61 protein-coding genes and 2 tRNA genes (1 of these 63 only partly in view) are annotated in these 55758 nt (G+C 68.9%); 22 read left to right on the forward strand and 41 right to left on the reverse strand.

All coding sequences use genetic code 11. From position 1 onward, the window contains the following. Positions 1-897 precede the first annotated feature (897 nt). The 3 genes from ORI60_RS44695 to metG form a co-directional block, all read right to left on the reverse strand. The gene (locus ORI60_RS44695) at positions 898-2307 is read right to left on the reverse strand and encodes a transglycosylase family protein (RefSeq protein ID WP_323056008.1); all 1410 of its coding nucleotides are present in this window, start codon (positions 2305-2307) and stop codon (positions 898-900) included. Between the two features lie 302 nt (positions 2308-2609). Further along, on the reverse strand, positions 2610-3404 hold the full coding sequence (locus tag ORI60_RS43515; protein ID WP_266043853.1) for a TatD family hydrolase: 795 nt from the start codon (positions 3402-3404) through the stop codon (positions 2610-2612). 26 nt (positions 3405-3430) lie between these two features. Then, complete coding sequence (metG, locus tag ORI60_RS43520; protein ID WP_266043854.1) at positions 3431-5224, reverse strand: methionine--tRNA ligase; 1794 nt, start codon at positions 5222-5224, stop codon at positions 3431-3433. Between the two features lie 54 nt (positions 5225-5278). Between metG and ORI60_RS43525 the strand changes: the two genes are divergently transcribed. The 3 genes from ORI60_RS43525 to ORI60_RS43535 are packed head-to-tail and all read left to right on the forward strand — an operon-like array spanning position 5279 to position 7542. Beyond that, positions 5279-5833 carry a PadR family transcriptional regulator gene (locus ORI60_RS43525; RefSeq protein WP_266043855.1) on the forward strand — a complete coding sequence of 185 codons (555 nt, stop codon included), beginning with the start codon at positions 5279-5281 and terminating at the stop codon, positions 5831-5833. Positions 5834-5891: 58 nt separating this feature from the next. Further along, a complete protein-coding gene (locus tag ORI60_RS43530) occupies positions 5892-6824 on the forward strand; it encodes an ATP-binding cassette domain-containing protein (protein WP_266043856.1) in 933 nt (310 codons plus the stop codon). Positions 6825-6831: 7 nt separating this feature from the next. Continuing rightward, complete coding sequence (locus ORI60_RS43535) at positions 6832-7542, forward strand: ABC transporter permease (RefSeq protein WP_266043857.1); 711 nt, start codon at positions 6832-6834, stop codon at positions 7540-7542. Here ORI60_RS43535 and rsmI read toward each other — a convergent pair. Further along, on the reverse strand, positions 7534-8379 hold the full coding sequence (gene rsmI / locus ORI60_RS43540; protein ID WP_266043858.1) for a 16S rRNA (cytidine(1402)-2'-O)-methyltransferase: 846 nt from the start codon (positions 8377-8379) through the stop codon (positions 7534-7536). The two genes, ORI60_RS43535 and rsmI, sit on opposite strands and share 9 nt — an antisense overlap. Positions 8380-8403: 24 nt before the next feature. On the opposite strand from rsmI, the gene ORI60_RS43545 reads away from it, so the two are divergent. Continuing rightward, positions 8404-9942 (forward strand): dolichyl-phosphate-mannose--protein mannosyltransferase, encoded by a 1539-nt coding sequence (locus tag ORI60_RS43545; RefSeq protein ID WP_266043859.1) that lies wholly within the window; start codon positions 8404-8406, stop codon positions 9940-9942. Here the strand turns inward: ORI60_RS43545 and ORI60_RS43550 are convergent. Beyond that, on the reverse strand, positions 9929-10588 hold the full coding sequence (locus ORI60_RS43550; protein ID WP_266043860.1) for a hypothetical protein: 660 nt from the start codon (positions 10586-10588) through the stop codon (positions 9929-9931). The genes ORI60_RS43545 and ORI60_RS43550 overlap by 14 nt on opposite strands. Further along, entirely contained in the window at positions 10578-11099 is a 522-nt protein-coding gene (locus ORI60_RS43555) for an RNA polymerase sigma factor (protein ID WP_266043861.1), read from the reverse strand. The genes ORI60_RS43550 and ORI60_RS43555 overlap by 11 nt, the downstream gene beginning before the upstream one ends. 64 nt (positions 11100-11163) lie before the next feature. Here ORI60_RS43555 and ORI60_RS43560 point away from each other — a divergent pair, with 64 nt between their 5' ends. Then, positions 11164-11766, forward strand: coding sequence for a hypothetical protein (locus ORI60_RS43560; RefSeq protein WP_266043862.1), 603 nt, complete (start codon positions 11164-11166; stop codon positions 11764-11766). A gap of 143 nt (positions 11767-11909) precedes the next feature. On the opposite strand, the gene ORI60_RS43565 is transcribed toward ORI60_RS43560, so the two are convergent. From ORI60_RS43565 to ORI60_RS43610, 10 genes are all read right to left on the reverse strand, one after another. After that, the gene (locus ORI60_RS43565; protein WP_266043863.1) at positions 11910-13226 is read right to left on the reverse strand and encodes a hypothetical protein; all 1317 of its coding nucleotides are present in this window, start codon (positions 13224-13226) and stop codon (positions 11910-11912) included. Positions 13227-13429: 203 nt separating this feature from the next. Beyond that, positions 13430-15394 carry a serine/threonine-protein kinase gene (locus tag ORI60_RS43570; protein WP_266043864.1) on the reverse strand — a complete coding sequence of 655 codons (1965 nt, stop codon included), beginning with the start codon at positions 15392-15394 and terminating at the stop codon, positions 13430-13432. 255 nt (positions 15395-15649) lie between these two features. Beyond that, positions 15650-16204 carry a hypothetical protein gene (locus tag ORI60_RS43575; RefSeq protein ID WP_266043865.1) on the reverse strand — a complete coding sequence of 185 codons (555 nt, stop codon included), beginning with the start codon at positions 16202-16204 and terminating at the stop codon, positions 15650-15652. Between the two features lie 89 nt (positions 16205-16293). After that, positions 16294-16668, reverse strand: coding sequence for a cupin domain-containing protein (locus ORI60_RS43580; RefSeq protein WP_030481326.1), 375 nt, complete (start codon positions 16666-16668; stop codon positions 16294-16296). A gap of 94 nt (positions 16669-16762) precedes the next feature. Then, positions 16763-17356 carry a hypothetical protein gene (locus ORI60_RS43585; protein ID WP_266043866.1) on the reverse strand — a complete coding sequence of 198 codons (594 nt, stop codon included), beginning with the start codon at positions 17354-17356 and terminating at the stop codon, positions 16763-16765. Positions 17357-17606: 250 nt separating this feature from the next. After that, a tRNA-Ala gene (locus ORI60_RS43590) sits at positions 17607-17679 on the reverse strand. A gap of 57 nt (positions 17680-17736) precedes the next feature. Further along, the gene (gene glpR, locus ORI60_RS43595) at positions 17737-18459 is read right to left on the reverse strand and encodes a gephyrin-like molybdotransferase receptor GlpR (RefSeq protein ID WP_266043867.1); all 723 of its coding nucleotides are present in this window, start codon (positions 18457-18459) and stop codon (positions 17737-17739) included. Positions 18460-18615: 156 nt separating this feature from the next. Continuing rightward, complete coding sequence (locus ORI60_RS43600; RefSeq protein WP_266043868.1) at positions 18616-19269, reverse strand: GNAT family N-acetyltransferase; 654 nt, start codon at positions 19267-19269, stop codon at positions 18616-18618. Then, positions 19266-20489, reverse strand: coding sequence for a gephyrin-like molybdotransferase Glp (glp, locus tag ORI60_RS43605; protein ID WP_266043869.1), 1224 nt, complete (start codon positions 20487-20489; stop codon positions 19266-19268). The genes ORI60_RS43600 and glp overlap by 4 nt, the downstream gene beginning before the upstream one ends. Before the next feature lie 17 nt (positions 20490-20506). Beyond that, a complete protein-coding gene (locus ORI60_RS43610) occupies positions 20507-21391 on the reverse strand; it encodes a UTP--glucose-1-phosphate uridylyltransferase (RefSeq protein ID WP_266043870.1) in 885 nt (294 codons plus the stop codon). Positions 21392-21429: 38 nt separating this feature from the next. Between ORI60_RS43610 and ORI60_RS43615 the strand changes: the two genes are divergently transcribed. The 4 genes from ORI60_RS43615 to mscL all read left to right on the forward strand — a co-directional run bounded on the left by ORI60_RS43615 (position 21430) and on the right by mscL (position 23465). Next, positions 21430-21996, forward strand: coding sequence for a 5-formyltetrahydrofolate cyclo-ligase (locus tag ORI60_RS43615; RefSeq protein WP_266043871.1), 567 nt, complete (start codon positions 21430-21432; stop codon positions 21994-21996). A gap of 94 nt (positions 21997-22090) precedes the next feature. Continuing rightward, entirely contained in the window at positions 22091-22399 is a 309-nt protein-coding gene (locus tag ORI60_RS43620; protein ID WP_266043872.1) for an FmdB family zinc ribbon protein, read from the forward strand. Between the two features lie 71 nt (positions 22400-22470). Then, positions 22471-23025: an SAF domain-containing protein gene (locus ORI60_RS43625; protein ID WP_266043873.1), complete on the forward strand. Its 555-nt coding sequence runs from the start codon at positions 22471-22473 to the stop codon at positions 23023-23025. After that, on the forward strand, positions 23025-23465 hold the full coding sequence (gene mscL, locus ORI60_RS43630; RefSeq protein ID WP_266043874.1) for a large-conductance mechanosensitive channel protein MscL: 441 nt from the start codon (positions 23025-23027) through the stop codon (positions 23463-23465). Before ORI60_RS43625 ends, mscL begins: the two co-directional genes overlap by 1 nt. A 613-nt stretch (positions 23466-24078) precedes the next feature. Here mscL and ORI60_RS43635 read toward each other — a convergent pair. The 8 genes from ORI60_RS43635 to ORI60_RS43670 form a co-directional block, all read right to left on the reverse strand. After that, a complete protein-coding gene (locus ORI60_RS43635) occupies positions 24079-24258 on the reverse strand; it encodes a hypothetical protein (RefSeq protein WP_266043875.1) in 180 nt (59 codons plus the stop codon). After that, entirely contained in the window at positions 24245-24745 is a 501-nt protein-coding gene (locus tag ORI60_RS43640; protein ID WP_089909148.1) for a MogA/MoaB family molybdenum cofactor biosynthesis protein, read from the reverse strand. The genes ORI60_RS43635 and ORI60_RS43640 overlap by 14 nt, the downstream gene beginning before the upstream one ends. A gap of 5 nt (positions 24746-24750) precedes the next feature. Then, on the reverse strand, positions 24751-25611 hold the full coding sequence (locus ORI60_RS43645; protein ID WP_266043909.1) for a sensor histidine kinase: 861 nt from the start codon (positions 25609-25611) through the stop codon (positions 24751-24753). Between the two features lie 23 nt (positions 25612-25634). Further along, positions 25635-26321, reverse strand: coding sequence for a response regulator transcription factor (locus tag ORI60_RS43650; protein ID WP_266043876.1), 687 nt, complete (start codon positions 26319-26321; stop codon positions 25635-25637). A 169-nt stretch (positions 26322-26490) separates the two neighbouring features. After that, entirely contained in the window at positions 26491-27993 is a 1503-nt protein-coding gene (locus ORI60_RS43655) for a S1C family serine protease (protein WP_266043877.1), read from the reverse strand. Positions 27994-28044: 51 nt separating this feature from the next. Next, a complete protein-coding gene (gene galT, locus ORI60_RS43660; protein ID WP_266043878.1) occupies positions 28045-29133 on the reverse strand; it encodes a galactose-1-phosphate uridylyltransferase in 1089 nt (362 codons plus the stop codon). Continuing rightward, positions 29130-29927 (reverse strand): DeoR/GlpR family DNA-binding transcription regulator, encoded by a 798-nt coding sequence (locus ORI60_RS43665; RefSeq protein WP_065914902.1) that lies wholly within the window; start codon positions 29925-29927, stop codon positions 29130-29132. The genes galT and ORI60_RS43665 overlap by 4 nt, the downstream gene beginning before the upstream one ends. Position 29928: 1 nt before the next feature. Then, on the reverse strand, positions 29929-31911 hold the full coding sequence (locus tag ORI60_RS43670) for a beta-galactosidase (RefSeq protein WP_266043879.1): 1983 nt from the start codon (positions 31909-31911) through the stop codon (positions 29929-29931). A gap of 306 nt (positions 31912-32217) precedes the next feature. Here ORI60_RS43670 and ORI60_RS43675 point away from each other — a divergent pair, with 306 nt between their 5' ends. The 3 genes from ORI60_RS43675 to ORI60_RS43685 are packed head-to-tail and all read left to right on the forward strand — an operon-like array spanning position 32218 to position 35311. After that, on the forward strand, positions 32218-33462 hold the full coding sequence (locus ORI60_RS43675; protein WP_266043880.1) for an ABC transporter substrate-binding protein: 1245 nt from the start codon (positions 32218-32220) through the stop codon (positions 33460-33462). After that, positions 33459-34412 (forward strand): carbohydrate ABC transporter permease, encoded by a 954-nt coding sequence (locus tag ORI60_RS43680; RefSeq protein WP_266043881.1) that lies wholly within the window; start codon positions 33459-33461, stop codon positions 34410-34412. The genes ORI60_RS43675 and ORI60_RS43680 overlap by 4 nt, the downstream gene beginning before the upstream one ends. Beyond that, positions 34409-35311, forward strand: coding sequence for a carbohydrate ABC transporter permease (locus tag ORI60_RS43685; RefSeq protein ID WP_266043882.1), 903 nt, complete (start codon positions 34409-34411; stop codon positions 35309-35311). Before ORI60_RS43680 ends, ORI60_RS43685 begins: the two co-directional genes overlap by 4 nt. 60 nt (positions 35312-35371) lie before the next feature. On the opposite strand, the gene lepB is transcribed toward ORI60_RS43685, so the two are convergent. The 8 genes from lepB to ORI60_RS43725 all read right to left on the reverse strand — a co-directional run bounded on the left by lepB (position 35372) and on the right by ORI60_RS43725 (position 42369). Continuing rightward, positions 35372-36232, reverse strand: coding sequence for a signal peptidase I (gene lepB / locus ORI60_RS43690; RefSeq protein ID WP_266043883.1), 861 nt, complete (start codon positions 36230-36232; stop codon positions 35372-35374). A 9-nt stretch (positions 36233-36241) separates the two neighbouring features. Continuing rightward, a complete protein-coding gene (locus ORI60_RS43695; RefSeq protein WP_416234595.1) occupies positions 36242-37627 on the reverse strand; it encodes a sensor histidine kinase in 1386 nt (461 codons plus the stop codon). Further along, the gene (locus ORI60_RS43700) at positions 37624-38319 is read right to left on the reverse strand and encodes a response regulator transcription factor (RefSeq protein ID WP_090065467.1); all 696 of its coding nucleotides are present in this window, start codon (positions 38317-38319) and stop codon (positions 37624-37626) included. The genes ORI60_RS43695 and ORI60_RS43700 overlap by 4 nt, the downstream gene beginning before the upstream one ends. An 81-nt stretch (positions 38320-38400) precedes the next feature. Continuing rightward, positions 38401-39012, reverse strand: a complete 612-nt coding sequence (locus ORI60_RS43705; RefSeq protein ID WP_266043884.1) for a trimeric intracellular cation channel family protein — start codon at positions 39010-39012, stop codon at positions 38401-38403. A gap of 21 nt (positions 39013-39033) precedes the next feature. Further along, on the reverse strand, positions 39034-40017 hold the full coding sequence (locus ORI60_RS43710) for a nucleotidyltransferase domain-containing protein (RefSeq protein WP_266043885.1): 984 nt from the start codon (positions 40015-40017) through the stop codon (positions 39034-39036). 54 nt (positions 40018-40071) lie between these two features. Then, positions 40072-41235, reverse strand: a complete 1164-nt coding sequence (gene eis / locus ORI60_RS43715) for a GNAT family N-acetyltransferase (RefSeq protein ID WP_266043886.1) — start codon at positions 41233-41235, stop codon at positions 40072-40074. 4 nt (positions 41236-41239) lie between these two features. Continuing rightward, entirely contained in the window at positions 41240-42055 is an 816-nt protein-coding gene (locus ORI60_RS43720) for a 3-hydroxyacyl-CoA dehydrogenase family protein (RefSeq protein WP_266043887.1), read from the reverse strand. Continuing rightward, positions 42052-42369, reverse strand: coding sequence for an EthD family reductase (locus ORI60_RS43725; protein WP_266043888.1), 318 nt, complete (start codon positions 42367-42369; stop codon positions 42052-42054). Before ORI60_RS43725 ends, ORI60_RS43720 begins: the two co-directional genes overlap by 4 nt. Before the next feature lie 74 nt (positions 42370-42443). Here ORI60_RS43725 and ORI60_RS43730 point away from each other — a divergent pair, with 74 nt between their 5' ends. Then, positions 42444-43091 carry a histidine phosphatase family protein gene (locus ORI60_RS43730; protein ID WP_266043889.1) on the forward strand — a complete coding sequence of 216 codons (648 nt, stop codon included), beginning with the start codon at positions 42444-42446 and terminating at the stop codon, positions 43089-43091. On the opposite strand, the gene rpmF is transcribed toward ORI60_RS43730, so the two are convergent. Genes rpmF through ORI60_RS43745 form a run of 3 tightly spaced genes read right to left on the reverse strand, consistent with a single transcriptional unit; the run spans position 43088 to position 44381 of the window. Then, positions 43088-43249 carry a 50S ribosomal protein L32 gene (gene rpmF / locus ORI60_RS43735; protein WP_266043890.1) on the reverse strand — a complete coding sequence of 54 codons (162 nt, stop codon included), beginning with the start codon at positions 43247-43249 and terminating at the stop codon, positions 43088-43090. The genes ORI60_RS43730 and rpmF overlap by 4 nt on opposite strands. Then, a complete protein-coding gene (locus ORI60_RS43740; RefSeq protein WP_266043891.1) occupies positions 43249-43500 on the reverse strand; it encodes a type B 50S ribosomal protein L31 in 252 nt (83 codons plus the stop codon). Before ORI60_RS43740 ends, rpmF begins: the two co-directional genes overlap by 1 nt. Beyond that, on the reverse strand, positions 43497-44381 hold the full coding sequence (locus tag ORI60_RS43745; protein ID WP_266043892.1) for a GTP-binding protein: 885 nt from the start codon (positions 44379-44381) through the stop codon (positions 43497-43499). Before ORI60_RS43745 ends, ORI60_RS43740 begins: the two co-directional genes overlap by 4 nt. Positions 44382-44443: 62 nt before the next feature. Between ORI60_RS43745 and rpmB the strand changes: the two genes are divergently transcribed. The 4 genes from rpmB to rpsR are packed head-to-tail and all read left to right on the forward strand — an operon-like array spanning position 44444 to position 45369. Further along, on the forward strand, positions 44444-44674 hold the full coding sequence (gene rpmB / locus ORI60_RS43750) for a 50S ribosomal protein L28 (RefSeq protein WP_266043893.1): 231 nt from the start codon (positions 44444-44446) through the stop codon (positions 44672-44674). Then, positions 44674-44841 (forward strand): 50S ribosomal protein L33, encoded by a 168-nt coding sequence (gene rpmG, locus ORI60_RS43755; RefSeq protein ID WP_030481361.1) that lies wholly within the window; start codon positions 44674-44676, stop codon positions 44839-44841. Before rpmB ends, rpmG begins: the two co-directional genes overlap by 1 nt. A 4-nt stretch (positions 44842-44845) precedes the next feature. After that, positions 44846-45139, forward strand: coding sequence for a 30S ribosomal protein S14 (gene rpsN / locus ORI60_RS43760; protein ID WP_266043894.1), 294 nt, complete (start codon positions 44846-44848; stop codon positions 45137-45139). Then, positions 45139-45369: a 30S ribosomal protein S18 gene (rpsR, locus tag ORI60_RS43765; protein ID WP_266043895.1), complete on the forward strand. Its 231-nt coding sequence runs from the start codon at positions 45139-45141 to the stop codon at positions 45367-45369. Before rpsN ends, rpsR begins: the two co-directional genes overlap by 1 nt. On the opposite strand, the gene ORI60_RS43770 is transcribed toward rpsR, so the two are convergent. Next, the gene (locus ORI60_RS43770) at positions 45317-45673 is read right to left on the reverse strand and encodes a hypothetical protein (RefSeq protein ID WP_266043896.1); all 357 of its coding nucleotides are present in this window, start codon (positions 45671-45673) and stop codon (positions 45317-45319) included. The two genes, rpsR and ORI60_RS43770, sit on opposite strands and share 53 nt — an antisense overlap. Positions 45674-45757: 84 nt before the next feature. Here ORI60_RS43770 and bluB point away from each other — a divergent pair, with 84 nt between their 5' ends. Both bluB and ORI60_RS43780 read left to right on the forward strand, forming a co-directional pair. After that, positions 45758-46390, forward strand: coding sequence for a 5,6-dimethylbenzimidazole synthase (gene bluB, locus ORI60_RS43775; protein WP_266043897.1), 633 nt, complete (start codon positions 45758-45760; stop codon positions 46388-46390). 44 nt (positions 46391-46434) lie between these two features. Next, positions 46435-47934, forward strand: coding sequence for a sensor domain-containing diguanylate cyclase (locus ORI60_RS43780; protein WP_266043898.1), 1500 nt, complete (start codon positions 46435-46437; stop codon positions 47932-47934). Positions 47935-47947: 13 nt separating this feature from the next. Here the strand turns inward: ORI60_RS43780 and ORI60_RS43785 are convergent, their stop codons facing one another. Next, positions 47948-48595, reverse strand: a complete 648-nt coding sequence (locus ORI60_RS43785) for a response regulator (RefSeq protein ID WP_030481367.1) — start codon at positions 48593-48595, stop codon at positions 47948-47950. A 451-nt stretch (positions 48596-49046) separates the two neighbouring features. Between ORI60_RS43785 and ORI60_RS43790 the strand changes: the two genes are divergently transcribed. Beyond that, positions 49047-52247, forward strand: coding sequence for a penicillin acylase family protein (locus ORI60_RS43790; RefSeq protein WP_266043899.1), 3201 nt, complete (start codon positions 49047-49049; stop codon positions 52245-52247). A 55-nt stretch (positions 52248-52302) separates the two neighbouring features. On the opposite strand, the gene ORI60_RS43795 is transcribed toward ORI60_RS43790, so the two are convergent. After that, positions 52303-53040, reverse strand: a complete 738-nt coding sequence (locus tag ORI60_RS43795; RefSeq protein WP_266043900.1) for an FkbM family methyltransferase — start codon at positions 53038-53040, stop codon at positions 52303-52305. Positions 53041-53050: 10 nt separating this feature from the next. Then, positions 53051-53887, reverse strand: coding sequence for a hypothetical protein (locus ORI60_RS43800; RefSeq protein ID WP_266043901.1), 837 nt, complete (start codon positions 53885-53887; stop codon positions 53051-53053). Between the two features lie 172 nt (positions 53888-54059). Between ORI60_RS43800 and ORI60_RS43805 the strand changes: the two genes are divergently transcribed. Continuing rightward, a tRNA-Arg gene (locus ORI60_RS43805) sits at positions 54060-54135 on the forward strand. Between the two features lie 127 nt (positions 54136-54262). On the opposite strand, the gene ORI60_RS43810 is transcribed toward ORI60_RS43805, so the two are convergent. Together ORI60_RS43810 and ORI60_RS43815 are read right to left on the reverse strand one after the other, a co-directional pair. Then, positions 54263-54745 (reverse strand): hypothetical protein, encoded by a 483-nt coding sequence (locus ORI60_RS43810; RefSeq protein ID WP_266043902.1) that lies wholly within the window; start codon positions 54743-54745, stop codon positions 54263-54265. A gap of 62 nt (positions 54746-54807) precedes the next feature. Beyond that, a complete protein-coding gene (locus ORI60_RS43815; protein ID WP_266043903.1) occupies positions 54808-55290 on the reverse strand; it encodes a GNAT family N-acetyltransferase in 483 nt (160 codons plus the stop codon). A 28-nt stretch (positions 55291-55318) separates the two neighbouring features. Here ORI60_RS43815 and ORI60_RS43820 point away from each other — a divergent pair, with 28 nt between their 5' ends. Next, positions 55319-55758: the 5' portion of a nucleoside hydrolase gene (locus tag ORI60_RS43820; RefSeq protein ID WP_266043904.1), read on the forward strand. The gene runs 502 nt beyond the window's last position; only the first 440 of its 942 coding nucleotides appear in the window; it begins with the start codon at positions 55319-55321; its stop codon lies off the right edge, out of view.

Genomic DNA, 55758 nt, shown 5'->3' on the forward strand with positions numbered 1-55758 from the left:
GGCTTGACCTTGAGCCTCTGGCGGGATGCTGAAACGGCCGGAAAAGGCCGGGCTGAAAAGCGCCCGGCCGTGCCCATGAGGGGAGCATCCCGCCCACTCAAGGTCAAGCCCCAATCGCCGTCGGGGTTGCGTCACCACCGCTTGACCAGCAGGCCTAGGTTCACACGCCTCGGCTTCGCCATTGGTGTGGGCGGCAGGGCGGCTCGGCTCCGCCGTTGCCCTTTGCGTGAGGAGGGACGCCTCGGCTCCGCCATTGCCGTAGGCGGCAGGGTGGCTCGGCTTCGCCATCACCCTGCGCGCCGCGTCTCACTCGCCGCTTGTCCGCGCCGCCTTGCTACGCCTCGCCCGCTAACGCTGTGCAGCAGCTCGTCCGGCGCACCACACATGCCGCCGCCACTTGTCCGCCTGCCCTGCACGCCTGATCCGTCATTCACCCGCTGCTGTGCGGCACGTCATCCGACGCGCTGCATCTCCTCCGCCGCCTGTGCCCGTCCAGGCCCGCCACACCTCGCCCGCTACCGCTGTACAGCACGTCACCCCAACGCGCCACGTCTCGCCCCGCCGCTCGCGCCCGTCGCCGCCCTGCACGCCTCGCCCGCTGCCCGCTCTGCCGCGCTCCACCCAACGCGCGGCATCTCCCCCGCCGCCCGTGCCCGTCCAGGCCCTGCACGCCTCGCCCGCTACCGCTGTACAGCACGATGTCCGGCGCCACAGCTCGCCCGCTACTTGTCCCGCCCCGTCTCGGCCATCACGGGCCTCACCCGCTTTGCCTCACCCCTCGTCCAGCCCGCCGGATCGCACCGCTCCCAGGTCTGCGACGGCGATCAGCGGGCCCGGCAATGACAGAGGCCGCCCGTGGCGAACCAGGGCGGCCTCTGTCGGGGGACGGAGAGAGGTTTACGGGAGGCCGAGCTTCGCGCGGCAGCCTGGCCAGGCGCCGTACGTGCCGCCTGCGCGGTCGCGCAGCTTGGTGGCCACTGCGATCTGCTGTTCGCGGGTCGCCTGGTGCGGGAGCGAGGCGTAGGCCTGGCCGCCGTGTGCTGCCCAGGTGCTGGCCGAGAACTGGAGGCCGCCGTAGTAGCCGTTGCCGGTGTTGATGGCCCAGTTGCCGCCTGCTTCGCACTTGGCGAGGCGGTCCCAGACCTCGCCGTCGGGCAGGGGCTTGGTTCCTACGGTGATCTTCTTGGGCTTCGGCTCCTTGGTGATCTTGCCGCCGATCTTCTCGCGGCTGATCTCCTTGCCGTTCTTCACCGTCACGCGGTAGGTGCTGGTCTGCTCGCCCGGGGTGCCGGGGTCGGTGACGGTCTGCTGGCCCGCGGTCATGTTCGGGTCGTTCGTCTTCTCGACCGGCGGGGCGACCGGCTCGTTCACGTTGATGACCGTGACGCCGGTGCGGGAGATGTAGACCTCGGCGCCCGTGGCCAGCTTGACGTCCGTGCCCGAGGCGACGGCGTCTTCCGGGCCGAGGGAGAGGTTCTCGCTCTTGAGCAGCTCGTCGACGGTCAGTGCGGTCGTCTGGACCTCGCGGACCGGGTTCGCGCCGTCGAACAGCTTGATGTTCTTGCGGGTCTTGACCTCTACGGTCATGCCTTCCAGCGGCACGTCGTGCGAGCCGGGGGCGGACATCCAGGCTCCCTCGAGCGGCACGCCGAGCTGCTTGGCGGCCTCCTCGACGGTGACGGAGCGGACCCAGTCCTCGCGGGCCTGGCCGTCGACGCTCATCTTGAGCAGGCGGCCGCGGTCGAGGCTGATCTTGCCGCCGTCGGAGATCGGGGCGTTCAGCGACGGGGACAGGGCGTCGTGCTCACCGACGACGATCCCTTCCTCCGCCAGGACCTCGCCGACCGTGCCCTCGTAGGAGTGGACGGTCTGCATCGCGCCGTCGACCTCGACGGTCAACGACTTGTCCATCGCCATGGCGGTCACGCCGCCACCGGAGATCGACACGAGGACCGCGGCGACGGTGCCCTTGAGGAAGCGGCGCTTCCACGTCGAGGCTGCCTTGACGAGGACCTGCGGGTCGTTGAGCTCCTCTTCCTCCGACGGGAGGACGAGGGGCGGCATGATCGTCGTCTCGGCGTTGATGAGACGGATCAGCTCGTCGACGTCGACGTTGGCCGAGGCGAGCAGGTCGTCGGCGTCCGGGCCGAGCACCTCGAGCACGTCCGCGGGCGTGATGGTCAGCGCACCGGCGGGGAAGCTCGGGTGGGGGTCGGCGACGTCAACGGCCGTGCCGCCGACCGGCGTGAACCAGTCGGTGTCGTCGTTGAAGTCGTACGGAGCAGCAGCTCTGTCGCTACCAGACAAGGGTCGATACCTCCATTGCGGAAGCTGTGAGGCCACCGCACAGTTGGCGTTGACAAGATCATTCGAGTTGGAGCTCGAAGGTTCCCGGCAACTCCTCCTACGTGGTCTCGCTACTTCGCGCTTCTGGCTTCGGACCCGCCCCGACTGCGGGCGTGCTCCGAACCGACAAGGTCGGCTCAGGTGGCACGGTCACGGGACAGTAACGGGGTCGACGACGTTGCGCAAACACCCCCGCCAATGTTGTGACCTCAGTCACCCCATGGAGGTAGGAACCCTTTGCTCCGTTCGCTCTAAGTCGCATTTCAGTGGTCAAGCCCGAACACTCGTTGAGCAGTACGGGTGACGGCGACGCAGAGTTCAGAAAGATCTTCGCCACGCAGCGTGGCGAGATCCCGAACTGTGTAATTCACACAATAGGGTTCATTTGGACGTCCACGATACGGATGGGGCGTCAGGAACGGCGCGTCCGTCTCGACCAGGAGCTGATCTTGCGGGACGAGGGCCGCCGCTTCCCGCAGCGCACGGGCGTTCTTGAACGTCACAGGGCCCGCGAACGACAGCACGTACCCCGCGTCGACGCACCGCCGGGCGAAGTCCGCGTCGCCGGAGAAGCAGTGGAACACCACAGTGGACGGTGCGCCCTCGGCATCGAGGATCTTGAGGATGTCCTCGTGCGCGTCCCTGTCGTGGATCATCAACGGCTTCCCGACGCGCTTGGAAAGGTCGATGTGCCAACGGAAAGCCTCGTGCTGGGCAGCCGGCGGCGAGTAGTCCCAGTAGTAGTCGAGACCGGTCTCGCCGATCGCGACCACGCGGGGCAGCACGGCCAGCCGCTCCAGTTCGGCCTTCTCCTCGTCACCGAACGACGAGGTGCGCGTCGGGTGCACGGCGACCGCGGCGTAGACCCGCGGGTCCCAAGTGGACGCTTTAGCGGCCCACTGCGCCGCCTTCAGGTCGTCCGCGACCGTGATCACGTGCGAGACGCCGGCGGCCTCTGCCCGATCGAGCAGGACCGCCACGTCCGCGGCATCGGACGCCCCGCACGCGTCGAGGTGCGTGTGGGCGTCGATCACCGGTGCCGGAAGGGCTTCCGGCACCGGCGGTCGTTCGCGCTTGTCCGCCACTAGTCGGTGACGATCGGAGCCCACTCGGGCCCGGTCTCGCCCAGCTTCGCGTCGAGCTTGCCGAACAGCGGCGACGGCTTCTGCAGCGGCCGGCCGACCTCGAGCGGCGTGGACTCCCACTTGGCCTGCTCACCGGCGTAGTCGCCCGTCAGCACCGGGTACGAGCGCTCGGGGATGTCGAGGTCGTCGACCTCGGTCAGCTCCGGCTGCGCGGCCCACACGCCCGTACCGCCCAGCGCCTCGTGCACCTTCTGCGCCGAGTGCGGCAGGAACGGCGTCATCAGCGTGTTCGCGTCCTGCACGACCTGCAGCGCGGTGTGCAGCACCGAGTCGCGGCGGTCCAGGTCGTCCTTGAGCTTCCACGGCTCCTGGTCGGACAGGTACTTGTTCGCCAGCGAGATCACGCGCATGGCCTCGCCGGAGGCCTGCTTGAACCGCGAGCGGCGCAGGTGCGCGCCGACCGTCTCGAACGCCGCCTTGGACTGCGCGAGCAGCTCGTGGTCGGCGGGAGTCAGCGCCGTGGCCTTCGGGATCGCGCCGACGTTCTTGTGCGCCATCGAGATCGAGCGGTTGACCAGGTTGCCCCACTCGTTCGCCAGCTCGAAGTTCGTCCGGCGGACGAACTCCTCCCAGGTGAAGTCGGTGTCCTGGTTCTCAGGGCCCGCGACGGAGATGAAGTACCGCAGCGCGTCCGGCCCGAACTCCTTCAGGAAGTCGCCGACGTAGATCACGGTGCCGCGCGAGGTCGAGAACTTCGAGCCGCTCATCGTGAGGTACTCCGACGACACGACCTCGGTCGGCAGGTTCAGCGTGCCGAACCGGCCGGGCTCGCCGCCCTTGTCGCCCGCGCCGTTCTGCCCGAGCAGCAGCGACGGCCAGATGAGCGAGTGGAAGACGATGTTGTCCTTGCCCATGAAGTAGTAGCCCTGGGCGTCACCCGTCCAGAACTCCTTCCAGGCGTCGGGGTCGCCGGTGCGGCGCGCCCACTCGACGGACGCGCTCAGGTACCCGATGACCGCGTCGAACCACACGTAGAACCGCTTCATCGGCTGGTCGCTCCACCCGTCGAGCGGGATCGGCACACCCCAGTCGAGGTCGCGGGTGATGGCGCGCGGCCGCAGGTCCTTGATCAGGTTCTGCGAGAACTTGAGCACGTTCGGACGCCAGTCCGACCGCGTGCCCATCCAGCTGCCCAGCGAGTCGATGAACGCGGAAAGGTCGAGGAACAGGTGCTCGGTCTCGACGAACTTCGGCGTCTCGCCGTTGATCTTCGAGCGCGGGTTGACCAGTTCCGACGGGTCGAGCTGGTTGCCGCAGTTGTCGCACTGGTCGCCGCGCGCGCCCTCGTACCCGCAGATCGGGCAGGTGCCCTCGATGTAGCGGTCTGGCAGCGTGCGGCCGGTCGACGGGCTGATCGCGCCCATCTCCGTCTTGGGGACGACGTAGCCGTTCTTCCACAGCGCGGAGAACAGGTCCTGCACCACCTGGTAGTGGTTGCCGGTGGTGGTGCGGGTGAAGAGGTCGTAGGACAGTCCGAGGCCCTGCAGGTCAGACGCGATCACACGGTTGTACTTGTCGGCGAGCTCACGAGCCGTGAGCCCTTCCTTCTCGGCCTGCACCTGGATGGGTGTGCCGTGCTCGTCCGTGCCGCTGACCATGAGCACCCGGTGTCCGGACATTCGCATGTAGCGGGAGAAGACGTCGGACGGGACACCGAAACCGGAGACGTGACCGATGTGCCTGGGGCCGTTGGCGTAAGGCCAGGCCACCGCGGTCAGTACGGAGGCACTCATGGCAATAGCCTACGGAGGCGGTGCCAGGGGGTTTTCACCGAGTGGGAGGTCTGTTTGTCCGCGACCAGAATGCTGGTGCTCGGCGTGGTGAAGCTCGTCGGCGAGGCGCACGGTTACGTGGTGCGCCGCGAGCTGAAGTCGTGGTCGGCGGACAGCTGGGCGAACGTGCAGCCGGGTTCGATCTACCACGCGCTGAAGTCGCTGGCCAAGGACGGCTTGCTGGAGCCGGTCGGCACCGAGGAGTCGGACGAGGGCCCCGCCCGCACCACCTACCGGATCACCGCGGCCGGCGAGCACGAGCTGCAGGACCTGCTCGGGCACGCGCTGGCCGATCCGGCCGCCGGCAACGACGAGGTCTCCGCGGGCGTGGCGATGCTCAACCTCGTCCCCCGCAGGCAGGCGGTCGTGCTGCTGAAGAACCGGCTGGCGGGCCTCGAGGGGCAGCTCACCCCCACCCGGCACGGCATCGCGGCGATGCCGGAGATGGGCAAGCCTGCGCACGTCAGCGAGCTGTTTCGACTCTGGCTCGTCCATCTCGAAGGCCAGGTGCGCTGGACTCAGGAGCTGATCGAACGCCTAGAGGCCGGTGCGTACGAGCTGAAGGACTAGTCAAATTTGATTAGTTCCCACTAGCCTCTAGTCAAAGTTGACTAGAGGGGATTCAGCCATGATCAAGGCACGCGGCCTCGCGCGCCGATTCACCACCAAGGCCGGTCCGGTGGACGCGGTCAAAGGGGTGGACATCGACGTCGCCGAGGGCGAGCTCGTGGGGTTCCTCGGCCCCAACGGGGCAGGCAAGTCCACGACGTTGCGCATGCTCACCACGCTGCTGCAGCCGACCGCCGGCGAGGCGGAGATCGCCGGGCACGACCTGCTGACCGACCCGGCCGGCGTGCGCCGCAACATCGGCTACGTGGGCCAGAAGAACGGCGCCGGCCAGGACCAGCGGGTCGCCGACGAGCTGGAGTTCCAGGCCCGCTTCTACGGCCTGTCCCGGCTCGAAGCCCGCAGGAAGGTCGCCGACCTGCTCGACCGGTTCGACCTCCAGGGCCTCGAGAAGCGCGGCGTCGTCACGTTGTCGGGCGGCCAGCAGCGCCGGCTCGACATCGCGATGGGCATGCTGCACGACCCGCGGCTGCTGTTCCTGGACGAGCCGTCCACGGCCCTCGACCCGCAGAGCCGCCGCAACCTGTGGGACCACGTCAAGCAGCTCAAGGCCGACGGCGTCACGGTCTTCCTGACCACCCACTACCTCGACGAGGCCGACTACCTCAGCGACCGGCTGCTGGTCATCGACCACGGCTCGATCGTGGGCGAGGGCTCACCGGACGAGCTGAAGCACCGCGTCTCCGGCGACCTGGTCGTGCTCGGCACACCGCAGGCCTCGGTCGTCGCCTCGAAGTTCGAGAACGCCGTCGTCGACGGCGAGCAGGTCAGCTTCCGGATCCCGAACGGCGACCGCGCGTTGCCGGGCCTCCTGCGCGACCTCGACAACATCGGCGTCGAGCTGCACTCGGTGCAGGTGCACCGGCCGACGCTCGACGACGTGTTCCTGACCATGACCGGCCGCTCGCTGCGGGAGGAAGCCAATGCTGCCTAGGAATGTTTTGGGTGACACCTGGCTCGTGTTCTGCCGCGTGATGCTGCCGGTCCTGCGCAACCCCGTGGCCGTGGTGTTCGGGATCGCCCAGCCGTTGCTCTACCTCGGGCTCTTCGGGCCGCTGCTCGGCGACACCGGCTGGCAGTGGTTCGTGCCGGGCCTGCTGGTGCAGATGGCGTTGTTCGGCACCGCGTACGCGGGCTTCTCGCTGCTGCCCGAGGTGCGCACGGGCGTGATGGAACGGCTGCGGGTCACCCCGGTCAGCCGGGTCGCGCTGCTGGTCGGCAGGGTCGGCAAGGACGTGGTGCTGCTGGTCGTGCAGAGCCTGCTGATCATGCTCGCCGCGATGCTGTTCGGCTTCCGGGCCACGGCCGGGCAGATGCTGCTCGGGCTCGGGCTGGTGGCGCTGCTCGGCGTCGCGATCGGCTCGGTGTCGTACGCGATCGCGCTGAAGGTGAAGCTGGAGTACGTCTTCGCGTCCGTGCTGTCGGCGTCCATCGTGCCGTTGATGCTGCTCTCCGGCGTGCTGCTGCCGATGTCGAACGGCCCGCAGTGGCTCTACTGGCTGTCGCGGCTGAACCCGCTGGCGCACGTCGTCGACGCCGAGCGGGCGATCTTCAACCCCGGCGCGGTGCTGTACGGGCTGGTCTCGGTGGCGGCGCTGGTGCTGGTCGGCTTGTTCTACGGCGTCCGCACGTTCAACAAGGAGTCAGCTTGACTTGATCGCCGCGTCGTAGAGCGTCTTCTTGCTGATCCCGGCCGCCTCCGCGACCTCGGCGGCGGCCGACTTCATCCGCTCCCCGTCTGCGACGCGCTGCTTGACCTCGGCGACGAGCGTGTCGAGGTCGGGCTTGTCCTCGACGGGAGCGGGGCCGAGCACCACGGTGATCTCGCCGCGTGCGCCTTCCACGGCCCACTCGGCGAGTTCGGCCAGTGAGCCGCGCACGACCTCTTCGTACTTCTTCGTGAGTTCGCGGCACACGGCGGCACGGCGGTCCGGCCCGAGCACCTCGACGGCGTCCGCGAGCGTGTCCGCGAGCCGGTGGGGAGCCTCGAAGAAGACGACCGTGCGCTGCTCGGTGGCCAAAGGGGCGAACCAGCGCCTGCGCTCACCGGACTTGCGCGGCGGGAAGCCGTCGAACGCGAACCTGTCGCTCGGCAGGCCGGACAGGGCGAGCGCCGTCGTCACCGCGGACGGCCCCGGCAGGCACGTGACCGTGAGGTCCTGTTCGACACACGCGGCGACGAGCCGGTAGCCCGGGTCGGAAACCGAGGGCATTCCGGCGTCCGTCACGAGCAGCACGGTCGCGCCGTCGTGGAGCGATTCGAGAAGTCCCGGAAGGCGCCCGACCTCGTTCTGGTCGTAGAAGCTGATCACCCGCCCGGACGGCTTGACCTGCAACGCTGCCGCGAGGCTGTGCAGCCTCCTGGTGTCCTCGGCGGCGATCACGTCAGCCGTCCCGAGTGCCTCGATCAGGCGCGCGGAGGCGTCGCGGATGTCCCCGAGCGGGGTGGCTGCCAGGACGAGACGGCCTGAACCGGATACAGGACTCACAAGCTTCACCCTACGATCGGCGGCGTGACAGTCCTCGTGCAGCCAGGAGAGGCGCCCGTCGTCGTCGAGGAGCCGCCTACGGATCGTGCGGCGGTACTAGACCCGCCTCCGACCGGAGACCGCATGCGCGGGTGGCTCATGACGGCCGTCGTGACGCTGATCGGTGCCGTCGTGCGCTTCTGGAACGTCGGGTACCCGACGGACAAGGGCACGCCGATCTTCGACGAGAAGCATTACGTGCCGCAGACGGCGCAGGTGCTGCGCAACGGCGGCTACGAGGACAACCCGGGCTACGAGCTCATCGTCCACCCGCCGCTCGCCAAGCAGCTGATGGCGATCGGCCAGGAGCTCTTCGGCTACGACGGCATCGGCTGGCGGTTCGCCTCCGCGCTCGCCGGCGCGATCACGATCCTGCTGATCGTCCGGATCGCCCGCCGCCTGACCCGGTCGGACCTGCTGGGCGCGCTGGCCGGCGTCCTGCTCATCGCGGACGGCGTCTCGCACGTCCAGTCGCGGATGGGCATGCTCGACATCTTCATCGCGCTGTTCGTCGTGGCCGCGTTCGGCTGCCTGGTCGTCGACCGCGAACAGATGCGCGCACGACTCGCCGTGGCCGTGCGCGAGGGCTTCGTCAACAACTCGGCGTTCGGCCCCTGGATCGGCTTCCGCTGGTGGCGCTTCGGTGCGGGCGTGATGCTCGGTGCCGCGTGCGGCATCAAGTGGTCCGGAATCTGGTACATCGCCGCGTTCGGCCTGCTGACGGTCATCTGGAGCGCGCTGGCGCGGCGTGCCGCGGGCGTCGAGGAGCCGTGGCTGGGCGCTCTGGTGAAGGACGTCCTGCCGTCGCTGGGCGGTCTGGTCGTGGTCCCCGTGCTCGTCTACGTCGCGACGTGGTTCCCGTGGATGGCCAGCGAGACCGGCATCGACCGGCACGTGGTCGGCGGCAAGGTCAAGGACATCGCGTACATCCCCGACGTCCTGCAGTCGCTCTGGTACAACGCGAAGAACGTCTACAAGTTCCACGTCGAGCTGGTCACCTCGGAGACCAACCGGCACCCGTGGGAGTCGAAGCCGTGGACGTGGCCGATGGGCCTGCGTCCGATGCTCTACTACTACGACAACTCCGTCACGGGCTGCGGCGCGGCGTCGTGCCTCGGCGCGATCATGCTCATCGGCACGCCCGCGATGTGGTGGCTCGCGTTCCCGGTGATCGGCTGGGCGCTGTACCGCACCATCGGCCGCATGGACTGGCGCTACGCCGGCGTCCTGGTCGGCTACGCCGCGGGCCTGCTTCCGTGGTTCCTCAACCTCGACCGGCAGATGTACTTCTTCTACGTCACGCCGATGGCGCCGTTCCTGGTGCTGCTGATCGTGCTGGCGCTGGGCGAGATCATGGGCCGGCGCACCGCGGGTGCCGAACGCCGTGGCACCGGAATGCTGGTCGTGGCGCTGTACGTGGGCATCGTGGTGGCGAACTTCGTGTGGCTGTGGCCGATCCTGAACGGCAGCCCGATCACACCGGAGATGTGGCAGCAGCAGCTGTGGCTGCCTAGCTGGCGCTGATCTCGAGGGCTTTCTCCTTGGTCAGGTCACCTTCGAGCCTCATGGTGACCTGACCTCGTTGCCAGAGCAGCGTCTGGCCGGTCAACCGCGGCTCCTCGGTGTGCCACTGCCCGTCGCGGTCGATGTAGAAGAACACGTGCGGGTACGGGATCCAGATCTTGCCGTCGACCTGCTCGACGCCCTGCTGGTGGACGAGCTTGCCGACGGTCGAGCTGATCGTGCCGTCGAACTGGTCGAGCCTCAGGCCGCCGTAGCGCAGGCTGACGAACCGTCCTTCGTGGACGGTGACCTGGTCCGGTGTGCCGAGCTCCGCCGGAAGGTGGATCTCGAACGGCATCTGCTCGCGGGCTTCGTCGAGTGAGACGTCCTGGCTCGGCAGCGGAGGGGCGACCGACTGCGGCGCCTCGGTGCGGAACTCGACGCCGGCGAACTCCAGCAGCTGCTGGACGCCCGCCCGCACCGCCGGGGACACCGCGAAGGCGATCGCCGACGCGGTGATCGCGGCCACCAGTGCGGTGAGCCAGCGGTTTCGCCTCCTGGGTGCGTTGATCCTGGTCAGCACCTGGGCCGTGACGTCCGGTGGTTCCGGCACGTGGATCCGCCGGCCCAGATCGCGGAGGGCGGCCTCCGCCTGGTCATCGATCACGGGCCACCTCCTCCAGCATCGGGCGCAGCTTGGCCAGGGCGCGCGACAGCCTCGACTTCACGGTCCCCTTGGCCAGCTCGAGGGTCTGCGCCGTCTCGGCCTCGCTCAGGTCCAGCAGGTACCGGCACGTGACGACCTGGCGGTCGGCCTCGTTCAGGCTCTGGACGGCTTGCAGGAGCTTGGCGCGGGAGTCGTCCACGAGCGTGCCGGGATCGTCGTGGTCGACGGTCTCGGTGATGGCGGCGAGCCTCAGCTCCATCAGGTTGCGCCGCCGTCTGCCGCGGTGCAGGTTCTTCGTCTCGTTGGCGACGATCTTGAGCAGCCACGGCTTGAAGTCGGCGTCGGCCCTGAACGTGTGGAGCTTCCGGTACGCCTTCACGAACGCCTCCTGCACCACGTCACCGGCGTCAGCACCGGCCCCGAGCAGGTACGCCGTCCGGTGCGCGAGCGCGGTGTACCGGGCGACCAGCTCGCCGTAGGCCGCCTGGTCACCTGCGATCGCCCGTGCCACCGCTTCGTCCGTGATGCCCTCTCTACACCGGGAACCCGGCTTCGGTTCCCGGTGTATCCGCGTCATGAGGATTTTGGCCTTCTTATGCGCTTTCCTGCTGATCAGCGCACCTGCTGCACACGCGGGCGGCTGGGCGGTCACGTACGTCGACCCGGTGCCGTCGATCCAGCCCTCCGTGACCCACACGGTCGGCTACTGGGTGCTCCAGCACGGCACCCACCCGTTCTCCGGCGACCTGGGCAGGACCGGACTGCACTTCAAGTCCGGGACCGACTCGCGGATCTTCGCCGGCGTCGCGCTGGGCGAACCCGCGCACTACGCCGTGACGTTCTCCCTGCCCGCCGGCACGTACGAGGTGTTCGGCGTGCAGGGCGTGTTCCCGGAGCACCCGCTGGGCACGCTGACCGTGCCGGGCACGCTGCTGGTGAAACCCGTCGACCCGCAGATGGTGCAGGGAACGGTGGACGGCCCGTCGCCGTGGCAGGAGATCGCACCGCCACTGGCGAAACCGGCGGTCTCCGCCTCACCGGCCCCGGCCGCCGCGGTCGTGCCGGAGGAGCCTTCGGGAAAGCCCTTGCCCGTGTGGGTCGCAGCACTCGTCGTCGCCGGCGCGGCCGGTGTGTTCCTGCTGCTGCGCAAGAGGTTGCGGCCGAACACCCGGAGGTGAGTGGTGAGGCGATCGGCGGAAACCGCCTCACCACTCTTCGCGTGGCATCCCGTGAGATGCCGAGGCCTTCCGGGTGAACCACGGCTTAGGTCGTGCAACGGTCAACCACCGTTACGGACCGGTCCGACGTTCACCCGGATCGCCTAAGCGTCGACCGGAACCTCCTGCGGAACCGGTACCGCGTCTGCGGGAACCTCCTGCTCGGGCACCGCCGCCGACACCAGCTCAGGCCCGTCCTGTGACGACGGTGCCGTCGACACCAACGCCACCGGCACGTCCGCGGGCGGCACGAACGTCGCCTCCGACCTGATCTTCGGCGGTGTGGCGGACCACGGCTTGAGGTTCTGCACGATCTCTTCGTAGAACGACGAGACGGCGTTCAGCACCGAGTCGATGAACGAGTTGCGCCCGGTGCCGCGCTTCGAGCCCATCGGGACGGAGATCTCGACCCTGAACCCGCGGATCTCCTTCTGCGGATCGGCGATCAGCAGCGCGGGATTCGCCCGGACGGCACCCAGCAACTCCGACGCGCCGGCACCTCTGGCGTGTGCGACGAACGCTTCGAGCCGAACCGGGTCAGGCGCGTTCTTCAGCTGGCGGAGCAGCCAGTTGATCCGGGTCGCCGGGCGCCCTTCCCTGGGGCCCTCCACGTCGACACCGCAGATCACCCTGCCGGCCCGCAGGTCGGCGACGACGTGCAGCGTTCCGACGGTGTCGGGAATGCGAATCCCGCCGGAGAGCTTTCCGTCGGCCACCAGCTGCGCGAGCTGACGGGTGAGACGGGCCTGCGGCTCAGCGAGGTCCTTGCGGGACAACGCAGGGGTGACGTCGGTGCCGAGGCGTCTGCCGAGCTGCAGTCCGGCGAACCGGAGCAGGGCCTCGAACCGGAGCACCACGTCGGGTGCGATCTTGTCGGTCGTCCGCAGCGTGCGAGCCTCGATCGCGTCCCGCAGCGGAACCCACGACGGCCCCATGTCCTCGAACGCCATCGCTCCCGACCGCGGATGTTCGAGGTACCTGATCAGCTCACCGAGGACCCACGCCTGGTCGGGGTCGGCCACGCCGCGGTGCTCCTTCTGCATCACGGCTTCGCAGAGCACCTCGCTCCACGACCAGTGGTGCAGCGCGACCTTCTTGAGCTTCTTGCGGTCCACCGGAGTCGGGTGCTGGCCAGGAAACGGCGAGATCTCGTTCGAGATCGTGATGACCGCGTCGAACCCGAACTCCCGCGCGACGTCGAGGTAGTTCTCCAACTGCTGCACCTGCAGCTCGTTGGACCCGGTCTTCACCTCGACCAGCGCGGTCCACGACTTCTGCCCGCGGGTGACCCGGATCAGCCCGTCCGGAATGAGCTTCCGGCCGTCGAGTTCGAACGGGACCTCGATGAAGGTCTGCACAGCGGCGGCGGGCGCCCCCAGCGGCTGGGTCAGCGCCCGGCCGAACTCGCGCACCGCTGACATGACAGCCAGCAATGCCGATGTCGCCCGTCGTTCTTGTTCTTCAGCACCGTTGATGCCCGAAGTCGGAATCAGGCGCGCGGCATGCCAACTCTCTTCAGCGGTCATGGTTCCCTCGCATGGCGGCTTTGCGGTCAGGAAACAACGCTGTCGTCGTTGAACTCTCTACGACCGTTACCCGCCTGCGAGGTGTTCACCCGGATCGCCTACATCGGCATGTGCCTCGTGGGCGGCGGCGTCGGCTTGCTGATCATCTTGGTGACCGGGCCTTCCTTGCTCATGCCCTCCTGGTCGAGGAACTGCGACAGCTGCCCGCGCACCTGGGCCAGCGACGGGCGGCGCCCCGGTTCGGGGTCCATCGCCGCGAGCAGGAGCCTCGCGTGCTTGCTGTTCTGCGGCAGCTTGGTGATCGGTTCGCCCTGGGCCGCGGCCATCAGCGAGGAGATCGGGTTCTCGCGGGAGCCGCGCGGCGGGTGGCCGGTCAGCGCGTAGGAGACCGTGGCGGCCAGCTGCCAGGAGTCCGACGCCGGGGACGCCGTCTCGCCGCGGGCCGTCTCCGGGGCGAGGAAGTCCGGGGTGCCGACCATCATGCCGGTGGCCGTGAGGGTGCTGTCGCCCTTGGAACGGGCGATGCCGAAGTCGATCAGGTGCGCGGTGCCCTGGTTGTCGACGATCACGTTGGACGGCTTCACGTCGCGGTGCAGGACGCCGCGGTCGTGGGCCGCGGCCAGCGCGTCGGCCATGTTCAGCCAGAGGCGGGCGGCGAGCTTGTCGTCGATCAGGCCGTTCTTCAGGACCGTCTCGGACAGCGAGGCGCCCTCGATGTACTCCATGACCAGGGCGAGGCCGTCCGGGTCCTGGACGATGTCGAAGACCCGCACGCAGTTCGGGTGCCGGACCGCGGCCAGGGCGCGGGCCTCGCGGAGCATGCGCGCCTCGGTCTCGTTGTCCGGGGCGTGTGCGAGCTTCACCGCCACCGTGCGGTCGAGCTGCTCGTCGACGGCCAGCCAGACCGTGCCGAAGCCGCCGGAACCGAGCTGGCGGACGCGGCGGAACCGGCCGTTGCCGGGGTTCCAGACCTTGCCCGACTTCTGCACCGGCGCGGGCGACTCCGCGTTGGCCGCGCCCGGACCGAACGGCAGCGGGCCCGGCGTGTCCGCGAGCACCGCCGGGTTCGACGGCTGCGAAGGACCCGGCTGCGGCAGGACCTCGGCGACGCGGGTCGGCGGGTACTGACGCGGCGGCTGGTTCTGCGGCTGCGTCACCGGGCGCATCGGCCGGTTCATGGGCGCCGGCTGGTACTTCGGCACCTGCGCCGGCTGGTACGGCGGCGGGTTCTGCCCCGGGTTGTGCGGCGGCGGCTGGTGCTGCGCGGCCGTGATGGGCTTGGTCGGCGCCTTCTTCTGCGGCTGACCGGCCGGAAGCTGGTTGTTCTTCTGCTGGGGGCGTGCCACCGGCTGCGGTGGTGGCGAGTTCTGCGAGTTCCGGTCCTGGGACCGGTCGCGGCCGGGGCGGTTCAGCATGGCGGTAGTCAACCCGAAAATCCGCACGACGAGTGAGCCGATTATCGCAATCGGCAGAAACCCGAGGAGCACATGGCCCACGAGGGTTACGGGGAATGCCGACGTCGTCACCAGCAGTACCAGGAACATCGGCCAGAACACCCGGCGCGGCCAGTTCGGCCCGAGGCGGAACGCCGAACCTGACTGCAGCATGACGAACAGCAGGCACAGCAGAGCCAGCGCCGCGGTGATGCCCGCGGCGGCCAGGAACAGCGGCTGCTCCGTCGGCCGCTGGATCACGCCGATGATCGACGGCGCCCCGTCGACCAGGTAGCTGCCCTGGGAGAACGTCCCGAAGCAGGTGGACTCGTCGAGGGAGGCCGATCCGGGGATGTCGCGACCGGACAGACCCTGCACCGTGCCGCGCATGACGAGCCACGGCAGCACCAGGCAGCTGGTGACGCCGAGCACGGTGAAGATGGCGCCGGTCACGGGTCCGTAGGAGTTGCCGACCACCCGGCGCACCGCGATGGACAGCAGCGCCCCGATCGTCGGGAACAGCCCGAGCACCGCACCGAGCGCCGTGGTGGTCCACACCCAGTCACCGGGGCAGACACTCGCGCCCACGAAGCCGTGCAGCCACGTGAGCAAGGACTCAGCGAGCCCCACGACTCACACCACCCCTTCCGAGATCACCCCCAGCCTAGGCGGTCTGTCAGCGTACGGTGCGTGATTGGTTTGCGGTTGACGCCACAGCAACCCTTTCCTTGATCACCGCGTTGTACCTCCGTCCGGCACGCGTTGAGCCTCTTGGCTCTTACACGTTGCGATGGACGGCTCCGTTGACAGGAGTCGCCCGTTCTGCACGTTTCGTTATCGGAGGCAGGACGGACGGACACCTGGCAAACGGGTGGAAATACGACGTCAGCCGTCGTGAACCTGGTGATCGGAGAAGGTGCGAGAACTGCCTCGGCCCGATGACGCGCCGGCATTCCGACCGGCCGGATCGGGTGCCGCCGGCAGGTCACCGAGGCCCGCGAGGAACTCGACGGTCCACAGGTGCCGCGCGGCGGGGTTGCGCTCGGTGTGGGAGTCGCCGAGGCCGTAGGTGGCGACGCGGGTGTTCTGCTGGTCGTGCATCTCGACGGTGATCTGCGAGCCGAGCAGGCCCTTCTCACCGGGTGCGCAGGCCAGTTCCAGGCGGGTGCGGATCCACTGCGGCTCGGTGGCCGGGTCCGCTTCGAGTTCCTCGGAGACAGCGGTGCAGGCCGTGCCGTGGGCACGGAAGGTCAGGGCGGCCCGGAAGACGACGAGCTCACCGGCCGTGCAGCCGGTGAGAACGCGCGCTTCTACAGCTGTCTCCGTGCTGGAGACGACAGGACGGGCGGCCGTGCACCGGGCGGCAGGGGCTTCGGTCGACGCCGCTGCACCGCTGGAGGTGACGGCCCCGAGTAATAACGCGGCGACCACAGATCTCATGGGAGAAAACTATTTGCGGACGCCGCGTTGATCACTCAACTTCACCCCATAGATGGGTGAGCACCAAAAACGTTGCGAGCATTGACCTCTCAGTGGTCGTGGTGGTCGTGCTCGGGAGCGAACGGCTGGTAGACGTAGAACATCGTGACCGGCTCGTCGCCCGCGACAGTTTCGTGGTCGACACCCGGCGGAACGAACGCGTACGAGCCCGCCGTGGCCTCCACTCCGCCGATGCTCACGGTGCCGTCGATGACCCACGTGTGCTGCGTCGCCGACGGGTGGTTGTGGCCGACGTCGCGCGCGCCCGGCGCCATCTGGATCAGGCCGACGATGGTGTCGCCGCTGGGCGACTTCCACAGCAGCTTGTTCTGCAGCCGTTCGTCGCCGTGCAACGGGAACGCCTTCAGCTGGGCGAGGGCTTCGGCGGACAGGACCGTGACCTTGTCCTGCGGCACGTCGCTCATGGGAACAGCCTTTCGGGAGCCGAACGAGCTTTACTGCCGTTATATAGGCAAAAGGGCCGTCCACATTACTGCGGACGGCCCTGAACCACTCAGTTCAGCTGCATTTGGTCTCACCGTTGAACAGCAGGAACGTCGTCAGCTTCCCGTCGGTGAAGTGGAAGCTCAGCACGACGCCCTGCTGATCGGGCACCGGCACCTCGAAGCCCTTGCCGTCCTTGTCCACCGCGTTCGGGTAGGCCGCCTTGAGCTGCTCGACCGTGGCGCCCTTGCCGATGTTCTTCGCCGTCGTGGCGCCCGGCGGCGGCACGATCATCCGGATCTTGTCGCCGGCGAACAGGACACCGCCGTTGGCCTCGCGCGCCTCGGCCCGCGCGGCGATGCGCTTCGTGGACTCCGCGGAGAGCTCTACCGCCTTGGCGCCCGCCTCCGCGGCCGCGGCGAGCTTCGCGGCGTGGGCGGCGTACGCCGCGGCGCCCGCGTTCGTTCCCGGTGCGGGACCGACGGCCGCGTCGGCGTCGTCCGCCGCTTTCTGCGCGGCCTGGTACTTCTGCTCGATCTCGGCGTCTTCTGCGAGCTGCTTCGGATCGGGCGCCGGCGCGCCCTGGTAGCGGTAGTCCTCGCAGTCGCCGGTCTTGCCGGCGGCGGTCGCGGCGAGCTCACCGGTGGCGAGGGCGTCCTGTTTGGACATCCCCGGCTTCAGCCCGCCCCAGCCCGTGACGTCGAAGTGCTTCTCCTACGTCGTCGTCGCCTGCTGGTCCCCCGACCCCGGCGAACAACTGGCGGCGGCGAGTGCCACCGCCACGACGAACAGAGCTTTCAATCCCCCAAGATTGTTCACGCGCAGAAGATATCCGGCGTCGCAGCAACAGCCGAACGAGTTTCGACCACGCAAAAGAAGAGAGCCGGTGGTCGCTATGACCACCGGCTCTCTTCTTACGTGGAGCTGAGGGGAATCGAACCCCTGACCTTCTCGATGCGAACGAGACGCGCTACCAACTGTGCTACAGCCCCTTGCGGTGTTACGAGAGAACTATAGCAGTCCCGGAAGGGGTGTTTCACCACCCCCTCCTAAGCTCCGACAGCACCTCGGTACCGCAGCGACTCCAGTCCGTCTAACTCGACGAACACCGGGTCCTCGTCGTCCGAGTCGACCGGGATGGTGCCCGGCAGCACGCGGTGTTCGAAGCGCGGCAGCGGCGGCAGCGCAGGCCCGTCGTCGACGACCTCGACCTGGGTGGTCTCGGACTCCTCGGCGGCCTGCTGCGGGACCTCGGCGACGGCGGCCGGGGACTCCTGCTGCTGGTGCTGCGGGCCCGTCGCACGGCGGCGGCGCACCTGCTGCAGGCGGGCGAGCCGGCGGCCGCGGATTTCCTCCTCGATCCGCACCTGCCGGCGCAGGTACGTCAGGTACCCGACGAGCAGCAGGTCGAGCGCGGCGTGTCCGTACCAGAGCTTCGCGTAGAACACCCCGGCGACGATTCCCGACACCACGGCGGCGATCAGGAGGAACGCCACCACTCTGCGGCGGAACGCGTACTTCGCCTGCGCCACCAGCGCGGCGGTCTCCGGGTCGTAGCCACCGCGGCCACGCCGGAACGGACGCTCGACGTACTCCTCCTCGTCGAAGTAGTCGTCGTCGATGTCGTGGATGTCGTCGTACTCGGCGTCCGGCATGGCGTCGTACTCCTCCCCCACGCTGCGCGCACTCTCCTGGCGCTTGCGGGCCAACATGGGGACGAGGACCACGAGCCAGGCGACGACCAGCGCAACGATGATCAGCGAACTCGGCATTCCCCGTTCACCTCCCCCGGCCCACGCGTGGTGCTGTCAACCACGCTAGTCACAACAGTCACACCTGTCTCGGAGGCACGCCGAACTCGGTGCGTACCAAAGTGTGGTGTATCACCCACTTTTGGGTGAAGTGATTACGGCAAACGGAAGCGATCGTCAGGGAAGACGGGCCTCTCCGCGTGCGACCAAACGGCGCACTAGGCCATCCGGGACCTCTTCGGTCGTGAGCGCGAAGCAGAGGTGGTCGCGCCACTGCCCGGCAACATCCAGATAACGCTTGAAGAGGCCTTCCTCGCGATACCCGGACTTCGTGAGCACGCGGATCGAGGCGCCGTTCTCAGGACGGACGGTGGCTTCGAGCCGGTGCAGACCAGCGCCCCGGAAAGCGTGATCGGTGAGCAACGCCACGGCAGCCGTTGCGACGCCGCCTCCCGCCCGATCAGCGGCTACCCAATAGCCGATCCACGCGGACAGCAACGAGCCGCGCACGATGTTGCCGACCGTGATCTGACCGGCGACCTCGCCGTCCACGAGGATCATGAACGGCAGCGTGGTGCCGCGCCGAGCCATGCCGCGCAACGACGACCACTGCGCGGGCCAGGACAGCGTCGCGTTGCGCTCGTCCCAGCCCTCCAGCGCCGTCGGTTCCCATTGTTCGAGGTAGGCGCGGTCGCGGATGCGCAGCCTCGACCACTTACCGCCGTCGAACAGCCTCGGCCCGCGCAGCTCGACGGTTCCCGCGCGCACCTGGAGAGGCCCAAGCCGGACCGGCCAGCCGGGGTGTCTGCCCAGATCGGCGAAAGCGCTCATCCACGCTGCGCAAGGAAGCTGACCAGCACCTCTGCACCGACGGAGACCTCGGTGACGTCCTCCTCGACCATGATCAGGCAGTTGGCCTCGGCCAGTGACGCGAGCAGGTGCGACCCGGACGTGCCGAGCGGCTGCACCAGGTACTCGCCGTTGTCCGCGTCGCGCAGCAGCTGGCCGCGCAGGAAGCCCCGGCGGCCCTTGGTGGACTGCAGCGGCGACAGCAGGCGTGCGCTGACGGCGCGCCGGTACGGGTTCTTCTTGCCCAGCGCGGCCCTGATCAGGGGCCTGACCAGCACCTCGAACACGACGAGCGCGCTCATCGGGTTCGCGGGCAGCAGGAACGTCGGCACGGCGTCCGGGCCGAGCCGGCCGAAGCCCTGCGCGGAGCCGGGGTGCATGCCGACGCGGGTGACGTCCATGTCGCCCAGGTCCGCGATCGCGGCCCTGACCTCGTCGCCGACCGAGCCGCCCACGCCACCGGCGATGACGACGATCTCGGAGAGCAGCAGCCTGCCCTCGATCACCTCGCGCAGCCGGCGCGGGTCGGTCGACATGATGCCGACCCGGCTGACCTCGGCGCCCGCGTCGCGCGCGGCGGCGGCCAGCGCGTACGAGTTCACGTCGTAGACCTGGCCCTGGCCGGGCGTCCGGTCGACGTCGACGAGCTCCTCGCCGAGCGAGATCACAGACACGCGCGGACGCGGGTGCACGAGCACCTTGTTGCGTCCGACGGCGGCCAGCAGACCCACCTGAGCCGCACCGATGGACGCGCCGCGGCGGACGGCGACGTCGCCGGTCTGCACGTCCTCGCCGGTGCGGCGGACGAACCCGGCGGACGGCACGCTGCGGTTGACCGTCACCTTGGCCTGGTGGCCGTCGGTGTACCCGAGCGGCACGACCGCGTCGGCCAGCGTGGGCAGCGGCGCGCCGGTCGCGATCCGCACGGCCTGGCCGGGCTGCAGCCTGCGCGGCTGCCGGGAGCCGGCCGCGATCTCACCCACGACCGGCAGCTGCACGGGGCTCGCGTTCGCGCCGGAGACGTCGACGCTGCGCACCGCGTAGCCGTCCACGGCGGCCTGGTCGAAGCCGGGCAACGCGCGTTCCGCGACGACCTCCTCCGCGCAGAGCAGGCCCTGCGACTCGGAGATCGCCACCCGCACGGGTGCGGGCCGCACAGCGGCCGCGATCACCCGAGCGAGCTGCTCGTCCACTGACCTCATGTGATTGGTCCTCGCGCTCAGGAGTTGTCGAGGCGTTCCCGCAACCACTCACGCAGATCGGGTCCGTACTCCGGGGTGTTGAGTGCGAAGTCAACCGCAGCCCGCAGGAATCCGGCGGGATTGCCGAGGTCGTGTCGCCCGCCGCGGTGGACCACGACGTGCACCGGGTGACCCTCGTTGATCAGCAGTGCGATGGCGTCGGTGAGCTGCAGCTCGCCGCCGGCGCCGGGCGTGATGCGCTTGAGCGCGTCGAAGATCGCCCGGTCGAGGAGGTAGCGCCCGGCCGCCGCGAAGGTCGACGGAGCGTCCTCCGGCTTCGGCTTCTCGACCATGCCGACGACCTGCTTGACGTCGTCGCTGCCGGTGTCGCGGACGTCGAACACGCCGTACGCGGAGATCTGCTCACGCGGGATGTCGAACGCCAGCAGGACGCTGCCGCCCTTCTCCTCGCGGACCTTCGCCATCTTCTTCAGAGCGTCGGTCGGCAGGATGATGTCGTCGGGCAGCAGCACCGCGACGGCCTCGTCCTCGCCGGTCAGGTTGCCCTCGGCGCAGCCGACGGCGTGGCCCAGGCCGAGCGCCTGCTCCTGGATCGCGGTCTCCGCCTTGATCAGCTTCGGAGCGCGCTGGATCTTCTCGACGAGGTCGGCCTTGCCGCGCGCGGCCAGCGTCTCCTCGAGTTCGGGGTTCGCGTCGAAGTAGTTCGCGACCGCTGCCTTCTCCGGCGACGTCACGATGACCAGCTTCTTCGCGCCGGCCTCGGCCGCCTCGCGCGCCACGTACTCGATGGCGGGGGTGTCGACGAGGGGCAGCAGTTCCTTCGGCACGGCTTTGGTCGTCGGGAGGAAACGGGTGCCCAGACCGGCCGCGGGCACGATAGCGGTGTGGAAGGCGCTGCTCATGGGCTGCGATGCTAACGACATACCGGGGGATACCCATCATGACGTCCGATCTTCGTGACCGTAAGGCCACGTTGCGTTCACGGTTGCTGGCCGCACGGCGCTCCCTGCCTGCCGAGGTCCGCGCCCTCGAAGCCGCCGCGCTGGCCGCGCACGTCGCCGCTCTGGACGTCACGCCTGATCAGACCGTGTGCGCGTTCCTGCCGGTCGGAACGGAGCCCGGTGACGCGTCGTGGCTCGACGGGCTGCGGTGCCGGGTGCTGCTCCCGATCGTGACAGGCGACTCGCCGCTGGACTGGGCGGTGTACGACGGCCCGTCCGCGCTCGCGCCCGCCGGGTTCAGGCTGCTGGAGCCCACCGGTCCCCGGCTCGGCGCCTCGGCGATCGCTGGAGCCTCGCTGGTGCTCGTGCCCGCGCTGGCCGTGTCGGTGGACGGGGTGCGGATCGGGAAGGGTCAGGGCCACTACGACCGCTCGTTGCCGCTGGTCACAGCCCCGCTGATCGGTGTGGTGCGGGACTGCGAGGTGCTCGCCGAGGTGCCCGGCGAACCTCACGACGTGCGGATGAACGGCGTGATGACCCCCTCGGTGGGCCTGCGATGGCTGTGACTTTGACCTGGCATGTTTGCGCTCCGGGAAGGTCCTGGGCGAAAATCGTGTTGGCACTCACAACGGTCGAGTGCCAGAGCTAGGAGCAAACCCAGTGCCTACGTACCAGTACGCCTGCACCGCGTGTGAGCACCGGTTCGAGGCGGTGCAGTCGTTCAGCGACGCCTCCCTCACCGAGTGCCCGGAGTGCTCGGGCAAACTGCGCAAGCTCTTCGGCGCCGTCGGCGTCGTCTTCAAGGGCAGCGGTTTCTACCGCACGGACAGCCGGTCGGGCTCGTCCAAGAGCACGTCGTCCACGACGTCCTCTTCGGACTCGAAGCCGTCCGAGAAGAAGTCTTCGGACACGAAGTCCTCATCGGACTCGAAGTCCTCGACGAGCGCTCCGGCGGCCGCCGCGTCCTGAAGATCGCGAGTTGTCCACAACTTGCGTCCAGCCCCGTCCACCCCGCCTCCGACCGCCCTACGGTCGGAGGCATGAACCTTTCCACCACCGCCCTGGACCGGGTCCGCACCCTGACGCGCCGCCGCCCTTCCGTTGCGTGGCGCCGATTTCTGGCCCTGGGCCTGGCTCTGGCCGGCCTGTCGACGTTCTTCTGGCCCGACGTGGGCCATCCGGCGGTGGTCGCGGCGCGTGATCTGCCGGCAGGCGTGTCGTTGTCCGCCTCCGACCTCCGGCTGGTCTCGCTGGCCTCACCCGTACCGGGGACCTTTCCCGACTCCGCCGAGCTGGTGGGCAGACCGCTGGCGTCCCCGGCGCGCGCAGGCGTCCCGTTGACGGACTTCGACCTCGCGAGCACCTCGGAAGATCAGGCGTCGGTCGCCGTCCGGGTGGCTGACCAGGGCCTCGCCGACGTGGTGCGGCTGGGCAGCCGGGTCGACGTGGTGTCGTCGTCCGGCGAGGTGCTCGCGGAGAACGCGGCGGTGCGCGAGACACGCGGCCAAGTCGTCGTGCTCACGTTGCCGAGACTTAATGCAACTCGCGTGGCCGCGATGTCACTGGATCATGCATTAGCCGTTACTCTCCGCTGATGCTGAAGGGATTCAAAGACTTTCTGATGCGCGGGAACGTCGTCGACCTGGCTGTGGCCGTGGTCATCGGCACGGCGTTCACCGCGATCGTCACCGCGTTCACCACGAGCCTCATCAAGCCGCTCATCGCTTCGCTCGGCAGCACCGAGACGAAGGGCCTGGGCTTCTACATCCGGTCAGGCAAGGAGGACACGTACCTCGACTTCAGCAACGTCATCAACGCCGCGATCAACTTCGTGATCGTGGCCGCTGTCGTCTACTTCGTCCTGGTGCTGCCGATCCAGAAGATCCAGGAGCGCCGCAAGAGGGGCGAGGAGGCCGGCCCGTCCGAGCCGACGAACGTCGAGCTGCTGATCGAGATCCGCGACCTGCTCGCCGCACAGCAGCAGACCACCCCGGTGCAGAACACGGCGCCGGACCGCCGCGGTCCCGCGATCTGATCTCCACCCGTCCCCGCCGAGACGAAGCGCGCACCCGCCGCCTGACCGCGGTCCCGCGCGCTTTGTCCTGGCCCAGCGGCTGGTTGCACGGCGAGCTTGCTCGGCGGCACGTGTGCTGAAGCTCCCAGGGCCTAGAAGTCCTTTGAGCGCGACGCGTCACCGCGATTCGTGCGTCGAGCGCAGGCGGCAGACCCGAACGGCATCGCCGCGACCGCGTCGAGCGGCCCGCACGTCAGAACGGTCAGCCGCCCCGAGCGCTCAACGAGGCGACCGGCCAAGCATGTCCACTCGATGCCGAGGTGGATCGCGTCTGCGGTCACGCCCGGCAGATCGAACGCCAATCGGCACCGCCACCACCGCGTCGAACAGCCCACACGCCAGAACGATCAGACCGCGCCGGGCGCTCGACCGAGCACGTTGCACTCGACGCCAAGGGCGATCGCGTCCGCAGGCACGCCCGGTCGGGCGAACGCCAGGACGAACCACGTTCTGCGATGTCAGCGCGCCACCAACCCTGCCAGGCCGTTCAGCCACACCGGCATAGCTGACTGAGCCGACGCAGAGCTGACTGAGCCGACTGAGCCGCCCGAAGGCAGCACCCGCCACGCCCGCGTCAACCGCCGTGATGCGGCGGCCTGTTCTCCCGGTACCAGGCTTCGCGGTCGTCCGGGGAACCCCCGCCGCCGCGCTCGTCCGACGTCGTCTCCGGGAGCACGTCGCCGAACACCTCGGCCAACCGACGACGACGCGCTGCGTCGTCGTCGGCCGGCTTCGGCGACTCACTCTTCGTCAAGACCGCTCAGCTGTTCGATCACGTAGGGGACCAGGGCCGACAGCGTCGCCATGCCGTCGCGGACCGCGGAGCGCGAGCCCGCGAGGTTCACGACGAGCGTGCTGCCGGAGACGCCGGCGAGGCCGCGCGAGATGCCCGCGTCGACCGCCCCCGCGGCCAGCCCGGACGCCCTGAGGGCCTCCGCGATGCCGTGGATCGGCCGGTCGAGCACGCCCTGCGTGGCGTCGGGAGTGACGTCGCGCGGGGACACACCTGTGCCGCCTACGGTGACCACGAGGTCGACGCCACCGATGACGGCCGTGTTGAGAGCGGCCCGGATGTCGACCACCTCACCCTCGACCGCGACGGTGCCGTCGACGATGAAGCCCACTTCTTCCAGAAGTTCGGTGACGAGAGGCCCGGAGTTGTCGTCCTGCTCGCCGTGCGCCACCCGGTCGTCCACGATCACGACCAAAGCGCGGCCAAGGCGCTGCGCGCTGCGTTCCATACCGATCACCGTAGCGGGAGTCTGACTTCGAAGCGGCAGCCAGGACCGTGGTTCTGGACGCCGACTCGCCCGTGGTGCGCGTCGACGAGGCCTCGCGCGATGGAAAGGCCCAGTCCGGCACCGGACGGATTGCGCGCCGACGAGCCGCGGAACCCCACGTCGAAGACTTGTGGCAGCACGTCATCGGGTATGCCGCCGCACGCGTCGTCCACCCGCACCACCGCTTCGGGTCCGTCCACATCGACCTGGACGGCCACCGTGCCGCCCTCCGGTGTGTGGCGGATGGCGTTGGACACAAGGTTGCGCACGACACGCATCAGTTCCGGATCGGAGCCCTTCACGACCGGCCACGCGCGGGCGTCCGCGCGCAGCTCGACTCCCTCGCGGGCGGCGACCGGGCGGGACGCGGCGACCACGTCGCTGACCACGTCGGCCAGGGCCACGTCGTGCATCGGCAGGTTCAACGCGCCCGCGGTGATCCGCGAGAGCTGGAACAGGTCGTCCACCAGCTTCGAGAGGTGGTCGGCCTCCAGAGCGATCTGCTTGGCGTAGACGGCGACCTCGCCCGGCTCGGAGACGACCCCGTCCTCCAGCGCCTCCGTCATCGCCCGGATGCCGGCCAGCGGCGTCCGCAGGTCGTGGCTGATCCACGCGACCAGCTGCCGCCGCGCCGACTCGGCCTCGCGCTCCCACATGGTGCGCCGCGCGATCGCCCGGCCCAGCATGATCGAGAACGGCACGGTGACCAGCCCGACGACCAGGCACGCCATGAGCGTGGCGTTGAGCATCGGCGTGAACATGAACCCGCTGACCACCAGCACGCCGGCGATGGTCGCGACCACCGGCACGATGACCATGACGGTCATCGCGGTGGTGAGGGAGACGCGGCTCAGTCGATCGAACACGGGTCGTACCTGTAGCCGACGCCCCACACCGTGCTCAGCCGCCGGGGCTTCGCAGGGTCTTCCTCGATCTTCTCCCGCAACCGTCGCACGTGGACGGTCACGGTCGACTGGTCGCCGAACTGCCAGCCCCACACCCGCTCCAGCAGCTCAGCCCGCCCGAACGCCTTGCCCGCGTTGCCGATGAAGAACGCCAGCAGGTCGAACTCGCGGGTCGTCAGCTGCAACGGCCGACCGTCCAGCGTCGCGGTGTGCGCGGCCACGTCCAGCACGAGGTTCCCGTCCCGCACCACCCGAGGCTCGTAGGCCCGGTGCGCCCGCCGCAGCACCGACGAGACGCGCAACGCCAGCTCACGCGGGCTGAAGGGCTTCGTGACGTAGTCGTCCGCGCCGATCTGCAGCCCGGCGATGCGGTCCTCTTCCTCGCCCAGCGCCGTCAGCATGACGACGGGCGTGCTCCCGCGCTCCCGGATCCGCCGGCACACCTCGAGACCGTCGATGCCCGGCAACATCAGGTCCAGCACCACGATGTCCGGCTCACTGGCCCCCATCAGCCGCAGCGCCTGCTCCCCGTCACCGGCGAGCTCGACCTCGTACCCGGCGTGTTCGAGGTAGCGGCGCACCACGTCGCGCACCGTCGTGTCGTCGTCGACGACCAGGACCCGTTCCACCACGTCACCACGCTAAGCCACGAACGCCCGCACGGCCCCCATCTGTCACGAGGACGTAAGAAGAGGCCCCTTCCTGTGTGCGGGGCAGGTGCGCACAGGAAAGGGCCTCTCCGGGGTCGTCACGCTCGGTTTCCGGCGGGCGGCGGATGCCGGACACCGAGCGTCCCCCGACCTATCCCACCTCGACGCCGTCGAGGGTGGCTTCCACCGTCCTGTTGTCGGACAGCGTGATCGTGACCTTGTCGCCGGGAGCCTTGGACCGGACGGCGGCCACCAGCGTGTCCGACTCGTCGATGCGGCGGTCACCGAACTTCGTGATCACGTCGCCGGCCTTGAGCCCGGCCTTCTCCGCGGCACCGCCGGAGGTGGTCTCGGTGATGCGGGCGCCCTGCTCGGTCGACTCGACCTTCACGCCGAGCACGGTCTGCTTGGGCTTGCCGGTCTTCACGATCTCGTCGATCGTGCGGCGGGCCTGGTCCATCGGGATCGCGAAGCCGATGCCGACCGATCCGGCCTGGCCGCCCGCGGAGTTCGGGCTGTAGATCGCGGAGTTGATGCCGACGACCTGGCCCTGCATGTTCACCAGCGGCCCGCCCGAGTTGCCGGGGTTGATCGCGGCGTCGGTCTGGATGGCGTTCAGCACGGTCGCCTGCGAGTTGCGGGCGTCGCCGCCGGCCGAGACCGGGCGGTTGACCGAGCTGACGATGCCGGAGGTGACGGTGCCGGACAGTTCGAACGGCGAGCCGATCGCGACGACGCCCTGGCCGATCTTCATGTCGCCGGAGTTGCCGAGCTGCACGACCGGCAGGCCGGAGACGCCGTCGGCCTGGATGACGGCGATGTCGGAGCTCGGGTCGCGGCCGAGGATCTTGGCGGACGCGGTCCTGCCGTCCTGGAACACGACTTTGATCTCACCGCCGGAGGCTGCGCCCTCGATGACGTGGTTGTTCGTCACGATCTGGCCGTTGCCGGAGATGACGAAGCCGGAGCCCTCGCCGGCGCCGGACCGGGTCACGACCTGGATCTGGACGACGGACGGCAGCAGCCTGTTCGCCACGTCCTCGACCGAGCCCGCCGGGGCGTTGCTGGTCTGGGAGGCCGGGCGGGGTGTGTCGAGGGAGCTCACGGACGACGACTCGTTCGCGAAGGTGTAGCCCAGGTAGCCGCCGAGGCCACCGGAGAGCCCGCCCACGAGCAGCACGAGTGCCGCGACGCCCGCCACGACCTTTCCGCGGCCCTTGGGGCGCGGCGGGACGGGCGGCGGCGGGTAGCCGGGCGGGAGGTAGTACTGGCCCGTCTGCGGTCCGGTGAACGGGGCGGAGTGCGGCTCCGCGCCGAACTGCGCAGTCGTGGCACCGAGGCCGAGCGGGTGAGGTTGGCCGGACCCTGGGGGTGGAAGCTGCTGGCCGGGTCCGGACCCGCCGAGCTGCGCCTGACCCGCGTCAGGTGCGGGCACCTGCGGCTGGGCCGAAGAGTAGGAAGCGGGCACGTCGCCCAGGCCCGCAGGGGCGTCGTGTGCCCCAGCCTGGCCGGATCCCCCCTGCAAAGGATCCGGCTGGCCGGGATCCGGCAGCGACGGGCCCTGCTCCCGTGCGCCGGAGTCTGTCTGACCGGCGCTCGTCGGCACGGAGCGGGACTCTTCCGGCTGCGGCGCTGGCTTGTTGCTCTCGGTCATGGACACAGTCTGTCGGCTCGTCCTGAGAGAACCCTTAGACCAGCCTGGGAGCTAGTTGTGTGTTCCCCGGAGGCGCTCGGCGATCTGCTCGGGCGTCACGTCGTTGATCCACACGGCCTCACCGGACTCGGAGCCCGCGAGGTACTTGAGCTTGTCCTTCGTCCTGAGGACGGAGAAGACCTGCAGGTGCAGCCACATCTCGTCGCGGCCCGCGTTGACCGGCGCCTGGTGCCAGGCCGCGATGTAGGGCAGCGGCCGGTCGTAGAGCGCGTCCAGGCGGTGCAGCACCTTCAGGTAGAGCGACGCGAAGTCGTCGCGCTCCACAGAGGACAGTGTGGCGATGTCGGGCACCTGGCGCCGCGGTGCCAGCACGACCTCGACGGGCCAGCGGGCGGCGGCGGGCACGAAGGCGACCCAGTGCGGGGACTCCTCGATCACGCGCGCGCCCGCGCGCAGCTCGGCTTCCAGCACGTCACCGAACAACGGGCGCCCGTGCTCCGCGTAGTAGTCCAGAGCCGCGTTGAGCATCCGTTCGGTGCGCGGTGTCACGAACGGATAGGCGTAGATCTGGCCGTGCGGGTGCGAGAGCGTCACACCGATCTCTTCGCCGCGGTTCTCGAACGGGAAGACCTGTTCGACCCCTGGCAACGTTGACAAGTAGGCGACGCGGTCCGCCCAGGCGTCCACGACGGTGCGCACGCGCGACTCGGAGAGCTCGCCGAACGACTTGTTGTGGTCCGACGTGAAGCACACGACCTCACACCGCCCACGGCCCGGCGCCCGCGCGAACAGCGACTCGCCATCCACAGTGGACGGCACGTCCGGCACGTTCTGCGCCAGCGAGGGGAACCTGTTCTCGAACACCACGACGTCGTAGTCGGCCTCGGGGACCTCCGTGGGCCGGCCCGGTGTCGACGGGCACAGCGGGCAGAGGTCCGCCGGCGGCTTGTACGTGCGCGTCTGGCGATGAGCCGCCATGGCGACCCACTCGCGGGTCAACGGGTCCAGCCGGACTTCGGACATCGGCTGCGTCTCGGGAAGGTCCCGGGTGTCCACCGCAACTCTCGGTGGCGCCTCAGCGCTGTCGTCGAAGTAGATGATCTCCCGGCCGTCCGCCAGCTTTCCCGCGGTACGCCTCACGCCAACTCCTCGCCACTTCCCGGAACATGAGCCAACACCAACTCGCCGACCTGTTCGGAGAGGATCGCCCGCGCGTCGTCCGGCAAACCCTCGTCCGTCACCAGGACGTGCGCCTCGTCGAGGTCCGCGATCGTGGAAATGCCGACCGTGCCCCACTTCTCGTGGTCCGCGACGACGACGACGCGGCCTGCCGCGTCGACGAGCGCGCGGTCCGTCTCACTCTCGTTGAGGTTCGGGGTCGTGAACCCGGAGCGCTCGGCCATGCCGTGCACGCCCAGGAACACCACGTCCAGGTGCAGCGACCGCAGCGCCTGCACGGCCACGGGGCCCACCAGCGCGTCGGACGGCGTGCGCACGCCACCGGTCAGCACGACCGTGCGGTCGGTGCGCCCGCTCTGCTGCAGCACGTCCGCGACGCGGATCGAGTTCGTGACGACGGTCAGGTCCGGGATGTCGTCGAGGAACCGGGCCAGCGTCCAGGTCGTCGTGCCGGCGGACAGGCCGATGGCGGTGCCGGGACGCACGAGGCCCGCGGCGGCGGCCGCGATCGCCTCCTTCTCGGGCAGCTGCCGCACCGACTTGGCCTCGAACCCCGGCTCGTCGGTGGAGCGCCCGACGACGGACGTCGCGCCGCCGTAGACCTTCTCCACCAGGCCGCGGGCGGCGAGCACGTCGAGGTCGCGGCGCACGGTCATGTCCGAGACGCCGAGCCGCACGACGAGGTCGCTGACGCGCACCGCACCCGTACGACGGACCTCTTCGATGATTACCGCTTGCCGCTGACGTGCCAGCACCTCACACCTCTTCCCTGAGGACGACGACGTCCCCGGCTCGCACGGTGAGGCGTCCGGAGACCTGCGCGCCGGACAACACGTCGACACCGGACGCCTCGACCTGCACGTCGGTGCCGGTGTGGTTGACGGCGAAGAGGAACGATACGTCGCCCTTGCGCCGCACGAGCTCGATCGGCGAAGGCGACACCGCGACGCCCGCGCCGGAAAGCGCGTTTTCCACCGTTCGGCCGAGACCGGCCTCGTCGAGATCGCACGCCACGTACCAGGCGACACCGCCGCCGAACGCGTTGCGCGTCACCGCCGCGACGCCGGGCAACGGCCCGTCCGCATAGGAGACAACGGTGTCAGCGGTGCGGGTGTGCAGGTGCTCCGTCCACAGCGAGGCGGTCGAGCCGTCGGTCAGCGAGACCGTCTCGTTCTCCCGCAGGGGGTGGAACTCCTCGGACCAGACGCCCAGCACGTCCCGGAACGCGCCGGGGTACCCGCCGAGTCGCACTCGCGTGTACTGGTCGGCGACACCGGACAGGTAGGTGACCACGACGTGGCCGCCGCCCGCGACGTAGTCCGCGATGACGGCCGCGTGCGCGTCGGACACGGCGTAGAACGCCGGCACGACCACCAGCGAGTACTTCGAGAGGTTCGTGCCCGGCGCCACGAAGTCGACGGTGACACCGGCCTGCCAGAGCGCCTTGTAGTAGCCGAGGACGTGCTGCCAGTAGTCGAAGTCGTTGGTCGGGTGGGCGTCCTGGCGCAGTGCCCAGCCGGACTGGAAGTCGAACAGGATCGCCACCGACGCGTCCACGGTGGTACCGACGACCTCGGCCAGCTTCGCGTACTCGGCGCCGACCTCGCAGACTTCGCGGTACACCTTGGTGTCCGTGCCGGCGTGCGGGACCATCGCCGAGTGGTAGCGCTCGCTGCCGCCGCGAGACTGCCGCCACTGGAAGAACAACGTGCCGTCGGCCCCGCGCGCGATGTTCTGGTACGAGTGCCGCCGCTGCTCCCCCGGCAGCTTGGCGATGTTGCGCCGCTGCCAGTTCACCGCCGACGTCGAGTTCTCCATCAGCAGCCACGGCTTGCCGCCGGCGAGGCCGCGCACGAGGTCCGCGGACATCGCGAGCTCGATGTGCCGGTCCGGCGACTGGGCCTCGGTGTAGTGGTCGTTCGAGACGAAGTCGACCTCGCGGGCCCACTTCCAGTAGTCGAGGTCGCCGAACGTCCAGTTGACCATGAAGTTCGTGGTGATCGGCACGCCGGGCGTGATCATGCGCAGCACGTCGCGCTCGGCCTTGTACAACTCGAGGATCGCGTCGTCGGAGAACCTGTCGTAGTCCAGCACGTGCGCCGGGTTCGCGAACGTCGGCGTCACGCGCGGGGGCAGGACCTGTGCGAAGTCGGTGTAGCCCTGGCTCCAGAACGCCGTCGACCACGCGTCGTTGAGCTGGTCGAGCGTGTAGCGGCTCGACAGCCACTCGCGGAACGACGCGGCGCACGTGTCGCAGTAGCAGCGCTTCACGTGGCACGCGTACTCGTTGCCGACGTGCCACGCGGCCAGCGCGGGGTGGTCGCGGTAGTGCGAGGCCATCTCGGCCGCGAGCGCCGTCGCGCGGTCGCGGTAGATGGGCGACGACGGGCAGTACGCCTGCCGAGAGCCGTGTGAGAGCCGCACGCCGTCCGCGCGGACGGGCAGCATCTCGGGGTACTCGGTGGTGAGCCACGGCGGGGGCGCGGCGGTCGCGGTCGCGAGGTCCACGCGGATGCCGCCGGCGTGCAGCAGGTCCATCACGCGGTCGAGCCAGTCGAACCGGTACTCGCCCTTGCTGACCTCGATCTTCGCCCAGCTGAAGATGCCCAGGCTGACCATGGTCACCCCGGCGCGGCGCATGAGCTCGACGTCCTCGGCCCAGACGTGTTCGGGCCACTGCTCGGGGTTGTAGTCAGCCCCCCAGCCGAGGCCGGGCAGGTCTGTGGGCCATGTCGTCACGGGCGCAAGCGTGGCCGACAACAACCCCCAACGTCAACACAAGCAAACACAACTTCGCGTTGGGGTCTGTTCGGCCTTCGACCGGGACAAGTACCGGGAAACGCCGCACACGTGGCTGTGCTGCGGTTTAACAGCTCCGTAACGGGACTTGACAGGATGTGTGCCTGGGACCACATTGTGCGCAACTTTGTTGGAGTCCTGTTCGGTTCGCACGAGCGAGTGTCACCTGTAGGAGCGATGATGGTTCTGCACACGCCTGGTTCCACTCCGTTACCGCATTTCGGTCGGCGAACGATGCTGCGGGCGATGCTGGCCGGAGCCGGCGTCGCCGCGACCGGCGGGCTGCTGTCCGCGTGCGGCGGCGGTTCGGGCACGGGCGGTGACTCGAAGGTCGTCACCTTCGGCAACAACCTGTCCGACCAGGTGCCGAAGGACGCGATCACCGCGGCGGTGAAGGCCTTCGAGGCCCAGTCCGGCGGACTGTCCGTCACGATCAACACCAAGCAGCACGAGCAGTACCAGGAGCAGATCAACAACTACCTGCAGGGCAAGCCGGACGACGTGCTCGCGTGGTTCGCCGGCTACCGCATGCGGTTCTTCGCCGACCAGGGCCTCACCGGCGACCTCAGCGACCTCTGGGGCAAGGTCGGCGGCAACTACTCCGACGCGCTCAAGCAGGCGTCGACGGGCACGGACGGCAAGCAGTACTTCGTGCCGTTCACCCAGTACGCGTGGGGCATGTTCTACCGCAAGAGCCTGTGGCAGGAGCGCGGCTACGCGGTGCCGAAGACGCTCGACGAGCTCGTCGCCCTCTCCACGAAGATGAAGGCCGACGGCCTGGTCCCGATCGCCTTCGCGCAGAAGCAGGGCTGGCCGGCCATGGGCACGTTCGACCAGTTGAACTTCCGCATCAACGGCTACCAGTTCCACGTGGACCTGCTGGCGGGCAAGGAAGACTGGCAGGACAAGCGCGTCAAGGACGTGTTCGACACCTGGAAGCGGCTGCTGCCGTTCCACCAGGAGAACGCGCTCGGCCGCGAGTGGCAGGAAGCCGCGCAGTCGTTGCAGCAGAAGAAGTCCGGCATGTACCTGCTGGGCGCGTTCGTGGGCCAGCAGTTCCCGGACGCGGACAAGGCGGACCTGGACTTCTTCCCGTTCCCGGAGATCAACCCCACGCACGGCATCGACACGGTCGAGGCGCCGATCGACGGGTACATGATGGCGAAGAAGCCGTCCAACTCCGAGGGCGGCCTGAAGCTGCTGGAGTACCTGTCGTCCGCCGAGCCGCAGCTCGCCTACCTCAAGGCCGACCCGACCGCGGTCGCGACCAACCAGAAGGCGGACCAGTCGAGCTACAGCCCGCTGCAGAAGAAGGTGGCGGACACCATCAAGAACGCCAAGCACATCACGCAGTTCCTCGACCGCGACACCGACCCGGGCTTCGCGAGCGAGGCCGCCACCAACGGTCTCATCGCGTTCATCAAGGACCCGAACAGCGTCGACTCCGTGCTCAAGGGCATGGCTGACCAGGCGAAGAACATCTTCAAGTGACCGCGTTGCAGGAGAAGCCGAAGGCGGTGGCCCCCAGCGGGCCGCCGCCTCGTCGGCGTGGAAAGCGTGCCACGGCCCTCGCCGGCACGGACAAGCTCGTGCTGGCGCTCATGCTCGGCATCCCCACGTTCGTGCACCTGCTGTTCGTGTGGATCCCGACGCTGGGCTCGGTCGCGTTGTCGTTCAGCAGGTGGAACGGCATCGGCGGCTTCGAGGACATCGAGTGGATCGGTGTCGGGAACTACGTCGAGATCTTCACCGAGTACCCGCGGTTCTGGCCGGCGGTGCAGCACAACCTGATCTGGTTGCTGTTCCTGCTGGTCGTGCCGACCTCGGCGGGTCTGCTGCTCGCCGTGCTGCTGGACCGCGAGCTCCGGTTCAGCCGGATCTACCAGAGCGCGCTGTACATGCCGATGGTGCTGTCGCTCGCGCTGGTCGGGTTCATCTGGCAGCTGATCTACACACCGGACGGCGGCCTGCTGAACTCGGTGCTGGGCCTCGACAAACCGGTCGACTGGATCGGCGACTCGGACATCAACCTCTACGCGGTGATGGTCGCGGCGGCGTGGCGGCACACCGGCTACATCATGCTGTTGTACTTGGCGGGCCTGAAGTCGGTGGACCCGGCGTTGAAGGAAGCCGCGTCGCTCGACGGCGCCTCCGCCTCCCAGACGTTCTTCCGCGTGACCTTCCCGGTGATGAAGCCGGTGAACATCGTGGTCGCCGTGGTGACGGTGATCGAGGCCCTGCGGGCGTTCGACATCGTGTACGTCATCAACAAGGGGCGCAACGGTCTGGAGCTGCTGTCGGTGCTGGTGACCGACAACATCATCGGTGAGGCCTCGCGCATCGGCCGCGGTTCCGCGGTAGCGGTGATCCTGCTGACGATCTCGCTCGGCGTCATCATCCCGTACCTGTACCAGGTGTTCAGCAAGGAGAACCGGACGTGACGGCCACGCTGGAACGGCCTTCGGTGCCGGTGAAGAAGACCAGGCCAGTCACGCCGGCGCGGATCGCGCTGCACGTCTTCCTGGTCCTGACGTGCCTGATGACGCTGGCTCCGCTGCTGTGGGCGGTCTACGCGTCGCTGCGGACGTACGACGACACGTCGGTCAACGGCTACTTCTCCATCGCGAAGTCGCTGACGTTCGAGAACTTCGCGAAGGCGTGGGAGATCGGCGACCTGCCGCACTTCTACTGGAACACGTTCCTGATCACCGTGCCCGCCCTGCTCGTCACGCTGCTGCTCAGCTCGATGGTGGCGTTCGCGGTGTCGCGGTTCAGCTTCAAGTTCAACATCGCGCTGCTGATGCTGTTCACCGCGGGCAACCTGTTGCCGCAGCAGGTGATCGTGACGCCGCTGTGGCGGCTGTACCGGCTGATCGAGCTGCCGGCGTGGATGTCGGAGAGCGAGTCGCTGATCGACTCACCGCTCGGCGTCATCCTGATCCACATCGCGTTCCAGATGGGCTTCTGCACGTTCGTGCTGTCGAACTACATGAAGACCATCCCGTACGAGCTGACCGAGGCCGCCAGGGTCGACGGGGCGTCGGTGTTCCGGCAGTACTGGCAGCTGACCCTGCCGTTGTGCCGGCCGGTGCTCGCCGCGCTGGCGACGCTGGAGTTCACCTGGATCTACAACGACTTCCTGTGGGCGTTGGTGCTGATCCAGGACGGCGACAAGATGCCGGTCACCTCGGCGCTGCAGAACCTCAAGGGCACGTTCTTCACCGACAACAACCTGATCGCCGCGGGGTCGTTGCTGGTCGCGCTGCCCACGCTGGTGGTGTTCTTCGTGCTGCAGCGGCAGTTCGTGGGCGGACTGACGCTGGGGTCGACGAAGGGCTGAGAGCGAGGAACGGAAAAGGGGCGAGGTGCCGAGCACCTCGCCCCTTTCGCGTGCTTGTCGCTACTGCCCGCCGGTCTGCGGGTTGTAGTCGGAGATCGAACCCCAGCGCCCGACGGGGATCACGATCACGCGGGCCTTGCCCACGACGTTGTCGATCGGGATCGCGCCGTCGGCGGGCGTCGGGTCGCCGTGCTTGCGCGAGTCCGACGAGTTGTTGCGGTTGTCGCCCATCACCCACAGCTTGCCCGCGGGGACGGTGACCTTCTCGAACGAGTCCTGCTGGCGGGGGCCGCCGCCGAAGTTCAGGTACGGCTCGTCCAGCGGCTTGCCGTCGACGAGGACGCGGCCCTGTTCGTCGCAGCACTCGACGGTCTGGCCGCCGACGGCGATGACGCGCTTGATGAAGTCCGTGCCGCTGGGCTCGGAGAGGTTCACCATCGAACCGAGGTCCTGCAGCGTGCCGACCACGAAGTTCGGGGGCTGCTTGCCACCGGTCCAGTTCGGCGGGCCGCGGAAGACGATGACGTCGCCGGGGCGCGGGTCGTTGAACAGGTACGTGATCTTCTCGACCAGCACCTTGTCGTTCACGCAGCCCGTGCAGCCGTGCAGCGTCGTCTCCATCGAGGCCGATGGGATGACGAACACGCGCGCGACGAACGTCTGGATGACGACGGTCAGCAGCAGCGCGACGCTGAAGATGACCAGCAGCTCTTTCCAGAACGGCTGCTTCTTCTTCGGCTTCTTCTTGTGGAACCTGGGCGCCGGGTCGTCCTCGTAGGCGGAGGAACGCGACGAGCGGTCCTCGTACGACGAAGCGGACGAACCGGACGTCGAGAAGCGCGACGTGGGTTCGGGGCCGTCTCCGGAGGGAGGGGTCGTCTCCCAGGTCGACGAAGAATCGTCGTTCACGCGATGACTCACATGCCCACCTTACGGACGTCCGGGTAGGCGCAACGTGAACAGGGCCCCGCCCTCGGGGGCTCTGCCCGCCGTGGCCGTGCCGCCGTGCCGTTGCGCGACCTGCTTGACGATGGCGAGTCCGAGACCGGAACCCGGCAGGGTCCGCGCCTCGGTCGAACGGTAGAACCGCTCGAAAACGTGAGGTAGATCGGCGTCCGCGATGCCGGGACCCGCGTCCGCGACCTCCACCACGGCGCTGCCGTCGCCGATCTGACGGAGGTTCAGCCGCACCGCCGAGCCCGCGGGACTGAACTTCACCGCGTTGTCGAGCAGGTTCAGCACCGCGCGTTCCAGGGCGCTGGAATCACCCAGAAGTGTCCACGGTTGCAGCTGCACGTCGAACGTGACGTTCGAGGCGCGGCGGCGCGCGCGGTCCAGCGACCGCTCCACCACCTCGTGCAGGTCGACCGGTTCGTGGATGACCTGCGGCGCGTCCTCGCGGGCCAGTTCGACCAGGTCGCCGATGAGCGTGGTCAGCTCGTCGATCTGGGCGCGCACGTCCGCCTGGATCTCCGTCTTGTCCTCCTGGGACAACGTCGGGGCGTCCGGGCGTTCCGAGGCGAGCAGCAGCTCCAGGTTCGTGCGCATGGACGTCAGCGGCGTGCGCAGCTCGTGGCCCGCGTCGGCGACCAGGCGGCGTTGCCGTTCCTGGGACTCGGCGACGGCGCCGAGCATCGCGTTGAAGCTGTGCGTCAGCCGCGCCAGCTCGTCGTCGCCCGCGACCGGGATCGGGGTCAGGTCACCCGTGTTCGTGACGCGTTCGGTGGCTTCGGTGAGCCGCTGCACGGGCCGCAGACTCGTACGTGCCACGGCCGTGCCCGCGATGGCCGCGAGCAGCACGCCGGCGCCGCCGATCAGCAGCAGGACCACGCTGAGCTTCGCGAGCGTCGTCCGCTGCGGCACCATCGACTGGGCGATGATGATCGCCTGGCCCGGCTGGTACGCGACGGCGATGACCCGCGTCTCGGTCTTGTGGTCGGTCCAGATGACCTCGGGCCGGTCGCCGTCCGCGACGTCCCAGGCCTCCTGGACGCTGGGCGGCGGGGTGGAGTCCTTCGGGTAGATGATCTTCCCGGGGTCCGCCAGCAGCACGCCCATCTTCACGTCGCCCGCCGCGAGGAACGCCGCCGGGTAGTTCGCGACCTCGTCCGGCGTGGTGACCTTCGTGCCGTTCGCCACCGTGGCGGCCCGCTGGCGCAGGCCGTCGTCGAGGGCGTCGTACGTGCTCTTGCGGACGACCATGTACGCACCGAGAGACACCAGCGCGACTGCTCCGGCGACGCAGAAGGCCGCGAGCCAGGTGACGCGCGCCCGCAACGACGCCCGTTGCAGACGTCCCTGTGGTTCAACGATCACGGAGGGGTCTCCCGCAGGACGTAGCCCACCCCGCGCACCGTGTGGATCAGCCTCGGCTCGCCCTCCAGCTCCGTCTTGCGGCGCAGGTATCCCACGTAGACCTCGAGAGCGTTGCCCGATGTCGGGAAGTCGTATCCCCACACGTCCTCCAGGATGCGGCTGCGGGTGAGCACCTGGCGCGGGTGCGCCAGCAGGAGCTCGAGCAGCGCGAACTCGGTGCGGGTGAGACTGATCGGACGCTCGCCGCGGCGGACGTCCCTGGTGGACGGGTCCAGCTCCAGGTCGGCGAACTTCAGCACGGCGGCGGACTGCTTGGCCGCGTCGTCGTCGTGGGCGGCCCTGCGCAGCAGCGCGCGCAACCGGGCCAGCAACTCCTCCAGCGCGAACGGCTTGGGCAGGTAGTCGTCGGCGCCGGCGTCCAGCCCGGACACCCGGTCGCTCACGGCGTCGCGTGCGGTCAGCACGAGGATCGGCAGGTCGTCACCGGTGCTGCGCAGCCTGCGGCACACCTCGAGGCCGTCGAGGCGGGGCATCATCACGTCGAGCACCATCGCGTCCGGCCTGGCGGCGGTCACCGACTCCAGGGCCTGCATGCCGTCTCCGGCAGTCTCGACCTGGTAGCCGTTGAACTGCAGCGAGCGGCGGAGTGACTCCCGGACCGCCCGATCGTCATCGACAACGAGGATGCGCATGGGGGCAGTCTTGCCGAGGGATCTGAGAAGTGCCTGAGAAGGGCCCTAACTGCAGGTGTGAGTACTGCGTTAGTTTCCCGGCTAGCCCTCCAGGCCCCTGGCGACGGGCGCGTTCCACTTCCGCCAGAGCGCGATCAGCCTGATGGTGATGATCAGCGACGCACCGGTCAGCGAGACCAGGCCCTTCGGCAGCCCTGCCCATTCGCCCAGCGCCACGACGACCGCGCCGCACAGCGCTGCCACGGCGTAGATCTCTCTCTTCAGGACCAGAGGGATCTCACGGAGGAGCACGTCACGGACCGCGCCACCACCGATCCCCGTCGTCATGCCGATGAGGCACGCCGCGTAAGGGGTCGCGCCAAGAGCCAACGCCGTCGAGGTGCCGGACGTGACGAACAGGCCGAGGCCCACGGCGTCGAGCAGCAGCACGCTGCGGCGGAGCTTGGCGACGTGCGGGTGGAACCAGAAGACGATCAGGCCCGTACCACCCGCGACCAGCAGGTACGGCCAGTTCCGCAGGCTCGTCGGCGGGTGCACGCCGAGCAGCACGTCGCGGATGATGCCGCCGCCCAGCGCCGTGGTGAGCGCCAGGATGATCACGCCGAACACGTCGAGGCGAGCGCGGACCGCGGCCACCGCTCCGGAGGCGGCGAAGACCGCGAGACCGATCAACTCCAGGACGACGAGCAGCACGAACGCAGAGACTAGTGCTGGTCAGCGGGGCGGCGCCGCGCGGCGGTAACCGGCGTCCAGCCGCCCGCCCGCGGACACCAGGACGGCCTCCACGACGGCGATGAACCGCTCGGCGCCCTCGCCCCGCACCAACGCCCGGTAGGCGTCCACGAGCTCGTCCTCCTTGGCGTCGCGCAGCCGGCGCAGCAGCCACTTGCCGTGCCCGAGCCACCGGTTCTGCATGACGAGCGCGAGCTCTCCCGCGCAGCTCAGCAGCCGTGCCGCGACGAACAGGCGCTCGTCCTCGTCCCGTGCGCCGATCAGGTCCTCGAGCAGGTCCGTGGTGCCGTAGCGGCGGTCCTCCAGCTCGGTGGCGGTCGCGAGAGGAGGGCCCGCGTCGAGCAGGACGCGTGCCTCGGACCTCATGCGCTGACCGGTGCCGTCGGCGTCGAGCATGAGGAACCCCTCGGCGCACATGTTCAGCAACGGAGGGCGCCGGCCCTCGGTGTCACGGGCCACGAAGTCCTGGAACGACTCGATCGTGTGACAGAACAGCTCGACCGGCCAGCCGCGGTACCGCAGCGTCTCGCGGAACGCGCCGGGAAGGTCGTCGACGATCACGACGATGTCCAGGTCGGAGTTCGCCGTGTAGTTGCCCGCCGCCACGCTGCCGCCGAGGAACGCCGCCCTCGCGAGCGGGTACTTGACGTCGAGGAAGTCCCGCGCGACCTGCACCGGGTCCTTGTCCCAGTCCAGCGGGTGGCCGGTGACGTAGTAGTCCTGCTCGGGGTCCAGCGGGCCCAGCACGTGCTCGACGCGCGGCCGGATCGCGGGGAGCACCTCGTGGAGGTCCACCAGCCACGGGTTGTCCTCGGCGTCGAAGAACGGCCTGATCGCCAGGAACTGGGCTCGTGAGATCTCCCGCACGCTGACCGGTGACCCGCTGCGCCGCTTCGCGTAGCCCTTCAGGCGCCAACCCATGTTGTCGCCGTAGGCATGCCTGACCTCGTCCTGGTCCCCTGCCATCCGTCCATTGTGACCGACGCACAGGTGGGAGTCCCGTGATGAAACACCCGTTCGTCAGAAGAAGTCCGCGAGCCGGGGTGTGCCGGGCGAGGCGGTGAGCTGGTCGAGCACCACCGCGTCGGCCGGGTCGCCCTCCAGCAAACCCGCACGTCGCAACGCATGCGTGTTCTGCGCGCCGGAGAACCACGGTCCGAGCGCCCGTGCGTGCAACCGCACCGCGCCCGTACCACCTGGTTCGACGCGCACGGAGCCGTCCTCCACGACGAGGCGCTGCAGACCCGCGTGCCACGGCGCGTGGTCGTCGACGACCTCCAGGTCCACTGCTGCGTTCGCGAGGCGCGGCCAGCCCCGCGCGGCCACGGCGGCGGGCAGGTCGACCACGCGTTGCATCCACGTCGAGGTCCACACGGAGTAGCGCAACGGCGTACCGCCCAGGAGGTTCACCGTCGCCGGGTCGGTGATCCGCAGGTCGACGGCTTCGAGGAGGCCCGCCCACGACGCCAGCGACGCGAGCAGGGTGAGCTGGGCCTCGACGTCGACGCCGATGAGGTCGTGCACCTTGAGCCGGCCCATGTCACCGCCGGGCTCGCGGGTGGCCGTCAGGTAGCCGCGCAGGCCGTTCGGGCCGGGCAGCACGCTGACCAGGTCCATCTCCAGGACCTTGTCCAGCTCGAACCGCGGCGGCCTGCGGTCGGCCATGCCGTCGATCGTCCGCGCCACCTCGAGGTAGCACTCGTGCAGGGCCGGGAGGTCGCTCTTCTCCGCCGGGCGCGAGGGAATCGGCTCGGCGGGTTTCGGAACGGAGAGCAGCCTGTCCATCGGCAGCTCGACCCACTCGAAGACCCCGGCGCGTTCCCAGCCGCGGCGCCGGTACAGCGTCGGCACGGTCGCGTAGAGCGCCGAGAGCGGCTGGCCGTGCTCGCGCATCGTGGTGAGCGCGGCGTCGAGCAGCGCGTTCGCGATTCCGCGGCCGCGGTAGGCCCCGTCGACGGCGACGCCGCCGATCCCGCCCATGGGAACCGCGGCGCCGCCGTAGAACTGCGCGTAGGAGCCGATGCCGAGCACACCCGCGACCCGGCCGTCGATCTCGGCGAGCAGCCCGTGCGAACCCGGCCTGAGCAGCGGCCCCGACGGCTTGGTCCCGTTGAACGCGACCTTGCGGAGCCGGAACACGGCGTCGCGGTCGTCCTCGGTGAACTCGCGGATGTGCACGGACACCTATCTACCAGGAAAAGAAGCCCTGGCCGGTCTTCTTCCCCAGTTCGCCGCGAGCGACCTTGTCCCGCAACAGCCGCGGGGGCTCGAACCGCGGCCCCAGCTCGGCCGCGAGGTGCTCGGCGATCGCCAGCCGCACGTCGAGGCCGACCAGGTCGGTGAGCTCCAGCGGGCCCATCGGCCAGCGGTAGCCGAGCTTCATGCCGGTGTCGATGTCCGCGGCGGAGGCAACACCCTCCTCCAGCATGCGGATCGCCTCCATGCCCACCGCGACGCCCAGCCGTGAGGTCGCGAACCCAGGCGAGTCGCGCACCTCGATGACGGTCTTGCCCATCTGCTCGGCCCAAGTCCGCGCCTTGGCGACGTTCGCGGGGTCGACGCCCTCGTGGTGGACGAGCTCGACGAGCTGCTGCACCGGGACCGGGTTGAAGAAGTGCATGCCCAGCACGCGTTCGCCGGGCAGGCCGGCGGCGATCTCCGAGATCGACAGCGACGACGTGTTGGAGGCGAGGACCGCCCGCGGGCACTTCTCGGCCGCGGACCCGAGGACCTTCTGCTTCAGCGGCACGTTCTCCGGCACGGCCTCGACGACCAGCTCCGCGTCCGCCGGCGGCTCGGCCGTGCTCAGGTTCGCGAACACCGCGTCCGCGTCGGCGAGCTTGCCCTTCTCCTGAGCCCTGCCGAGCGAACGCCGGACCGCCTGACTGCCCTGTTCGGCGCGTTCGGCGTCGGCCTCCGACAGCGTGACCTCGTGGCCGTGCGCGAGCAGGAGGTGCGCGATGCCCGCGCCCATCGTGCCGCCACCGATGACCACGGCCTTCACGAAACCACCTCGGCGCTGAACATGGCGACGAGCTCCATCCCGCCGATCTCGGCGAGGTTGGCACCCGAGGTGGCCCATTCCGGCGACTGCAGGACGGCCTTGAACGCCTCATGGGACTCGAAGTACATCTCCGCGATCAGGTGCGGCTCGTTCTCACCGAGGAAGCCCGCCAGGAACACCTGCTGCACCTTGGCGACCTCGGCGCGGACCAGTCCGGGAACCGAGTTCACGATCGGCAGGTGCGACTCGAAGTACTTCTGGTCGAAGCCCTCGGGGTCGGCGGGCTTCTTGTACAGCGCGATGTACTTGATCATGTGACACCATCCTCCTCGACTCGCCGAGCACTGTAACGCCCAGGCCGCTCGCGGAGCTGAGGCACGATGGTGGGGTGCGGATCATCCTGCTGCGCCACGGACAGAGCCTCGGCAACGTCGACGAGCTCGCCTACTGCCGCATCCCCGACCACGCCCTCCCCCTCACCGAGACCGGCGAGGAGCAGGCGCGCGCGGCCGGTCCGGCGATCAAGACCCTGATCGGCGACGGCCCGGTCGCGGCCTACGTCTCCCCGTACACGAGGACGAGGCGGACGTTCGACCTGCTCGGGATCTCGGCGGAGCGGATCGTCACCGAGCCGAGGGTGCGCGAGCAGGACTGGGGCAACCTGCAGGACCCGGTGCAGCAGGAGGTGCTCAAGCACCAGCGGCACGCGTTCGGGCACTTCTTCTTCCGTTTGCCCAACGGCGAGTCCGGCGCGGACGTGGACGACCGGGTGGCGGCGTTCCTCGACGGCCTGGAAGTCCGGATGCACAAGGACGACGCGCATCCCAAGACGGTGCTGGTCGTGTCGCACGGCCTGACGATCAGGCTGCTCTGCCGCAGGCTCTTCGACTGGAGCATCGAGCTGTTCGAGTCACTGTCCAATCCGGACACGTGCGAGAACCGCGTGCTCGACCACGACGGCACGGGGTGGAGGCTGGACCGCCCTTTCGACCAGTGGCGCGACTCACCGGACGGAACGGTCCAGCGCCCCGTCTAGACGAGCCCGCGCTTGTAGGCGGCGACCAGCCGCCGGGGTACGAGCAGTTCCTTGCCGTCCAACGTGCGCACGCGCACCAGGTCCGGCGCGGTGGCCTTCCACTGCGCCCGGCGGTGACGGGTGTTGGACCTGGACGTCTTGCGCTTGGGAACGGCCATCAGCGCTCTCGCTTTCCGTAGCGGCGGTTGAACTTCTCGACCCGGCCGGCGGTGTCCACCAGTCGTTGCGTGCCCGTCCAGAACGGGTGCGAGTCGGCGGTGATGTCGACGACCAGCAACGGGTAGGAGTTGCCGTCCTCCCACTCGATCGTCCTCGACGACGTCGCGGTCGAGCGGGTCAGGAACGACTTGCCGGTGGACGCGTCCTGGAAGACGACCGGGTGGTAGTCGGGGTGGATTCCGGGCTTCATATGGCCAGCTTTCGGATCGAGTCCACGAAGGACAGTTCGTCGTCGGTGAGCAGCGCTTCGGCGAACGCCGCGGTGATGGAGTCCGGCTCGCCCAGGGTGATCGCCACGATCTGGGTGGTCCTGCCCCCGCGCGGCCCGCCCTCGCCGACGTGCATGCCGCAGCCCGCGGACTCCAGGTGCAGCGCGACGTCCGGCTCGTCCGCCACCCAGAGCCGGCCGCGCGAGCGCACGACCGTTCCGTCGAGCAACGAGTCGAGCGCGTCGTTCAGCCGCGCCGGGTGGAACGGCCGGTCCGCCGTGAAAACCGCTGTCGAGACACCGCATTCGGGCGTGAGGGGCATCAGCCGCGGCCGGGTGCTCCTGCGCACGACCACCGTCTCGGGCGTGCAGCGGTGTGCGCCCGGAGCGAGCCGGTCGAGCACGGCGAGCGTGCGTTCGTCCGCGTCTCCTTGCAGCACCAGCACGTCCGCGGCCTCGGCCTGCGCGACGACGACCTGCGCCACCGTCCGCTGGTCGCTGACCATCGACGCATCGCCCAGGGCGTCGTCCAGCCAGGTCGCCGCGTCGAGCACGGTGATCACGCACTCGACGTCGATGCCCAGCTTGCGGCGCACCGCGTCCGGTTCCAGCAACGGGTCCAGGTGCAGCACGACCTCGTGGCCCGCGAACGCCCCGAGCAGTTCGCGCAGGTCCTCCCGCACGGTGCAGGACACGCAGCCGTGCAGCAGGTCGATGTCGGTCGCGATGCCGTCGACCCAGCGGCGGACGTGCGTTTCCGCAGCTACGTGACGCACGAGCACCGAGCCGGGCCGGTCGCGCCACACCCGCACGGCGACGTCGTGGTCGACCAGCCCCGCCACCATAACGACAACGGTTTCCATGTGAGGTACCGTAGATGAAAACGAAAGTCGTTTCAATCTGAGTTCGTCTCCTGGAGGTACTCGTGCGCTGCCAGCTGACCGGCCGTGAGCCGGGCTTCGGCAACCGCGTCTCGCACTCGCAACGCAAGACGCGGCGCCGGTGGAACCCGAACGTCCAGCGCAAGCGGTACTTCGTGCCGTCGCTGAACAGGTTCGTGACGCTGACGCTGTCCGCGAAGGGCATCAAGATCGTCGACAAGATGGGCGTCGAGGCCGCCGTGGCCCGGCTCCGCGCGCAGGGGGTGAAGGTCTGATGGCCAAGAGCACCGACGTGCGGCCGATCATCAAGATGAGGTCGACCGCGGGAACCGGCTACACCTACGTGACCCGCAAGAACCGCCGCAACGACCCGGACCGGATGGTGCTGCGCAAGTACGACCCGGTGGCGCGCAGGCACGTCGAGTTCAAAGAGGAGCGCTGAGGACGTGGCGAAGAAGTCGAAGATCGCCGCGGACCTCCGCAGGCGCGAGGTCGTGGCGCGCTGTGCGCAGCGGCGGGCCGAGCTCAAGGAGATGCTGCGGCACCCGGAGACGCGCGCGGAGGCGTTGCGGGGCCTGCAGAAGCTGCCTCGGGACGCCTCACCCACCCGGCTGCGCAACCGCGACGTCGTGGACGGACGGCCGCGTGCCTACAACCGCAAGTTCGGTCTGTCCCGCGTCCGGCTGAGGGAGATGGCCCACCGCGGTGAGCTGCCCGGCGTCTCGAAGGCGAGCTGGTGATGCGCGAGAAGAGGCCGCTCAAGCGCAGGCAGAACCTGCTCGCGAAGGAGGGCGTGACCGTCGTCGACTGGAAGGACGTCACGCTCCTGCGCAAGTTCCTCTCGGACCGGGGCAAGATCCGGTCGCGCCGGGTGACCGGCCTGACGCCGCAACAGCAGCGCCAGGTCGCCACGGCGATCAAGAACGCGCGGGAGATGGCCCTGCTGCCGTACCCGTCACAAGCGCGATGACCCGCACCGCCGCGCTGGCCAGGAAGGCCCGCGCGGCGGCCGGGGCCCCCCCCGCCGGGCCCCCCGGCGGGGGTTGGTCGGCCGTCAGATCGCCACGAACACCCACCAAGAAGGTCGCGTAGAGGCCCCAGCACTGCAGCGCGGCCAGGCCCGCGCCGACGATCGTGGTCCGCAGCGAGACGACCACCACGACGGCGGCGAGCAGGACGAGGGCGAGCAGCGGCCAGGCGCCGGTGAACGCGGTCACGCCGACTCCGCCGCCGAATCCGAGCGCCGAGCCGTAACCGCCTCTCATTCTTCGCATCCGACCGGTCTATCGCCTCAGGTGAGATCAGCGCCACCTCACCAGCGTGAAGTTGGTGCTTTCGAGTGAGGCACGATCGCACGAATGAACTTGTACGACGTGGTCCACCGCCGCAGGGACACCCGCGCCGAGTTCTCCGGCGAGGAGATCCCGGACGACGTGCTGCGCCGGGTGCTGACCGCCGCCCACGCCGCCCCCAGCGTCGGACTCTCCCAGCCGTGGGACTTCGTGCTCGTGCGCGACGAGTCCACCCGGCGCGCCTTCCGCGATCACGTCCAGGCCGAGCGCAGTGTCTTCGCAGCTCAGCTGGACCAGGACCGGGCCGAGACGTTCGCCAAGATCAAGGTCGAGGGCGTCATGGAGTCGACCCTCGGCATCGTGGTCACCTACGACCCGGACCGGGGCTCGCCGGCGGTGCTCGGCAGGCACGCGATCGCGGACGCCGGTCTGTACTCCGTGTGTCTCGCCATCCAGAACCTGTGGCTGGCCGCGACGGAAGAGGGACTCGGTGTGGGCTGGGTGAGCTTCTACCGGGAAGATGTGCTGCGCCGTCTGCTGGACATCCCCACAAGGGTCCGTCCGGTTGCGTGGCTGTGCGTCGGTCCGGTTCGATCACTGCCCGAGACGCCCGATCTGGAACGTCACGGTTGGCGCAACCGACTACCCCTCGATGACGTCCTGCACCACGATCGGTACGGGGCGCGACAGACCCGGTAGCCTGTGCGGGCCGCTCGGCCAGTCGGAACGGAGTCGATGAACGAGTGGAGCAACGCGATCCGCTGGTAGCGGGCCAGATTCCGCGGCTGGACCGAGAGGTCCGCGCGTTGCTCAACGCTGGCCGCTTGCCGGAGGCGAACAGCCTCTTCGACGAGGTGGTCACCAAGGTGTCCCCCGGTGCCGACCGCTGGGTCCGGTCGGCGGTGCTGGTCAACCGGGCGGTGATGGCCTGGCGCCTCGGCCGCATCCCCCTCGCGCTGGAGCTGGCCGCCGAGGGGTGGACCGATCTCGACGCCGACCGTTCGGACAGCCCCGCCGTGGCCCAGACGATGGGTTCACTGGGCTATCTGATGGAGGGCATCGGCAACCGGCGCGCGGCGCTCGACATGCTGCGACTGTCCGTTCAGGTCGCGCGGCGGGCGGGCAACACCGACACGCTGGCGCACTGCCTGCAGCGCCTCGGTGGTTCGCTGAACTTCCGCGCCTGCTCCGGGCCTCCCGCGGCGGCGCCGGCGATCTTCGAGGAAGCCCTGGCGTACCTCGACGAGGGCCTCGGCATCGTCAAGGACGAGGTGCACCGGCGCGCCCTGATGGGCGCGTACGGACGGTCCCTCGCGGGCGTCGGGCAGTTGGACAAGGCCGAGGAGATCGCCGAGGAAACCCTGCGGCTCGCGGTCGACGCCACCGACCTGTGGGGAATCTCGGTCGGCAACTGGGTTCTCGCGGTCGTGCGCCGCGAACAGGGCGATTTCGACGAGGCGCGCACACACGCGTCGCGTGCGGTGTCGAACGCCGAACGGATCAACGACACGTCACTGCTGCTGCGGTTCTCCACGGAGCTGGCGGACATATGCCACGCGCTGGGTGACGCGGTGGGCGAGGCCGAGGCGCTGCGGCGGTCGATGGCCGCTTCCCGCACGGCCACCGAGACGTTGCAGGAAGGCCTGGGCCAGGCGCTGGAGCAGCGCCGGGTGGCCGTTCAGGCACAACGGCTCGCGGTGGCGGCGCAGGAGGCCGCGGCACGCGATCCGTTGACGGGCCTGGCGAACCGCCTCGGGCTGGAACGGGCGGCCGCCGCGCTGCTGGAGTCGACGGCGGCGCGCGGGCGGGTGCCGTGGCTCGTGCTGGTCGACGTGGACTGGTTCAAGAGCGTCAACGACGACGCGGGACACGCGACGGGCGACGCGGCGCTGCGCGAGATCGCGGCGCTGCTGCGGCGCGAGTGCCGTTCGGACGACCTGGTGGCGCGCTGGGCCGGTGACGAGTTCGTGGTGCTGCTCGGCGACACCGGGCCGAACATGGACGTCGGCCCGAACGTGGCCGAGCGGATCCGCGCGGCCGTCGACGGGCACGACTGGACGATGGTGCTCGGCGCGGTCCGCCGCCCGACGGTCAGCATCGGTGTGGCGGCGGGACCGGCCAAGCTGGACCAGCTGTTCGCGGCCGCCGACATGGCGCTCTACCGCGCCAAGCGGCACGGCCGCAACAGGGTCGAGGTCGAGCCCTCGGTGGACGAGGTGCCCGAGATCGTGTCCGGGAACTAGGGGTTCTCGGCGTCTAGGCGATCAGGCCGCCGCGGTAGGCCACCAGTGCGGCCTGCACGCGGTTGACCGCGCCGATCTTGCCGAGCACGGACGAGACGTAGCCCTTCACCGTCGCCTCCGACAGGTGCAGGGTGCCGCCGATCTCCGCGTTGGACATGCCCTGACCGATCAGCACGAGCACTTCGCGCTCGCGTTCGGACAGGCTCTGGAGAAGCCTGCGTGCCGGCTCCGCCATTCGTTCGCCGTCGGCGACGGCCGCGAGAACTCTCGCCGCCACACCGGGGTCGAGAACAGCGCCTCCGCGCGCGAGATCACGCACGGCTTTGACGAGCTGTTCCGGTTCGGTGTCCTTGAGGAGGAAGCCTGCCGCGCCGAGGCGCAGTGCTTCCGAAACGTATTCGTCGACGTCGAACGTGGTGAGGATGCAGACCCTCGGTGGGTCCGGCAGGGTCCGCAGCCTCCGCAGGGCCACGAGTCCGTCCGAGGTGCGCATCCGGATGTCGAGCAGAACAACGTGCGGACGATGCTGGCGCGCCAGGTCGGCTACCAGATGTCCGTCATCGGCCTCAGCAACAACCTCGATGTCTCCGACGCTGCTCAGGATCATGCGAAGGCCGGAGCGGACGAGGTCCTCGTCGTCGGCCAGCAAAACCTTGATCACGACGCCTCCCGCATTGGCGTTCCGTGCTCCCTCATGTTCGTGATCTTGGCGTACGCACGCCGAAGGTCACGTTAATTCTCAGTTATCTCATCATGTGGTTACGGATTTTCGAGATCGCCGTGGGCGTTCACAGTTACCGGAATTGCGCGCTGACTTCGCTGCGTAGGCGGGCCACCAGGCGTTAGGAGGGATCATCGGAACCCTGAGTGACGAAACATCGAAATCCCACTGAGTGGAATGACGTACCAGAAACACGGATACGGCCTCGGTAATCCGATTCAGATGTCTCGCTTGGCCTTGTTTCTGCCCATATGTCTTTTCGATGGGTTTCGGGATCGATACAGGCCTTCCTGCGCCACATCGGAAAACGCGAAGGTCTTTCGCAATAGCCTTACCGGAAAGTAACGTGCGTCACAACAGCCCTGCCCTGCACGGAGAGGAGCTTCGCGCGATGCGGAGAGCCAATCCGGTGACGACCCTGCTGGCGACCGCCGCCGTCACCGCCTCGCTTCTGATCGTTCCGTCGGCCAACGCCGAGGAACCCCCACGCGCGGCAGCGTTCGCCGCCGACGACTACTGCCTCGGGCAGTGCGGCGACATCCTGCCTCCCGGCAACAACGGCAACGCGACGCTGGCCGAAATCCTCGCGCACAAGGCGTTCGGCACCCGGCCCGCACATTCGGCCGACCAGCTCGGCAAGTATGACGCCCTCGTCAACGGCTACGGCGGACTGACGAACTCGCAACTGACGGACTTCTTCAACGACGCGTCGTTCGGCGTGCCGTCCGACCAAGTCGAGAGCACCATCAAGCCGCGGTCCGACGTCACGATCGTGCGCGACAAGAAGATCGGCATGCCGCACATCACCGGCACCACGCGGTCCGGCACGATGTTCGGCGCCGGCTTCGCGGCCGCGCAGGACCGCCTGTGGCTGATGGACGTCTTCCGCCACCTCGGACGCGGCCAGCTGACCGGTTTCGCCGGTGGAGCGCCGGGCAACCGCGTGCTGGAGCAGAGCTTCTTCAACCAGATCCCCTATACCGAGGCCGACCTGCAGAAGCAGATCGACAGCGCTACCGCGAACGGCGGTGAGCGCGGCCGGCAGGCGCTGGCCGACGTCACCGACTACACCGCGGGCATCAACGCGTACATCACGCAGGCAGTGAGCGCTCGCAACTTCCCCGGTGAGTACGTGCTGACCGGGCACGCCGACTCGATCACGAACTGGAACGACATCCAGCCGTTCAAGACGACCGACATGGTGGCGATCGCGTCCGTGGTCGGTGGCCTGTTCGGTGCCGGCGGTGGCGGCGAGGTCCAGTCGGCGCTGGTGAAGCTGGCCGCGCAGAACAAGTACGGCGCTGCCGCCGGTGAGCAGGTGTGGAAGGCGTTCCGGGCGCAGAACGACCCCGAGGCCGTGCTGACCCTCCACGACGGACAGTCGTTCCCGTACTCCGCCTCACCCGCTTCGCCCCAGGGCGTGGCACTTCCCGACGGCGGCAACGTCACGCCGGAGCGCATGGTCTACGACGAGGTGGGCGGCACGGGCACTTCCGTCGCCGTTCCCGCTTCCGAGGACGTGGCGAAGGCGCGCGGCATCTTCGCCGACGGCGTGTTGCCCGCCGACCTGCTGAACAAGAAGCACGGCATGTCGAACGCCATCGCGGTGTCGGGTGCTCACACCGACAGCGGCAACCCGATCGCCGTGTGGGGACCGCAGACCGGCTACTTCGCGCCGCAGCTGCTCCTGTTGCAGGAGCTCAACGGCCCCGGCATCCGTTCGCGCGGCGTCTCGTTCGCGGGCGTCTCGATGTACGTGCAGCTCGGCCGGGGCGTCGACTACTCGTGGAGCGCCACCTCGTCGGGTCAGGACATCGTCGACACCTACGCGGTCGAGCTGTGCAACCCGGACGGCTCCGCTCCCACGAAGGCCTCGTCGCACTACCTGTTCCACGGCGCCTGCCTGCCGATGGAACGGCTGGAGCGCAAGAACGCCTGGAAGCCCACCGTCGCGGACGGCACACCCGCCGGTTCGTACACGTTGGTGATGTACCGGACCAAGTACGGCCTGGTCACGAGCAGGGCGACCGTCGGCGGCAAGGTCGTGGCCTACACGACGTTGCGTTCGACGTACATGCACGAGGTCGACTCGATCATCGGCTTCCAGGAGCTCAACGATCCGTCCGCGATCCGTTCGGCCACCGACTTCCAGCGCGCGGCCAACAAGATCGGCTACGCGTTCAACTGGTTCTACGTGGACTCCCGCGACTCCGCGTACTTCAACTCGGGCCTGAACCCGGTCCGCCGATCCACTGTGGACCCGAACCTGCCGACGTGGGGGCGGGCCGAGTACGAGTGGGTGGACTGGAACGGCGACGAGAACACCGCCGCCTACATGCCGTTCGCCGGCCACCCGAACTCGATCAACCAGGACTACTACATGTCCTGGAACAACAAACAGGCCAAGGACTTCACGTTCGGCGGCTTCGGCCACAGCGCCGTGCACCGCGGCGACCTGCTCGACGCCCGCGTCCGTGCCCTGATCGCGTCCGGCCAGAAGGTCACCCGTGCGTCCCTGACCCGCGTGATGGCCGAGGCGGCGGTGGCCGACCTGCGTGCCGAGCAGGTGCTGCCCGAACTGCTGAGGGTCTTGGAGTCCGCTCCCGTGGACGCCTCCTTGGCTCCGGTCGTGCAGAAGCTCAAGGACTGGCAGCGCTCCGGTTCGTTGCGCAAGGAGACCGCGAAGGGCAGCAAGACCTACGGCCACGCCGAAGCCATCCGGATTCTCGATGCCTGGTGGCCCCTGCTCGTCGAGTCGCAGTTCAAGCCGTCGCTCGGTGACGGCCTGTACAACGCCCTGGTCGCCGCCCAGCAGGTGGACGAGGCCCCGTCCGACACGCACGGCGCCGCGCCGCACAAGGGTTCGTCGTTCCAGTACGGCTGGTGGGGCTATGTGGACAAGGACCTGCGCAAGGTCCTCGGCGACCCGGTCCAGGGCGCGTTCCCGCAGACCTACTGCGGTGGCGGCACTCTCCCCGGCTGCCGCACGGCACTCGTGAGCTCCCTGCAGGCGGCCGTCGCCAAGCCCGCGACCTCGGTCTACCCCGGCGACGCCGACTGCGCCGCGGGCGACCAGTGGTGCGCGGACACGATCATCCACCGCGCCATGGGCGGCATCACCCACGACAAGATCCACTGGCAGAACCGCCCGACGTACCAGCAGGTCGTGCAGTTCCCGTCCCGCCGCGGCCAGACCACCACCAACCTGGCCGCCGGCCGCACCGCCACCGCGTCGTCGTACGAGAAGGGCTGGAACAACCTCCCGCCGTCGAACGCGGTGGACGGCAACCCGGCGTCCCGCTGGGCCAGCGACTGGAGCGACAACCAGTGGATCCAGGTGGATCTCGGCGCAGTGCAACGAATCGGTCGCACCGTGTTGCGATGGGAATCGGCTTTCGCCAGGGGATACCGCATCGAGATTTCCAATGACGGCACGAACTGGCGGAACGTTTTCTCCACAAGTGCTGGCGATGGCGGCGATGATGTCGTAGCGTTCACACCACAGGACGCGAGATACCTGCGGCTGACGGGCACGCAACGGGCCAATCAGTACGGGTACTCCCTGTACGAGCTTGAGGTCTACGTTTCGTAGGCCTTCGAGATGAGGACGCCGATCCACCCCCAGGGGTCGGCGTCCTCAACTTATTTCAGGCCCTGAACAGGTAGTTCCTGACCTCGTCCCCGATGGAGCCGGTCGGCACCCACTCACCGCCGTGCCACGTGCTCATCCGATACCTGCGCTCCGCGAGGAAGTCGGCGACGTCCTTCGCGTGGTAGCCGAACCGCTCGACGTGCCGTTCCTCGATCTCGAGCAGGAACGCGGGCTTGAGCCGTTCGATGGTCTCCGTCGCCCCTTCGAGAACCCGGAGCTCGGCCCCCTCCACGTCGGCCTTCACGAAGTCGAGCCGGGTGATCCCCTGCTCCTCCACGAAGTGGTCCAGGGTGTCCGTCTTCACCAGCACGTCCAGGTGCTGCTCGAACTCCTCGTTGGACCCGAGCCCGTTGGCCCCCACCGTGAGGAACGACCGCCCGGTGACAGGACTCCCGTGCCGCACCGGCACGGACATGACCTCACGCCCCTGCTTCTCCGCACCAAGCGCAACGGAGTGCCTCCTGATGTTGGCACCTTCCCGCGGCCGCAACACGTACGAAAGCGCGGGGTGCGCGAACACCAGCGGCTCGACGCTGTGCACAGTCCCTTGTGGACCAACCAGTCTCGACAAGGTCACCGTGTAGAGCCCCAGCGCGGCCCCGACGTCGACGCAGACGTCCCCCGGCTTGACGACCTTGCGAAGCCCGATGAGCTCCGCCTCGGCATAGGGCGTGAGCCGGGCCAGAGCCCGCAACCCGGCGACAACAGCGGCACTGCGAAGTTGGGTCAACACCCCAGTCAGCCTAGACGTGCCCGTTGTTGCGCGGTTCGCCTGCGGGCAACCCGACCTGGTCGGCGAACTCGGCGGCCACCCGCTCCCCACCGTAGACGCTGAGGGCCTTGACCAGGTGCAGCCTCAGGTCCTGCCGATGAGCGTCCCCGAGCTCAGGCATGGCCCGCTCCACACTGCTGACCAACGACTCGGCCCAGTTGGTGGCCGGCTCCCGCTGCGCGAGCTTCACGAGCTCGGCGAGGTGATCAGCCAGCTTGACCGCCTCCTCGACCTGGTACCCGTTGCGCTGCAACCACCAGATCGTCGCCGTGCCGACGTCCGTCAACACCTCGTCGCGCAGGTACCGGATCTCGGCCCGCTCGACGTCCCGTTCGGCCAACTTGAACGTGGAGTTCCGCAACAGCTCGACGTGCTTCCGAGCCATCTCCAGGTCCTCGTCACCAACCGTGATCTTCACCTGCTCGGCCCGCGCCCAGACATGCGTGCCGGGCACCTGCCGTTCGGTGGCGAGCTCATCCCCCAACTGCACCTGCAGGGCGGCGTGATGCACCAGCATCGCCTTGGAACTGATCTCCTTGGCCCGCTGCAGAACGTGGTGGATGGCCGCACTGCGCGGCGAGTTGTGCCGCAACCCGGTGGCCAGATCGAGCCGCCACACCACGGTGAACTTGAAGTGGAAGTCCAGCCCGTAGACCGCACTGGCCAACGGCGTCTCGAACTCCTGCTGATGACTGCTCGCCGGCGGCACGAACGTGATGTCGTCAGCGCGCTTGGGCACCCTCCGGCGCCACCAGGCCTTGAGGGAACCAAGCGGGCCAGGACGGAAGTCGGGCCAGGGTCTGCTCACGCCCTCTCCCTACCTGACGTTTGTGCCCGGCAGAAGGTGGCCTGCCTCACTTCCCTCCAACGGCCGCAGCCCGCTCCGCGCCGCCCTCACGGTGCGTGAGGGCGGGCCGGTTCGCGGCAGTGGGGGGCACTGGTCAACTCGGTGGCGGCACCCCGGTAGACTGCTGTCGCCAGCCCTAGTAGCTCAGGGGATAGAGCATCGGTTTCCTAAACCGTGTGTCGCAGGTTCGAATCCTGCCTGGGGCACCACCTTTCGCCGGGTGAAATCAGGGCCTGACATGCTGAAACGCTGTCGGGCCCTGATCTTTGCCAGCAGTCATCGTCAGCGAGAATCCCCGAGTGGGTTGTGCGTGGTGCGAGTTCGCAAACTCGACACTCACCTGCCGGCGCGGACGTGACTGATGTACGGCTCGTAGGCCGACAGATCACGAGACGGCTCATACCTGCTCAGGTAGTAGTAGTCGGCGATGATGTTGGCCTGCTGCTCGGTGTTGAAGTCGGCGAACGTCTTCCCGAGCAGGCCTTCCACGCCGCCGTAGTCGTAGAGGCCCTTCGCGAAGAACCCGGCGATCGCGGTCGGCAGGAGGCTCAGGACGCTGCGGCCGTGTTGGTACTGGTAGGCGTGCGTCAGCTCGTGGACCAGCCAGCGTTCGTAACGGGCCTGGTGTTGCGGTGTGGTCAGGACGCCCTTGGGGAACGTGACGAGGCGCGGGAGGGTTCTGGCCACGCCGAAGCTGCCCAGGAGGCCGCCTTCGGCGAGGCTCAGTGCGCTGATGTCCAGGGCGTCGCCGAACACCTCGCGGGCGATTGAGGCCTCGTGCGACTCCAGGTTGCGGCGGAACACAGGTCGGAACACCACGGTGGCTCCCCTGCTCTGGCTTCGGGCTGTCGGGCAAAGGGTGTCACGGGACAGGCAGGAATTCAGGCTGCGGCGCCCGTGAGCCGGTAGCGGATCTCGGTCAGCTCGGCCCCGCCTATGGTCTCGGTCTTGACCGTGCCGTCGGCGCGGAACCCGAGCCGCTCGTAGAACCGCCGCGCCCGCGGGTTCTCGTCGAACACCCACAGCACCACGTCCTGCTCCGTCCCGAGCGCCGCGCGTGCGAGCTCGTACCCGAGCGGGGTTCCCCATGCGGAGGGCAGCACGTAGAGCGCGTAGAGCTGGAAGGTGGCGTCAGGCTCGCTGGACGGGCCGACGGCGCAGAAGCCGGCCACGGTGTCGTCGGCGAGTCCTACCCAGACACCGCCTCGCGGGATGGCTCGTTCCCACATCGCCGTGCGCTGGGCCACGGACAGGCTCTCAAGCTCGGAATCCGGCACCAGGCCGCGATAGGCGGCCCGCCAGGTTTGGACGTGCACCGACGCGACGGCTGGAGCGTCGGAGGCTTCTGCGAGACGGACCGTCATGGCTTCCCCCACTGGCATGATCGAACGCATGCGGATCATCGTCGACGCGGACCCCGGTATCGATGACGCCCTCGCTTTGTACTACCTGCGCGCCCAGCCGGAAATCGAAATAGTCGCCATCGGCACGGTCCACGGCAACGTGCCGGTCCAGCAGGCCACGGCCAACGCGTTGCGGCTCACCGAACGGCTCGGGCTCGACGTTCCCGTGGCCATGGGTGCGGCGAAGCCGCTGGCGCAGCCCCTCATGACCGCCGAGGACGTGCACGGGCCGGACGGACTTGGCGGCCACGCGGGCGACGAGCCCGCCGCCTCTCCCACCGGGGAGAGCGCCGCCGAGCAACTGGCGAACCGGGCAAGGCGGAGCCCGGGCGAGCTGAGCCTCCTCGCCATCGGGCCGCTGACGAACGTCGCTCTCGCCCTGCAGATCGAGCCGCGCCTGCCGGAACTGCTCGGCAAGGTCGTCGTCAT

It is taken from the genome of Lentzea sp. NEAU-D7 (genome assembly GCF_026242055.1).
Taxonomy (GTDB): domain Bacteria; phylum Actinomycetota; class Actinomycetes; order Mycobacteriales; family Pseudonocardiaceae; genus Lentzea.

Coding starts and splice junctions, on each gene's coding strand:
- metG (WP_266043854.1), bottom strand. CDS start 5,224: ATGAGTGCCTCCGTACTGACCGCGGTGGCCTGGCCTTACGCCAACGGC.
- ORI60_RS43530 (WP_266043856.1), top strand. CDS start 5,892: ATGATCAAGGCACGCGGCCTCGCGCGCCGATTCACCACCAAGGCCGGT.
- ORI60_RS43560 (WP_266043862.1), top strand. CDS start 11,164: ATGAGGATTTTGGCCTTCTTATGCGCTTTCCTGCTGATCAGCGCACCT.
- ORI60_RS43565 (WP_266043863.1), bottom strand. CDS start 13,226: ATGTCAGCGGTGCGCGAGTTCGGCCGGGCGCTGACCCAGCCGCTGGGG.
- ORI60_RS43575 (WP_266043865.1), bottom strand. CDS start 16,204: ATGAGATCTGTGGTCGCCGCGTTATTACTCGGGGCCGTCACCTCCAGC.
- ORI60_RS43580 (WP_030481326.1), bottom strand. CDS start 16,668: ATGAGCGACGTGCCGCAGGACAAGGTCACGGTCCTGTCCGCCGAAGCC.
- ORI60_RS43585 (WP_266043866.1), bottom strand. CDS start 17,356: ATGTCCAAACAGGACGCCCTCGCCACCGGTGAGCTCGCCGCGACCGCC.
- glpR (WP_266043867.1), bottom strand. CDS start 18,459: ATGCCGAGTTCGCTGATCATCGTTGCGCTGGTCGTCGCCTGGCTCGTG.
- ORI60_RS43600 (WP_266043868.1), bottom strand. CDS start 19,269: ATGAGCGCTTTCGCCGATCTGGGCAGACACCCCGGCTGGCCGGTCCGG.
- glp (WP_266043869.1), bottom strand. CDS start 20,489: ATGAGGTCAGTGGACGAGCAGCTCGCTCGGGTGATCGCGGCCGCTGTG.
- ORI60_RS43610 (WP_266043870.1), bottom strand. CDS start 21,391: ATGAGCAGCGCCTTCCACACCGCTATCGTGCCCGCGGCCGGTCTGGGC.
- ORI60_RS43615 (WP_266043871.1), top strand. CDS start 21,430: ATGACGTCCGATCTTCGTGACCGTAAGGCCACGTTGCGTTCACGGTTG.
- ORI60_RS43625 (WP_266043873.1), top strand. CDS start 22,471: ATGAACCTTTCCACCACCGCCCTGGACCGGGTCCGCACCCTGACGCGC.
- mscL (WP_266043874.1), top strand. CDS start 23,025: ATGCTGAAGGGATTCAAAGACTTTCTGATGCGCGGGAACGTCGTCGAC.
- ORI60_RS43640 (WP_089909148.1), bottom strand. CDS start 24,745: ATGGAACGCAGCGCGCAGCGCCTTGGCCGCGCTTTGGTCGTGATCGTG.
- ORI60_RS43645 (WP_266043909.1), bottom strand. CDS start 25,611: ATGACCGTCATGGTCATCGTGCCGGTGGTCGCGACCATCGCCGGCGTG.
- ORI60_RS43655 (WP_266043877.1), bottom strand. CDS start 27,993: ATGACCGAGAGCAACAAGCCAGCGCCGCAGCCGGAAGAGTCCCGCTCC.
- ORI60_RS43675 (WP_266043880.1), top strand. CDS start 32,218: ATGCTGGCCGGAGCCGGCGTCGCCGCGACCGGCGGGCTGCTGTCCGCG.
- ORI60_RS43700 (WP_090065467.1), bottom strand. CDS start 38,319: ATGCGCATCCTCGTTGTCGATGACGATCGGGCGGTCCGGGAGTCACTC.
- ORI60_RS43710 (WP_266043885.1), bottom strand. CDS start 40,017: ATGGCAGGGGACCAGGACGAGGTCAGGCATGCCTACGGCGACAACATG.
- ORI60_RS43725 (WP_266043888.1), bottom strand. CDS start 42,369: ATGATCAAGTACATCGCGCTGTACAAGAAGCCCGCCGACCCCGAGGGC.
- rpmF (WP_266043890.1), bottom strand. CDS start 43,249: ATGGCCGTTCCCAAGCGCAAGACGTCCAGGTCCAACACCCGTCACCGC.
- ORI60_RS43740 (WP_266043891.1), bottom strand. CDS start 43,500: ATGAAGCCCGGAATCCACCCCGACTACCACCCGGTCGTCTTCCAGGAC.
- ORI60_RS43745 (WP_266043892.1), bottom strand. CDS start 44,381: ATGGAAACCGTTGTCGTTATGGTGGCGGGGCTGGTCGACCACGACGTC.
- rpmG (WP_030481361.1), top strand. CDS start 44,674: ATGGCCAAGAGCACCGACGTGCGGCCGATCATCAAGATGAGGTCGACC.
- rpsR (WP_266043895.1), top strand. CDS start 45,139: ATGCGCGAGAAGAGGCCGCTCAAGCGCAGGCAGAACCTGCTCGCGAAG.
- ORI60_RS43770 (WP_266043896.1), bottom strand. CDS start 45,673: ATGCGAAGAATGAGAGGCGGTTACGGCTCGGCGCTCGGATTCGGCGGC.
- bluB (WP_266043897.1), top strand. CDS start 45,758: ATGAACTTGTACGACGTGGTCCACCGCCGCAGGGACACCCGCGCCGAG.
- ORI60_RS43790 (WP_266043899.1), top strand. CDS start 49,047: ATGCGGAGAGCCAATCCGGTGACGACCCTGCTGGCGACCGCCGCCGTC.
- ORI60_RS43815 (WP_266043903.1), bottom strand. CDS start 55,290: ATGACGGTCCGTCTCGCAGAAGCCTCCGACGCTCCAGCCGTCGCGTCG.